Below are 57,671 nucleotides of genomic sequence, written 5' to 3' on the forward strand. Positions count from 1 at the left end.
TATCCCACCAAGAATTTAAGACCACAGACTTTATTGCCCAGACCCTTCGGTCCTATGGGCTTTCCCCCGTGCGCTTCCCACGCACCGGTCTCATGGTCGACATCGGGCCACACACACCAGAACGGCTGGCCTTCCGCGCTGACATCGATGCGCTGCCAATCCACGAACACCCCGATGACTCCACCGCGGACTTCGCGTCGCGCAACGAGGGGGTCATGCATGCCTGCGGGCACGACATCCACATCACGGTGTCGTTGGCTCTTGCCTGCGCGCTCGCCTCAGCCGATCTAGCCATGGGCGTACGGGTGATCTTCCAACCCGCCGAAGAGGTCATGGAAGGTGGTGCGCCTGAGGTCATTGCCGCTGGCGCACTCGAGGGGGTAGCCAACATCTTTGCGGTTCACGCCGAGCCGAAGTTGAAAGTAGGAAGCGTCGGCGTGCGAACCGGCGCCATTACCTCGGCGGGCGATGTGATCGACATTGTTGTAACCGGCCCCGGCGGGCACAGCTCGCGGCCGCACCTGACCGCCGACGTGGTCTATGCCCTCGGCAAGCTCGTCACCGACCTGCCAGCGCTGTTGTCGCGCCGGGTTGATCCACGCACCGCGACGGTCCTGGTTTTCGGCATGATCAACGCGGGATACGCTCCGAATGCGATTCCCGAGCAGGGCAGCGTGTCCGGAACCATCCGTACCGGCGATATTAACGTCTGGCGCCACATCCAACCCCTGCTGGAGGAACTGGTTGGCCAGGTTTTGGCGCCCACCGACTGCAACTTCGACATCCACTACACCAAGGGTGTGCCGCCAGTTATCAATGATGACGTCGCCACGGCCATCCTGGCTGATGCCGCCCAAACCATCGGGCCGCACACGGTGGTTCAGGCACCCCAATCCTCCGGCGGCGAGGATTTTTCGTGGTACCTCGAACATGTGCCGGGCTCGATGGCGCGCCTGGGTTGTTGGGATGGCGTGGGTGAGCCGGGGGATCTGCATCAGGCGAATATGCGTGCCGACGAGCGCAGCATCGAAGTGGGCGTCCGGTTGTTCGCCGCCGTTGCGGATCGCTATGATCGTTCCTTCCGTGGAGAGGCAACCCCGACCTTCTTGAACTAGGCAAGGAGTATCCGTCTAGAACGCAGGCTGCGAAGAGTGGCTAGTTTTGGCCGCGCACGGCAGCCCGTGCTCGGCGATGTTCGCTGGCTGGAACCGGCGCCTGCCACGATGCCAACAGGCGAGGGGGAGTCTGGTGGCCACGGGTGGCTCTAGGCCAGTTCAGTGATTAGAATTTCAGTGTTAAATGGTTATCGTTCAAGCGCAACGCTAAACCTCAACGCTGTTCTTGCCGCCGGGCGCGCATGGCTCATCACGGCTGTGTCGAAGAAGGCGGGCGGTGCGACGCGCCGACATTTAGACCACCCACCATTGGAGGAATCTTGTCCCAACGACCTACTCGAATTGTCATCATCGGCGGCGGCCCCGCAGGCTATGAAGCGGCACTTGCTGGAGCCAAGTACGGTGCCGAGATCACGCTCATCGAGGACAAGGGTCTGGGTGGCTCCGCGGTCATCGATGACTGTGTGCCGTCCAAGTCCTTCATTGCCGGCGCAAACATCAAGACGGACCTCCGCCGTGCCGACGACATGGGGCTGAACAAGGGTATCGGCCAGGCGTTCCTCGATGTCCAAGCCCTCAACCAGCGTGTCAAGGGACTTGCCAGCGAGCAGTCCGGGGACATTCACACCTCCATGGGGCGTGCTGGAATCCGCGTGCTCAAGGGGCATGGTTCCTTCGATGACTACAACCCCAAGCAGACCTTGCACTACATCCGCGTGGCACACCTTGACGGCAGCGTGGAGACGATTGAGTGCGACCTTGTCTTGGTTGCCACCGGTGCGAGCCCGCGTGTCCTGCCCGCAGCTCAGCCAGATGGCGAGCGCATTTTGAATTGGCGTCAAGTCTACGACCTGAAGGAGCTGCCCGAACACCTCATCGTGGTTGGTTCCGGTGTCACCGGTGCGGAATTCGTCTCTGCCTTCGCGGAGCTGGGCGTGAAGGTGACGATGGTGGCCTCCCGCGACCGCATCCTGCCGCACGACGACGCCGATGCGGCAGACACACTGGAAACCGTCCTCGCCGAGCGCGGCGTGTCTCTGGAAAAGCATGCGCGTGTGGATTCGGTGACGCGTACCGAGGATGGCGGGGTGTGCGTGCGCACCTCGGATGGGCGCGAGATCTTTGGCTCGCATGCCTTGATGACCGTTGGTTCGGTTCCCAATACCAACAACCTCGGCTTGGAGAAGCTGGGCATCGAAACCACTCCGTCCGGCCATATCAAGGTTGACCGGGTCTCCCGCACGAACATTCCGGGCGTCTACGCGGCCGGCGACTGCTCCGACTTGTTCCCGCTGGCGTCGGTGGCAGCAATGCAGGGACGCATCGCTATGTACCACGCCCTCGGTGAGGGGGTGTCCCCGATCCGTTTGAAGACCGTGGCGACCGCTGTGTTTACCCGACCAGAGATCGCTGCCGTTGGCGTGACCCAGGCTCAGATCGAATCCGGCGAGGTGACGGCGCGTTCGATCTTGCTGCCGCTTGCCACGAACCCTCGTGCCAAGATGCGTTCGCTGCGCCACGGTTTTGTCAAGCTGTTCTGCCGCAAGCACTCCGGCATCATTATCGGCGGCGTGGTTGTGGCTCCGACGGCCTCCGAGCTGATCCTCCCGATTGCGGTGGCCGTGACCAATCGCCTCACTGTGTCGGACCTGGCGGAGACCTTCGCTGTATATCCTTCGTTGTCCGGCTCCATCACCGAGGCTGCGCGCCAGCTGGTTCAGCACGACGACCTCGGTTAATAGGGGCTGGCAGGCGCGCCGCGCCCAGCGCAGGACGATGGGCGAACACGTCCGGCATGGCTGTCGTGAGCGCGGTAGGCGGCTGGGGAACTGCAGCCTGTGGGTGTCGGCAAGCATGCGTACGTGCGGGCGAACCTATCGGTTAAGTCTTAACAGTCTTAACGTCTAATTTGTGGAAGGTGTCATCACTAGAGGTGGTGGCACCTTTTCGGTTTTCCGGGGGTGATACGGGGTAAATTTGCAAAATTTGCAGCACCATGGTTTGCAAACGTTTACATCCTGTGACCACGGCTTTTATTCGGCGCGGCGGAAAAGGGGAGCCGTAAGCTTTGGTGGTTTGACCACAGGGGTAGATTTCGGGGTACACTTCCACTTATATTAGTTACCTGCATCACAAACCTGAAGATGCTGGAGCTCACAGCCAACGAAAAGAGGTAGGAAGTGCCCACCCCCACTCAATCCTTCACCAAGATTCTAGTGGCCAACCGCGGCGAGATTGCCGTGCGCGCGTTTCGTGCGGCCTTTGAAACCGGCGCGGCCACCGTAGCCGTGTATCCCCGCGAAGACCGCAATTCCTTTCACCGTTCCTTCGCCCCCGAGGCGGTATTGATCGGTGAGGGCGGCTCTGCTGTCAAGGCATACCTAGACATCGATGAGATCATCCGCGCCGCAAAGCAAACGGGGTCCACCGCGGTTTACCCAGGCTATGGATTCTTAAGTGAAAACGCGCAGCTTGCCAGGGAATGCGCCGAGAATGGACTGACTTTTATCGGTCCGACCCCAGAGGTGCTGGAGCTGACCGGCGACAAAGCGGCCGCAGTAGCAGCCGCTAGGGAAGCGGGGTTGCCGACCCTGCAAGAATCGCAGGCCACCGACGACGTCGAAGAACTTTATCAATTCGCCGCCGAGCAGCAATTCCCGCTGTTCGTCAAGGCTGTGGCAGGCGGTGGCGGACGTGGCATGCGCTTCGTGGAAAAGCTCGAGGATATCAAGGCGCTGGCCGCCGAGGCCTCCCGCGAGGCCGCAGCAGCCTTCGGTGACGGCCGCGTCTACGTCGAACGGGCAGTGATCAAGCCGCAGCACATCGAGGTTCAAATCCTCGCCGATGCCGAGGGAAACGTCATCCACCTCTACGAACGTGACTGTTCGCTGCAGCGCCGCCACCAGAAAGTCGTCGAAATCGCGCCGGCGCAACACCTCGACCCACAGCTGCGCGATACCATCTGTGCTGACGCGGTACGTTTCTGCAAGCACATCGGCTACCAAGGTGCCGGTACCGTCGAGTTCCTCGTCGACGAGCAGGGCAATCACGTCTTCATTGAAATGAACCCGCGCATCCAGGTCGAGCACACCGTGACTGAGGAAGTCACACAGGTTGATCTCGTCAAGTCCCAGATCCTCATCGCTGCCGGTGCCACCTTGGACGACCTTGGCCTTTACCAGGAAGACATCACCACCATAGGCGCTGCGCTGCAGTGCCGCATCACCACCGAAGATCCCTCCAATGGCTTCCGTCCTGATACGGGTACCATCACTGCGTATCGCTCCCCAGGTGGTGCTGGCGTGCGCCTCGACGGCGCGGCGATGCTCGGCGGTGAAATCACCCCGAACTTCGACTCGATGCTGGTCAAGATGACCTGTCGCGGCGCCGACTTTGCCACCGCAGTGGCACGAGCCCAGCGCGCCTTGGCTGAATTCCACGTCTCCGGTGTGGCCACGAACATCGGCTTCCTGCGCGCGTTGCTGCGCGAGGAGGATTTCCAACACGAGCGCATCGCCACCGACTTCATCGCCCTACACCCATGGCTGCTGCAGGCCCCGCCGGCCGACGACGAGCAAGGCCGCATCCTCGACTACCTTGCCGACATCACCGTCAACAAACCGCACGGACGCCGCCCGGTGGTTGCAAACCCGAAGGCGAAGCTTGCCATCATCGACCACAACGGCAGCCAGCCCCTCCCGCGTGGCTCCCGTGACGAGTTACTGCAGCTTGGCCCGGCCAAATACGCGCAGCAGTTGCGCAGCCAGGATCGGCTTGCAGTTACGGAGACGACCTTCCGCGATGCGCACCAGTCACTATTAGCAACGAGGGTACGCACCAACACCCTCGTCGAAGCAGCCAAGCACGTAGCCCGGCTGACCCCACAGCTTCTGTCCGTGGAAGCGTGGGGCGGCGCCACCTACGATGTGGCGATGCGTTTCCTCCACGAGGATCCGTGGGAGCGCCTCGACCAGTTGCGCGAGGCCATGCCAAACATCAACATTCAGATGCTGCTGCGTGGGCGCAACACCGTAGGCTACACCCCGTACCCCGATGCCGTCTGCCGCGCCTTCGTGGGCGAGGCCGCCCGATCCGGCGTCGATATCTTCCGCATCTTCGACGCGCTAAACGACGTTTCCCAGATGCGCCCGGCGATTGATGCCGTTCTAGAAACCGGAACGACTGTAGCTGAGGTGGCCATGGCCTACTCCGGCGACCTATCCAATCCGAACGAGAAGCTCTACACCCTCGACTACTACCTCAACCTCGCCGAACAGATCGTAGAGACCGGCGCGCACATTCTTGCCATCAAGGACATGGCAGGATTGCTCAAGCCAGCGGCAGCCACCAAGCTGGTGACCGCGCTGCGCAAGAACTTCGATCTACCGGTTCACGTTCACACCCACGACACCGCAGGCGGGCAGCTAGCAACCTACTGGGCTGCTGCCAATGCCGGTGCCGACGCCGTCGATGGTGCCTCCGCACCATTGTCAGGCACAACCTCCCAGCCATCGTTGTCGGCCATCGTCGCAGCGTTTGCCAACACCTACCGCGATACCGGGTTATCACTCGATGCGGTCGGGTCACTCGAACCCTACTGGGAAGCCGTGCGCGGGCTGTATGCGCCCTTCGAATCCGGTACCCCAGGACCTACCGGACGCATTTACCGGCACGAGATCCCAGGCGGACAGCTTTCCAACCTGCGCGCCCAGGCAACCGCGTTGGGGCTGGCGGACCGCTTCGAACTCATCGAAGACAATTACGCAGCCGTCAACGAAATGCTCGGACGCCCAACCAAAGTCACCCCATCCTCAAAGGTGGTGGGCGACCTAGCACTCTACCTTGTCGGCGCGGGCGTGGACCCGAAGGACTTTGCCGAAGACCCGCAAAAGTATGACATTCCGGACTCCGTCATTGCTTTCCTGCGTGGCGAGCTCGGAACACCTCCGGGTGGATGGCCAGAACCTCTACGCAGCAAAGCACTCGCGGGACGCGCTGAGTCCCGCGATACCTTGGCACCCCTGTCTGAGGAAACCGAAGCTGCATTGCACGACAGCGACGCCAAAGTCGTGCGCCACACCCTTGACACATTGCTCTTCAAGAAGCCCGCCGAGGAATTCGCCGAGCATCGCCGCCGCTTCGGCAACACCTCCGTCCTCGAGGATGCGGAATTCCTCTACGGCCTAGCAGAAGGCAAAGAGACGGTCATCCGCACCTCGGACTCGGCAGTGCCAATGATCGTTCGCCTAGACGCCGTGGGCGAGCCGGACGAAAAGGGCATGCGCAACGTGGTGTGCAACGTCAACGGACAAATCCGCCCCATTCTCGTGCGTGACCGCTCGGTGGAATCGGTGACAGCCTCGGCGGAAAAGGCCGACGCTTCCAACCAAGGGCATGTCGCCGCCCCATTCGCGGGCGTTGTCACCGTTACTGTGAACGCGGGTGATGCAGTCAAGGCGGGTGAACCGGTGGCCATAATCGAAGCGATGAAGATGGAGGCAACCATCACGGCAACCAAGGATGGCCAGATCGAGCGCGTTGTGCTTACCCAGCCCACCAAGGTTGAAGGCGGTGACCTCTTGGTCGTGATTGATTAGCAGTTTTCGCCAAACGCATATACGTAACGCCCCTGTAGCAGCAGGGGCGTTACGTATAGTAACCACCCACCCGGTCAACGCCCGGAAGTGACGTCCCTTGGCCGGAAGAGGAAACCCCTTTTTCGGGAGCTGGGGGAAGTGTGCCGTACCCTAATTTGCGCAGAGGATCAACAAAAAGCGCTTACCCCGCACCATGCCGTCCACAATGAACGACCGGTGCGGGGTAAGCGCTAAACAGGTGTGTTAGAAGCCGGAGATTACTTGATCTCGAGCAGGACTTGTCCCTTGGTCACGCCCTCGCCAGCGGCGACAGCCAAGCCCTCGACCTTGCCGGACTTGTGCGCCTTGACCGGGTTTTCCATCTTCATGGCCTCGAGGACCACGACGACGTCGCCCTCGTTGACCTCAGCGCCGTCCTCGACGTTGACCTTGATAACGGTACCCTGCATCGGAGCGGCGACGGCATCGCCGGAAACGCCAGCCTTAGCACCGCCGGAGCGACGCTTCTTGGCCTTCTTCTTAGCAGGAGCGTTGCCACCACCGAGTGCCAGGTCGCCCGGCAGGGCGATCTCGACGCGACGGCCGTCGATCTCGACGACAACCTTCTGAGCTGGGGTCGGCGCCTCGTCCTCCTCAACCTCTGCTGGGTCGACGTAGGCAGGAATCGGGTTGTCCCACTCTTCCTCAATCCACTTGGTGTAGACGTCGAACTTCTCGCCGTTGCCGATGAAGGCTGGGTTATCGACGACGTGGCGGTGGAATGGGATGACCGTCGGCATGCCCTCGACAACGTACTCGGACAGTGCACGACGTGCGCGCTGCAGGGCCTCGTCGCGGGTTTCACCGAAGACGATCAGCTTTGCCAACATGGAGTCGAACTGGCCGCCGATGACGGAGCCCTCGACGATGCCGGAATCCATGCGCACACCAGGGCCCGCTGGCTCGATGTACTTGGTGACCTTGCCCGGAGCAGGCATGAAGTTGGAGCCTGCGTCCTCGCCATTGATGCGGAACTCGAAGGCGTGGCCGCGCGGGCTCGGATCCTCCTTGATGTGGAGTTCCTTGCCCTCAGCGATGCGGAACTGCTCGCGAACCAGATCCAAGCCGGTGGTCATCTCGGTGACCGGGTGTTCGACCTGCAGACGAGTGTTGACCTCGAGGAAGGAGATCAGGCCGTCGGAACCGACCAAGTACTCCACAGTGCCAGCGCCGTAGTAGTTGGCCTCGCGGCAGATGGCCTTGGCGGACTCGTGCAGGCGGGTGCGCTGCTCGTCGGTAAGGAATGGGGCCGGCGCCTCTTCGACCAGCTTCTGGAAACGACGCTGCAGGGAGCAGTCACGGGTACCAGCAACGACAACGTTGCCGTGCTGGTCGGCGACGACCTGGCACTCGACGTGGCGAGCCTTGTCGAGGTAGCGCTCGACGAAGCACTCGCCGCGGCCGAAGGCAGCTACTGCCTCACGGGTAGCGGATTCGTACAGCTCAGCGACCTCTTCCATCTTGTACGCGACCTTCATGCCGCGTCCGCCGCCACCGAAGGCTGCCTTGATTGCGATCGGCAGGCCGTGCTCCTGAGCGAATGCGACGACCTCGTCAGCATCCTTGACGGGCTCCTTGGTGCCCGGAGCCATTGGTGCATTGGCGCGCAAAGCGATGTGGCGAGCGGTGACCTTGTCACCGAGGTCGCGGATGGACTGTGGAGACGGGCCGATCCAGATCAGGCCAGCATCGATGACGGCCTGTGCAAAATCGGCGTTCTCGGACAGGAAGCCGTAGCCTGGGTGAATGGCATCGGCGCCGGACTTTGCAGCGGCATCGAGGATTTTGTCGATGACGAGGTAAGACTCGGCAGAATTCTGGCCGCCGAGGGCGAAGGCCTCATCGGCCATGGAGACGAAAGGTGCATCCGCATCCGGCTCTGCGTAAACCGCGACGCTGGCGATACCTGCATCGCGAGCGGCACGAATGACGCGAATGGCGATCTCGCCACGGTTGGCGACGAGGACCTTTGTGATCTTCCTGTTTTCCACAGACACTTGTTGCTCTCCTGATTCTAGTTCATTTCATGCACAATCCAGCGCTTAGCAGAAAGCTCTTTGCAATCTTGGCTTCTTCTTTCGCTGGGGTGTGTGAGCCATGACAATAACTGAGGTACTTAGCGATTACGCACACTCCGCTATAGGCATGAAACATTGTTACACACATTTGCTCGTGTCAAAGCAAAAAGAGGGGAGGTTTTTCTCCCCAGCTTTTTGTTAATGAAACTAACCAGACTAGTTTAGCGGTTCGCCCGGATCTTCGCCGCGCGCGATTGGCATTCGTACCATGTTGCCCCATTCTGCCCAAGATCCGTCGTAATTACGAACATTTGAGTGGCCTAGCAGGTACTTTAAAACGAACCAAGTGTGGGTGCCGCGCTCACCAATCTGGCAGTAGGTGATGATTTCATCCTTTTCGAGCAACTCGCCATATGTTTTCTTGAGATCCTCGATGGAGCGGAAACGACTGTTCGGGTGTACCGACTCGTCCCAAGGAATGTTCACTGCCCCAGGGATATGCCCCTTCCTGAGTACCCCCGTCATGGGGGAGTCGACGTCTTCGGTGCCCGCATACTCGTTGGAGGTGCGTACGTCAAGGAGTCCGGTATGTGCTGTGGAGGCCTTGACTTCGTCAACGAATACACGCAATGTGGCGTCATCGCGCTCGACGATCGGGTATCCGGTGGCGGGGTATTCGGGAACTGCGTAGGAGGTGTCGCGCTCCTCGGCCATCCAGGCGTCGCGACCGCCGTTGAGTAGGCGAACGTCTTCGTGTCCAAAGAGCTTAAAAACCCAGAAGGTGAATGCGGCCCACCAATTGGACTTATCGCCGTATATGATCACGGTGTCCTCGCGGGCAATGCCTTTGGAATCCATGAGTTCAGCGAAGGCCTCCGGAGAGATGAAATCGCGCATGATGGGGTCGTTGAGATCCTTGTGCCAGTCGATGCGCACCGCACCGGGAATATGTCCGATGTCGTAGAGGAGTGAGTCTTCGTCGGACTCGACAACGCGCAGCCCCTTGGTTCCTAGTCGGGCACTAAGCCACTGGGCGGACACGAGGCTTGCTGGGTCGGCGTAGTCCTGGAGGAGCGGGTGCGGGTCAAGTGGCGCAGCCATTGGGAGCCTTTCTGCATTTTCGGCGTTAATGGGATTCTCTGTGTTCTCGAAATCAAATAATGGGCATTGGGGTAATCACACTTCATCCAAGAAAGTGACTTTGGCAGTTTAACTATCCGGGTGAGAAAGTGGTTCCCCTGGCCAGACCTTTGGATGAATGTCCTCACTCACAGTGTCACCTCTGCTGTCCGACTGGCAACATTTCGTGAGCAGTCAAACACATATAATCGGGCCAATTTTCACTTAAATCGAATGAATGTGTGCGTTTCCTCAAACTAAAGCCGTATCTTTGCCTATTCAGTCTTGGAATCTTCCTGTCTTCCTGCTCGGGATGGGTGGCGAGTTTTCGGGGAAACCCGTGCTGCTGCTTAACGAAAGTATCACAACACGAAAGTAGATCCTCCCCGTTTATATGTTGATTACCAATAGGTGGGCAGAGATATGTGTATTTGCAATATAAAAAATGCCGAGAAATATCGGTCTGTGAATGAGGAAATGATTCATTCCAATCAACAACCGGTAGGCAATGGGTTGGACTGGGGGGAGCATGCGGTACCGACAGTGTGAACCCCGCGTGGCGCCGGTATGTATCTTCAAGATGCATATGTCGAATATTAAAGGTTGTTTTCTGTATGTAATTGCCACATAAACCTTCTGCTGGTGTGCCAAGCTCAATTGCCGGAGTCAAAGTGGTTCGGCACTGGGGTGAATCAGTTTCCTTCCGGCGTGTTGAATGCTGCTAAAGCAGTCTTTGCTTAACGACGCCCTCAAACCACACCGTGATAGCTTTCCTTGCCCCTTGAGGTTTGGAGGGGGTTCTATGCGTAATGAAGCGACTGCAACTAGCTGCCCTCGACCTCGACAGGGGTGGGGTAGGAGGATCGGCGTCTTTTGGCGCTGCTTCATCACTATCGTGATTCCCTCCTGATGGCGGGGGTGGGGTGGGTTTATCCAAAGGGTGGAGGAGGCAACCGAGAAGGTGGGACTACGAGCGGGGCGAAAAGTTGCATCCTTGCGGTGCGGGCAAGGAATGAGTTGTGGCTATGACCTTGATGTTTGCGACCTTAACTTCGTGGGGCGGGTCACCTTGGCGTCGGAAAGCAAGAAATAAACCAGTAGGAATGCATGCCTAGCAGGTGTGCGGTTGCTTACTAAGCGCGTCGGCGGCGCGAAACCTAACTGGGACTTAAATATCATTAAAAACAGGCGTGAAAATGACGGTCGGCGCTGAGGCTGACCGCGATGAAGCGCACGGTGAAAAACGGCAGCGCCCGCAGCAAGACGGGTGTTTTCGTAGGTTTCCGGGCGCTTTCGGCACCGGCCACACCCACGAACTTACCGTCTTCTTAAAAACGGGGCGAAAGGGCGATTATGGGACCGGGCGCGGTAAAGAAAGCAGAAAAGTTCATCTTCCAACAAAGCAGGTTGCGCAATGCGACCACCACGCTTCGTCATGAAAGGTTAAATGCGTGCATAAGGCAATTGTCGTTTTCGAGGTCGAGGGCGGTTCTGACAAGAAGTTCGATGGTCACCGCAAGGACACCATGCCGATCGTCAACGCCATCAAGGAAGCTGGCTACCACTCCGAGGTCGTCTACTATCGTCCCGAATGGTCCGACGAGCTCTTCGACTACATCACCGCCAACTTCGACGCCTACATCTCCCGCGTAAACCCCGGCAACATCCCCGGCGGCGAGAAGGGCTACTTCGATCTTTTGACCCGCCTGTCCGAGGCAGGGCTTGTGGGTATGTCCACCCCATACGAAATGATGGCATACGGCGCCAAGGACGCCCTGGTCAAGCTTAACGACACCGACCTGGTTCCTTCCGACACCGCCGCCTACTACGACGTGGAAACCTTCCACAACACCTTCCCCACCTCCATCTCCTACGGCGAGCGCGTCCTGAAACAAAACCGCGGCTCCACCGGTGAGGGCATCTGGCGTGTCCAGCTCGAGGACAAGGAGCTGGCCGCCTCCGTCGAGCCGGGCACCGCCCTGCCGCCGGACACCAAGCTGCGCTGCACCGAGGCAGTGGACAACCACACCGAGATCCGCGAGCTCGGTGAGTTCATGGACTTCTGCGATCAGTACATCATCGGTGACAACGGCATGCTGGTCGACATGCGCTTCATGCCGCGCATCGTCGAGGGTGAGATCCGCATCCTTCTGGTTGGCCCGACGCCGGTGTTCGTCGTCCACAAGAAGCCTGCCGCCGGTGGCGACAACTTCTCCGCCACCTTGTTCTCCGGCGCGAAGTACACCTACGACAAGCCAGAGGCATGGCAGGACCTCGTCGACATGTTCGCCGAGGTGCGCCCGGTTATTGCCGAGAAGCTTGGCGGCGACAACATTCCGTTGATCTGGACCGCCGATTTCATGCTTGCCGACGGCCCTAACGGCGAGGACACCTACGTCCTTGGCGAGATCAACTGCTCGTGCGTGGGCTTTACCTCCGAGCTCAACATGGGCATCCAGGAACTCGTGGCCAAGGAGGCCATCTCGCGCGTGGAGAAGAAGTTCGCCTAGATCCTTATCGTGCTGTGTTCCAGCAGATGGGACCAAAATAGGCCCAAAAGCCTAAATAGGCCCAGATAGACACAGCAGGCAAAAGACCCCAGCAGCGTCGTGGAAAACTACCACGCTGCTGGGGTCTTGCATTGAGAGATCCGAGAGATCCGAGAAAACGCCAGAATCCGAAAGAATCCACCACCGACCGTCTAGTGGTAAGGATGTCGCCTAGGAAACAGTCGGCCCCCACAGCTCGTGCACGTTGTAGCCGAGCACGTAGAGGGCTCTTCTTACTAGTGGTAATGACAGCCCCACTACAGAAGAGGGGTCGCCCTCTATACGGTCGATGAACCAACCACCAATGGCCTCCAGCGTGAACGCACCTGCGCATTCCAGCGGCTCACCCGTGCGGGCGTAGGCCTCCACGTCCGCATCGCTTGCGTCGGCAAACCAGACGGACGTGCGCGCGGTGCCGATGAAACGACCCTGAGGCGTGATCACGCAGTGGCCGGTGATCAGTTCGCCGCGGCGGCCGCGCTGCGCCTTCCACCTGTCGATGGTGGCCTCGATGGTATGGGGCTTGCCCATGAGCGTGCCGTCGATAAACAGCATGGAGTCGCACCCGATCACAACATCATTGGGGTATTTGTCAGCGACCGCTGCGGCCTTGGCGCCCGCCAGCTTTTCGACAATCGCTGACTCTTTTTGCCCAGTCATCGCATCGAAGATCGCATCCTCGTCGATGTTGGCAGGATCCACGAGTGGTTCGACGCCGGCGTTGGTGAGGATGGCCTTGCGCGACGGTGAAGCAGACGCGAGCACGATGCGCATCAGCGCGCCCCCAACAGCTTCTCAACGCAGCCAGCGTCCGAATCTTCGAGGAGCTTCTTGCACCGTTCGAATTCCTCGTTGTCACCTATGAGTTCGCTGGCGAGCGCGAGCGAGGCAATCGCGCGCAGAACACCTTGGTTTGGCTCGTGAGCAAAGGGAATTGGTCCATGGCCGCGCCACCCATTGGCGCGCAGGCGATCCAAGCTGCGGTGGTAGCCGGTGCGAGCGAAGGCGTAGGCGATGGCCTTTTCTTCATCGCTGGACGCCTCCTCCAGCCGTCCCAGCGCTAGGGTCGCCCAGCAGCTGGGGGAGGCGGGGTTGGCCAGAACGGCTTCGATCGGGGAGGCGGCGTCAACAAGCTCCTCGGCGGGCAGCTCGATGGGTGGGGGAGCAAGGAGGTCTTTGTGCATGACTTACACCATAGCCGAACAGCACACCAGTCCAACATGGCCCATCGCGATCGACGATGACCGACCACAGTTCGGTACAGCCGGGCGTCTAAAACCTCTGTTATATCGGCCTGATGTAAAAGCACGTATCACGGGCCTGTGGGGTGCCGGTGAGGCAATAAAGAAAACCACGGCCGCGCATACACGCGTTGAAGACAGTTGATCTCAACGGTGTGCGGGGCCGTGATGGAGAGATGAATTACCCAGACAATTATTGGGCTAGCACCGGTGTGTGCCACACTCCTTTTACATCACCTGCTGGGTTGGGTAAATGCGTCCGGATACGGAGCGGTAGACGTACGCTAGGGCGAGGTAGCTTGCGGGCGCGGCAATGAGGCCAGCGAGGCCACAGGTAATCAAGGTAACGAAGAAGACCGCGAGGCCGAGGACGATGCTAAATCCTAGTAGCTGCCAGTAGCGGCGCTTGCCGTCGGCAAACGCAGCCTTGAAGGCATCGCCAAAGGACATTCCATCTGCGGCATAGAACGGGGCGAGCATGATAAACGGTCCAACGAGCACGGCGCCAAAGATGGAGAGGAAGATGAAGAAAACCATCGTGAGAATAGCGCCGGCTGAGACATCTTCGACCATGTAGTCACCCATGCTGGCGAATGCCACCACAAGCAGGCCGATCAATCCAGGCAGTACCGCAGCGAACGAGATGATGTTGGAGACGATGACAACACCCAAGGTCGTACCATAGTGCAATTCCTCGCGGAAGTTCTCGAGTTCGAGGCGATAGCCATTGAGCGAACGAAGCGCGAAGTGATACACCACGGGCATGACAAGGAGCGACAGGATCGCCGTGAGGAAGTTGAGCAGAGATGCGATGGCGCTGAGAGTCTCATTGCTTCCGGCATACGAGGTGCCGATGCTGAGCACGCCGAGCACAAAGGTACCAAGGATCCAGATCAGCGGATCAAAAAACACTGACTTCACGCCGAAGGTGAAGGCCTCACCAAAATTGAAAGTGTCGTTGCCTTGACGGTAGGGCCATTGTAGACGCGGATGCACCTGACCGGGAACCGCCTGTGATCCGGCCTGGTAGCCGTTGCCGTTGTGGTCAAACCCGCCCGAGCCGTAGCCTTGGCCGTAACCTTGATTAAAGCCCTGACCATAGTTCGGGTTGAAGCCTTGGCCGTATTGCTGGCCATACTGTTCGCCGCCGGGTTGCCCGAATTGCCCGGTGCCACTGGCGGCACCGTACTGACTCGGCCCTTGGCCGTACTGGCCGTTGTGGTTTGTGCTTGCCGACGAATCGCCTACGCCCGTGCCATAGGGGTTATATTGCTGCGACTGGCCTATGCCCGGATAGGGGGGAAGGTTGCCCGTGGAGGACGTACCTGGGGAGTCAAAGCCGGGATTGTCTTCGGGATGATTGACGCTTGGGTAGGACTGGAAGGAGTCAGACGTGCCAGGGGTGCCCGCATTGCCTTTCGAAAAGGAGGCGTAGGGATTAGCGCCGTCTTTGTTTCCTGCCTGCCCGTCGGACCCGTGAGCACCGGACGGATTGCCCGCGAGAGAGCCTGCATCAAAGGCAGTCGTTTCCTCCGCCGGTGTTGATGGCGTGGCAGGCTTCGCCGGGTTCGAGGCAGGCCCTTGAGGGGCCTGGCCGTGGTCGGCGTGCTTGCCGGCCGGATCCTGTGGGTCATTTCCTTGATGTTGCGGGTCTAGCGAATAGGGATCGTTATTCTGGTCGCTCATTATCACTCATTTCATGACGTGGGCGGACAATGGTACACAAGCGCACTTCACAAACATGATGACAGCGACGCTCACTGTGCATGCAGGTTGGTGAAGCTACGAACTCAGTACAAAGGGCACAAGGGATTCATAATAACCAAGTTCCACATTGTGAATACTCTTTATGGAACCTCCCCTCCTTTGTACCGGCCAGACGCGCAGCGTGGGGGAAAAGTTTTCAAATTGAAATGAAAAATAATCGGCATGCCCATGCTTGGGGGTGCATGGGCATGCCGATTATTTGGCGCGCCTTCGCAAGGCGGTGTGAGGACTTAGTAGAAGCTCACGTTCTGGAAGGCAGTGGGGTTGTAGGTGGTCGGGCGCGACAGGCGCTCGTTCACATTGCCCCACATGTTGCGCTCGCGCTCTGGCTCAGCAGCGTTGGCTGCGTTGTTGGCCATCGTGGCGAACAGGGCGGTGAGGGTGGCCACCTGGACATCATCCGGGTTGCCCTTGACAACGGTCAAAAGGGGCTTCTTTTCCGCTGGTGCCTCAGTGCCCTCTGCTGCGTTTTCTGGCGCATCAGACATGGTGCGTACCTACTTTGCTTTTCGGAAGTGTGGAGATAAGGGTTAGGCGCTTAAGTATATGCTTTTGAGCGCCAAACCTAAAGACGCAAGTCGCGGTAGAGTTCCGGCTTACAGCGGGATGTTGCCGTGCTTCTTGGCAGGAACGTTGACGACCTTGCGGTCGAGCAGGCGCAGGCCTTCGATGATCTGGCCACGGGTCTCGCTCGGCGGGATAACGGCGTCAACATAGCCACGCTCGGCGGCCATGTACGGGTTGACCAGGGTCTCCTCGTACTCGCGCTCGTATTCCTTGGCAACGGCCACGACGTCCTTGCCCTCGGCAGCAGCCTGCTTGAGCTCCTTGCGGTAGATGAATCCGACGGCACCTGCGGCACCCATGACGGCGATCTGAGCGGTCGGCCATGCAAAGACGAGGTCGGCACCCATGTCCTTGGAGCCCATGACGCAGTACGCGCCGCCGTAGGACTTACGGGTGATCACGGTGATCTTGCCCACGGTTGCCTCGGAGTAGGCGTACAGCAGTTTGGCGCCGCGGCGGATGATGCCGTCGTACTCCTGGTTGGTGCCCGGGAGGAAGCCTGGGACATCCACGAACTCGATGATCGGGATGTTGAAGGCATCGCAGGTGCGAACGAAGCGGGCGGCCTTCTCGGAAGCCTTGATGTCGAGGCAGCCTGCGAACTCGGTCGGCTGGTTGGCAACGATGCCCACGGAGCGACCCTCAACGCGACCGAAGCCGACGATGATGTTGCCTGCGTAGCCTTCCTGGATCTCGAAGAAGTCGCCGTCGTCGAGGACGCGGGTGATGACATCCTTCATGTCGTACGGCTGGTTCGGGGAGTCCGGGATCAGGGTGTCGAGCTCGAGGTCGGTCTCGGTGAGGTTGTCCTGGATGGCGCCGACCATGATCTCGGCCTGCTCGCGCGGTGCCTCAGCGCGGTTGTTGGAGGGCAGGTAGCCAACCAGGTCACGAACCCAGTCGAGAGCATCGGCGTCATCGGCTGCGGTGTAGTGGGAGGTACCGGAGGTAGCCATGTGGGTGGAAGCGCCACCGAGTTCTTCCTGGGTGACCTCTTCGCCAGTGACGGTCTTGATGACGTCCGGGCCGGTGATGAACATCTTCGAGGTCTTGTCGACCATGATGATGAAGTCGGTCAAAGCAGGGGAGTAGACGTGGCCACCCGCGCAGGCACCCATGATCAGCGAGATCTGAGGGATCACGCCGGAGGCCAAGGTGTTGCGGTAGAAGATCTTGGAGTACAGGCCCAGGGAGACAACGCCCTCCTGAATACGGGCGCCGGCGCCCTCGTTGATGCCGATCAGTGGAACGCCGGTCTTGATGGCCAGATCCATGATCTTGACGATCTTCTCGCCGTAGACCTCGCCGAGCGCGCCACCGAAGACGGCGCCGTCCTGAGAGAACACGCAGACCTTACGGCCTTCGATGGTGCCGTAGCCGGTGACAACACCGTCGGTGACCGGGCGCTTTGCGTCCAGGCCGAAGTTCTTAGAGCGGTGACGGGCAAGGGCATCAACCTCGACGAAGGAACCCTCGTCCAACAGGTATTCGATGCGCTCGCGCGCGGTCTTCTTATTAGCAGCATGAACCCTTTCCACGGCGGCCGGGCCCATAGGAGCCTTAGTCTCGGCCAGGCGTGCACGAAGGTCAGCGAGCTTTCCAGCAGTGGTGGTGAGATCAGGTGCCTGCGCACCTGCGTCAGTGATCGTTGCGGCAGTCATGACTCATAAGTGTAGGGGCTAACTCACAATCTTGTGAACTGTTTGACAATTTAGAGATATTTGTAGCGAAAATCTTTGACTACGGGGGTAGGTGAGATTTCTCCACACCCTTTTTACCAGTGTGTATAGAATTGCCGGGGGTGGTCTGCAAGCAAAAAACGCGGTACTTGAATAAGGGAAGAGAGGGGGTAACCGGTGATCGCCCATCGTGGCAGTATGTGCTTGCCGACGGCCACCTGGTCGGCGCTGCGGTGGCGTGCAGCCCAGCGGTGGACAAGGAGCTTGCCTCCAGCTTTTGCAAAGTGTGGCTGCGTGCTGGCCGATCCTTCGGTGGTGTCCTCCGTATTTTCAAATATAAGGGTAGAAAGAATCTGGCGCGCGCATCGGTGAAGCCATTGGTGGCCGGGCAAAGAATTCGGCCGGCAGCATCGTTGTGCGGTCAATAGCTTGCCCGAGCGCTGGTGTAAAAGGGTCAATCGGGGGGGATGACAAAAGCTCGCACCCAGTTCACCAGGTACGAGCCGTGTCGTGCGTTGTCTTTAGAGTGGGATGTTTCCGTGTTTGCGGGCAGGCCGGTTGACGTGCTTGTTGCGGAGCAGGCGCAGGTTGCGTGAGATCTGACCACGGGTCTCGGAGGGCAGGATGACAGCGTCGATGAGTCCACGCTCAGCGGCGAGGTACGGGTTGAGCATATGGTCTTCGTACTCACGCTCGAAGCTTCTGGCCAACTCGACAAGGTCATCGTGGCTCATGCCGCGCTCGCGGGCTGCGCGAAGATCCTTGCGGTGCAAGAATCCCACGGCGCCGGCTGCTCCCATGACCGCGATCTGGGCGGTCGGCCACGCCAGATTGACATCGGCGCCAAGCCCTTTGGAACCCATGACGCAGTAGGCGCCACCGTAGGCCTTGCGCATTGTCACCGTGATCTTGGGAACAGTGGCTTCGCCGTAGGCGTAGAGCAGCTTCGCGCCGCGGCGCAGGATACCGCCATATTCCTGACCGGCGCCGGGAAGGAACCCGGGGACGTCGACAAGCAAGACGATGGGGATGTTGAAGGCATCGCAGGTGCGAATGAAGCGGGCGGCCTTTTCGGAGGCGTCGATGTCGAGGCAACCGGCGAGCTGGGTGGGCTGGTTGGCTACGAAGCCGATGGACTGTCCCTCGATGCGACCGAAGGCGATGACCACGTTTTCGGCGCGTTCGGCCTGAATTTCTAGGAACTCGCCGTCGTCGGTAAGCGACTCAATGACCTCGCGAACATCGTAGGGGACTGTGGGGGAGTCCGGGATAAGGGAGTCGAGCTTGAGGTCGTCGGCGGTGAGGTTGGCCTCGATGCCGCCCTCCTCCACGTCGAAATCTGTTGCCGGTGCGTAGCTGCGGTTGTTGGAGGGCAGGAAACTCACGAGGTCGGCAACGAAGTCGAGGGCGTCCTCGTCCGAGGAGGCGGTGTAGTGGGAGTTGCCGGCGGTTGCCATATGAACCCCCGCGCCGCCGAGTTCTTCCTGGGTGATGTCCTCGCCGGTGACGGTCTTGATCACATCCGGGCCGGTGACGAACATCTTGGAGGTCTTGTCCACCATGACGACGAAGTCGGTCAGCGCCGGGGAGTAGGCGTTGCCGCCCGCGCAGGCGCCCATGATCACCGAGATCTGCGGGACCACCCCGGAGGCGTTGATGTTGTGGTAGAAGGTCTGGGCGATGAGGTCAAGGGAGACGGCTCCGTCTTGGATGCGCGCGCCCGCGCCCTCATACAGTCCGATCAGTGGGCGGCCGGTGGTGACGGCCAGCTCCATGATCTTGCACATCTTCTCGCCGTAGACTTCGCCGAGGGCGCCGCCGAAGACCGTGCCGTCCTGGGAGAAGATACAGACCTCGCGGCCGTCGATGGTGCCCCAGCCGGTGATGATGCCGTCGGTGGCGGGGCGCTTGGCCTGCATGCCGAAGGCGTGGGTGCGGTGGCGGGCGAACTGGTCGGTTTCGATGAACGATCCTTCGTCGAGAAGGTAGTCCAATCGGTCGCGAGCGGTGAGCCGTCCTGCCTCGTGAACCTTCTTCAACGGCGTGCGGCCGAGTGGGTAGGTGGCCTCGGCGCGGCGCGCCTTCAAGTCGGCGATCTTGCCGGCGGTGGTGTTGACGTCCGGCAGGGAGGCGACATCGATCAAAGGTGAGGAAATGGTCATGTTTTGGAATCCTAGACTGGCCCATGTTGCTTTCGCTACCATCCGGGCATGAGGCAAGTCGTGCAATGTCAGCAAAATGCCAGCGCAGGGCGTTAATTAGGGGCAAAAAATAATTTAGGTCACAGTGTGATTGTGTGGGTTCTTCATAGGTTTTCCTCGCAACCCACAGGGCCGTCATGGGGAACCATGTGAGTTCCTGATCGAAGTCGCATTGAGTCTTGTGGTCCGATTGTTCGGCCCCGGGTGCGCAAACCGTAGGCGTCGTCACGCATGCCCCCGCACGCACGACTAGCATGAGCGACTATGATCAGCCACAACGAAGATGAGCAAAAGGATGTCCGAAACGGCGCGGGCGCGGACGTGCCCCCTGTAGGTATGGATCCCCGCACCCCGCTTGACGTGGCCTTTCTGCGCCGCGCGCTCGTGGAGCATGGCCCCTATAGCCAGCTTGAGCACACCTTCGAAACCGGCTCGACCAACACCGACTTGGTGGCCGCCGGGCACAAGGGGGCGCCCGCCTGGACGGTGTACCTTACCGAACACCAGGTATCCGGGCGCGGACGCATGGGGCGTAAATTCGAGGCCCCGCCCAGCTCCCAACTCACGCTCAGCGTGCTTATTCGCCCGCCAGCGGAGTCCGTTGCGCGCCTCGGGACGATGTCGCTTGCCACCGGCTTGGCGCTGGTGGACGCCATCGGAAGCGAAACCGGAGTGGGCATGAAATGGCCCAACGACCTCGTCTATGACGGACGCAAGCTGTGCGGCATCCTCGCCGAGGCTGTGGATCTCGGCGATAATCCCGCAGTGGTAATCGGCCTCGGGCTCAACACCTCGCTGCGCACCGACGAGCTGCCCGTCGCGCACGCATCCTCGCTCGAATTAGAGGGAATTGCCTATGAGCGCAACGAGCTGGCAGTGCGCGTCTTAACCTGCCTGTACCACAGGCTTTTCCAATGGGAGCGCAATGATGCCCACCTCATGGACGATTACCGTGCCGTGTGCGTGACCCTAGGACAGGACGTGCGAGCGATCCTGCCCGGCGATAAAGAGCTGCTGGGGCGCGCCACGGCCGTCAACGAAGAAGGCCACCTCATCATCACCGACGAGGCGGGCACGGACCACGAGATGGCGGTGGGCGATATTATCCACCTTCGGCAAAAGGATCAGTGGAAGTACTAGCCTGATTCGGTCGCGTCGATGTCAGTCGCATCGTCAGTGCCGTCGCCAGTCGCATCGTGGGCGCCGAAACCCGTTGCATTGTGGGCGCCAGCGCGCACAGAAAGAGCGCTGAGGTGTCACCCCGTTTGCTTTGCTTGCCGACGCCTACGGTGGCGTGACGCCATCTTGAATCGAAAAATGCAGGATAAAGGTGCTGGCAGAAGGTGCGGCATGGGAAAGCGTGCGCGGTGGGGCTATTGTTTAGGAAGCGATGAATGTGAACTTAGGCCCTGATGAGTATGTGCTGGTCGATGTGACCAGCTCCTTGGCATCTTTGACCTACCCTGTGGTTCAACTAACCCTGATCACAGGGGTGGCCTGGATGGGAATTGGTTTCATCGACCAACCGCAACCCGAGGTCATCGTCGACACCGGGATGCGTAACATCTTCGTCGGCGTGTGGGCGCTGCTGGTGCTGTGGCGATTTGTCTTGCCCGTCATCAAGGCTCGGCGTCAAAGGCTCATCTTGACCAACAAACGCCTCATCCTGCGTGCCCCTGGCCTGCGCGGATATTCGGACTCCATACCGCTGCACGCGATACGCCAGGTCATGCGCCGAGGCAAGAGCTTACATCTTGCTATTCGTGGCTATGACCGACCCATCACCATCAACGACGTGCCCCGCGCCCGCAAGGTTGCCGAGATTATCGATTCCAGTATCGTTCGCGCCATATGGTAGGTGTGAACGGCGCCGGAAGACTTTAAGTTTTCCCACAGCGCTCGTGCGCGGCAGTGTGCGCTGAGTGCACAGTGCGCAATGCGTGTGCTGAGTGCGCTGTGTGTGCTGTGTGCCCGGTACTTCGCGTTATAGTGATAGCCGTGAACAACCTGGAGCAGCACGATACCTCAACGAACAACCACGCCAACGACCCGCATGCGGCCTTCCACAAGGCAGCCCACGCGCCGGGCATGCCCGTCATTGCAGTCATCGGCGATGGCCAACTGGCCCGCATGATGCACACCGAAGCCATTGAGCTTGGATTGTCCCTGCGGGTGCTCGCCGGAAGCCAGGATGCCTCCGCCGCCCAGGTGACCAAGGACGTTCTCATTGGTGACTACACCAGTCTCGATGACCTCCACCGTGCTGTGGAAGGGGCAGCCGTGACGACCTTCGATCATGAGCACGTGCCCACGGAGCATCTGCGCACACTTATCGCAGAGGGTGTTAATGTGCAGCCGGGGCCTGACGCCCTGGTTAACGCCCAAGACAAGCTCGTCATGCGCAAGCGCCTGCGCGAGCTCGGCGCGCCGGTGCCGCCGTTTGCGGCAATCGAGACAGTCGCTGATGCCGAAGGTTTCTGGGACGCCGTCGACGGTGCCGTGTGCCTGAAGGCGCGCCGCGGTGGCTACGACGGACACGGCGTGTGGTTCCCAGGAAGCCGCGAAGAGCTTGCAGAGGTGGTAGCCACGCTGCTTCAGGCAGGCACCCCGCTCATGGCCGAGAAGAAGGTGGCGTTGGTACGCGAATTGTCGGCGATGGTGGCACGCACCCCCAGCGGCGAGACCAAAGCATGGCCGGTCGTCGAGTCCGTGCAGACCGACGGCATCTGCACCGAGGCGGTAGCGCCGGCGCCGGGGCTGTCGGAGGACTTGCAGACCCAGGTGCGCGAGCTGGCACGAAATATCGCCACCGAGCTTGGGGTCACCGGAGCCCTAGCCGTCGAACTCTTTGAGACCGTGGACGTGGCCGGACAGCCGGAAATCTACGTCAACGAGCTGGCCATGCGCCCGCACAATACCGGCCACTGGACCCAAGATGGCTGCGTGACCAGCCAATTCGAGCAGCACCTGCGCGCGGTGATGGACTATCCGCTCGGCTCCACCGAGCTCACCGCACCGGTGACGGTCATGGCCAATACCCTCGGTGCCGATGAGGACCCGGAGATGCCCATGCCGCAGCGCATGCAGGAGGTGTGGAGGCGCTACCCGCAGGCCAAAATCCACCTCTACGGCAAAGGCCATCGCCCGGGCCGCAAGCTCGGCCACGTCAACCTCACCGGCACCGATGTGGAGCGCACCCGCGAGGCCGCTCGCGCCGCCGCCTACTTCATCGTCCACGCGGCCTGGCCGAACGACTAGCCAAGGGGTCTAGCAATGGCCTTGCCATGGACATAACAGGCCTAGCCATGGACGGACCTGGCCACAGATTTGCCACAAACGGGCCACCGACTGGCCATGGACTAGTCATTGCACGGTGGGCGGGGCCACATAGCTTGAGATCACTCGTCGAAGACTTTTCTTCTTAGCCACAGGAAGCGGTGACGGGGTTACGCGTGCTAGGACGTGGCAAGCGGTGGACGTCGTCAAGCAATAAAACACCGTAACGACTGCGCTACGCTGAAGGCGGGCGTTGTTACTAGTGGTAATGACGCGACCGATAGCCCAACGAGAACGTAAGGAATGCAATGAATCCATTGGTAGGACTGATCATGGGATCGGATTCGGACTGGCCCACCGTCGAGCCCGCGGCCCAGGTACTCGCCGAGTTCGGCATCCCGTTCGAGGTGGGCGTGGTGTCTGCCCACCGCACCCCGGAGAAGATGCTCTCCTACGCCAAGAATGCCCACACCCGCGGCATTAAGGCGATTATCGCCTGCGCCGGGGGTGCGGCCCACCTGCCGGGCATGGTGGCCGCGGCCACGCCGCTGCCGGTTATTGGCGTCCCGCGCGCGCTGAAGGATCTCGACGGGATGGACTCGCTGCTGTCGATCGTGCAGATGCCGGCCGGTGTCCCCGTGGCAACGGTGTCCATCGGCGGTGCGAAAAACGCGGGCCTGCTCGCAGCGCGCATCCTGTCGGCAGGCGATCCCGCTCTGGTGGAGAAAATGGTGGCCTATCAGGACACGATGCGCGCCGAGGTTGAGGAAAAAGATGAGCGCCTGCGTCAGCGGCTCATGGGTTCGTAGAACACTCACGTCCACTGTGGGCCTAGGGCAGGTGGTGCCGCAGGCCCTTCACATCACCACAAGGGCGTGGGAGCGGGTCATGGGCGTGTCGCAGCGGCGCGTGGACACGCTTGCCACCCCAAACGCGGATGCGGCAATCCTCGTCCTCGGCTCCCGGGTGAAGCCGCGCCACGCGGTCACTGAGCACGACCTTTTCGAGACCGAACCCGACAGCGGGCAGGTGTTGGATCCACATCGGCGTGAGCTGATGAAAAACTACCGCGGCTTGTGGCCGGGTGCGGTGCTGGTTTCGCGCTTGGCGCGGGCGGCGCAGCTAGCCCAGGGCAACGATCTCATGATCGTGGTCTCTGGCAAGGGCGAGGCCCGGGCGATGGCATGGTGGCTTGCCATGCACGGAGTCGATCCCGGGCGAATTGTGCTTGAATATCAGGCCACCTCTACCAATGAGAACCTCGAAAACGCCCACGCGCTCATGCCGCACGTGCGCACGTGGCTTGTGGTCACCAGTGACTTTCATGCCCCACGCACGCTCGCGTGGGCGCGCCACCTTGGTATCCCCATTCGCTTGTATCACGCATCAACCCCCTCGCCGCATCGGCAGGTGGCCTTTGCCAGGGAGGTTTTTGCCCTGCCGCATTCGCTATCCCGCATCGCGTGGCGGCGATATCGTGTCCGGTTCAAGGGAGGGGCGCTAAAAGAAGGCTCTTTCCATAAGGGGTGAGATTGTCTTTATCCCTATAGGCCTTCGGAGTCCTCGCGGTCGTGTGCGCGGCTCCAACGCCACAGGCACACGGCGGCGATGACGTTGATCAGTGCCAGCAGAGCGGGCCAGACCTTCGGATTGGGCAAAAACAGGTTCACGATGGCCTGCAAGACAAAGAACGCGGCGAGCGTAGCCATAAAACCCACGAGGGCATCGCGTTGAAGTTTCTGGCGCTTGCGCTGCGAAGGGGAGTTCTGTGGGCCGGTCATGGGGGAAAGACTACCCCACGTTGGCTCCCGGCTGCAGGAGCAAACGTGGGGTAGGTGAGAGGATAGGTGACCGAGAACGTGACGGGCAGGTGGGGTTTCCTCCGCCTGCCTGCGGTAGCGCGGCTGCTTAACTCAAAGAGAGGAAGAGCTTTTCCATCTTCTTGATATCGAGGCTGCCGGGGCCTTCCTCCATCAAGCACTGGCGCATGCCAGTGGCGATGATGGAATAGCCCGCCTTGTCGATCGCCTTGGAAACGGCGGCGAGCTGGGTGACCGTGGCCTCGCAGTCTTGGCCTTCCTCAAGCATCCGGATGACGGCGGCAAGTTGGCCGTGGGCGCGTTTGAGCCTTGTGACGGACTGCTTGACGGAAACCGGCTCCAGTTGCATGATGTTTTCCTTACTCGACATGGGCGTATGCACGGGCGGATTGACCGTGGGTGTAGGTCAAATACCCACCATCGAGATTAGCAACATCGATACCGTAACCGGAAAGTATCCTGGCCGCCACGTGGCCGCGCAGGCCCACCTGACAGCTGACGATGACCGGGCGGGTGGTGTCCAGCTTGTCGATATTCTCACGCAGTTCGTCTACAGGGATGTTGACCGCGCCAGGGATGTGACCGCGTTCGTACTCGCCTGCGGTGCGCACGTCGATAAGCTGCGCATCGTCTTCTAACTCATGCCATTGCACGGACTTCTCCCCCTGAGCGAGGTTGTCATCGACCATGCCTGCGAGGTTGATCGGGTCCTTGGCCGATCCATATTGCGGGGAGTAGGCCAGTTCAAGATCGGCCAGATCCGTGGCCTTGAGCCCCGCGCGCATGGCGGTGGCGATGACGTCGATGCGCTTGTCGGCGCCTTCCTTACCAATAGCCTGGGCGCCGAGAATCGCGTCGGTATCCGCGTCAACAACCAGCTTGAGGTGCAGCGTGGATGCGCCGGGGTAATAACCGGCGTGGTTGGCCGGGTGGATGTGGATCACGCGGACATTGCGTCCGGCACGGCGGGCGGTGCGCTCGTTCCAACCGGTGGCAGATGCCGCTAGTCCAAACAGCCCGACGATCGCCGTGCCGAGGACAGGCAGCGAGTGGGTGTCGCGGCCGGTGATGATGTCGGCAACAAGGCGCCCGTGGCGATTGGCGGTCTGTGCCAGCGGTACCAGCGCTGCGGCGCCGGAATTGGCGTCGGTCTTTTCGGCTGCGTCGCCGAGTGCGAAAATATTAGGCACGCTCGTGCGCTGCTGATCGTCGACCTTGATGCCGCCGCGTTCACCGATGGCAAGGCCGGCTGCCTCGGCGAGGCGGGTATCCGGGCGCACGCCGATGGCGGCGATGACGACGTCGGCTTCGATGACCTCGCCGGTAGACAGCGTCAACGTCTTTTCCCCAATGCTGTGGGTGTCGGCGTTCGTGCGCAGTTCCACCCCGTTGGCCACCAGATGGTCGGCCACGATCGCTGCCATCTCCTCGTCGAAGGGGGCAAGGATCTGCGGGCCACGTTCGATGACGGTGACCTTGAGACCGCGGTGTACGAGGTTCTCGGCCAGCTCGAGTCCGATGAAGCCGCCACCGATGAGGGCTGCGGAACTGACGGTGTCTCCGAGTGCGGCGACGATCGCATCCACGTCTTCCACGGTGCGCAGGGTAAAGGCGCGTTCGATGCCGGGAATGGGCGGCACAAACGGGCGGGCGCCGGGGGAGAGCACGAGCTCGTCATAGCTTTGGGTGAAGGTCTCGCCGGTGTCGAGGTTGTCCACGGTGACCTCGTTGGCCGCCGGATTGATGCCGGTGACCATGTGCCGGGTGCGTACATCGATGCGGAAACGAGCATCCAACGACTCTGGGGTCTGCAGCAGCAGCGAGGAGCGCTCTGGGATGACCCCGCCAACATGGTACGGCAGGCCGCAGTTGGCGAAGGAGACGTTGCCGGAGGCTTCGAAGACGATGATGTCGCGGTTTTCGTCGTTGCGGCGCAGGCGCGCTGCGGTGGACATGCCGCCGGCGACGCCGCCCACGATTACGGTTGTTGCCATAAAAGTTCTCCTAGTTTTTCTTTGCTTGCCGACGGCTACGCTTGGCCGATTCTCAGCGAGTGGTTAGCGCCCGAAGAGGGAACCAAAAACGGACTGCTTCTTGGGCTTTTCGCAGGTGCACCATTGGCCTGCCGGGACTGTTGCCTTGACCTGTTCGATGTGCTGGCCGCAACCGGCCCAGGTGGTCTTGCCGCAGGTGGTGCATGTCACTGGACGACACATAAGTGGAGCTCCTCAAGATGATAGGTGTGGGATTGCATGGGTCGTTCGGTGAAGGACCGCGACCCACAACGGAATATACCCCCTAGGGTATAGTCTCGTCAACATACCCTAGGGGGTATAACGTTTTGTGGGAGAAAGGCCGCTCGGTGTCATCCCCGGCGTAAGGCACGTAGGGAGAGATTCTTACGCCTCCTGTGCACTCATGTGAAGCCTTTTCACAGGATGCGTCCCTTAAATGGAACGTGTGTTTCCAAGCAACGTTTCTCGTTGCAAAGCTCAACAAGCCCCCTTGCGGGCATTGTGGTGGTCGGCACACCGTACGACGTGCGTCGCCGGCACGCAGTGGCAAACTTTCGCCACACCGCGCCGGTGCTCGTCGGAAAGCTGCCCTGTCTCACTCGTGCCACAGTGCCTAGATCAAGGGGGCTTGTCTTTGTTATCGGGGTAGCAGAATCGGTAGCGCCTATTTCAGCGAGCCGGACGTCAGGCCGGAGACGATGCGCCGCTGGAAGACCAGCACCATGATGATCAGCGGGATGGTCACCAGCGCGCCCGCTGCCATGATCGAGGTGTAGGGAAACTCGAACGCCGATGGTCCGGAAAAGCGGGCGATCGCCACGGTCACCGGCTCGGTCGCGGTGGTGGAAAGCTGGCGCGCCAGCATGAACTCGTTCCACGTGGTGATAAACGCCAAGATGGCGGTGGTAAACAATGCCGGTGCAGCCAACGGCAGCAAGACCAATCGGAAGGCCTGTCCCGGGGTGGCGCCATCGACGCGCGCGGCCTCCTCCAGCTCCCACGGAAGATCCCTAAAGAAGCTGACCAGGGTGTAGATCGTTAGCGGCAGCGCAAAGGAGATATTGGGGATGATCAGTGCGCGGTAGGTGCCGAACCAACCAAGGTCGCCGAAAAGCTGGAACAACGGCGTGACCAGCGCGATGCCGGGGAACATCGAGGCCGCCAAGATGATGCCGGTGACAAATCCCTTACCCCGGAAGTCGAGCCGGGCCAGCGCGTAGGCGGTAAAAACGCCCACAACCACGGCGATGGCGGTGGTGGCGGCGCCGATGATAAGCGAGTTGTAAATGGCGTGGAGAAAGTCATTGCCCTTGTCCGTCGCCAGCGCGTCGCGGAAATTCTCTAAGGTCACGTGGGTCGGCCACGGGGTGGTGTCGAAGGTGTAGGCCTTATCGCGCAGGGCGGTGACCACCATCCAGTAGAAGGGGGCAAGACCCCATACGAGGATGAAGATCACTCCGATGTAATTGCCGATGGCGCTGCGCAGCTTGTGGTTCATGAGTTTATGCCTCCCTGCTTGCCGACGCCCACGCCAGCCAGCGCGGCAGCGTCGTCTTTATCCTTGAGCTGTTGCTTGGCGGCGCGCTTGGTGGCCTTTGTGGCGGCGCGCCTTTCGGCGGCGCCCGAGACATCGGCGCCGAGGAAGCGGATCATGATAAACGCCACGGCGAAGATCATGAGGAAGATGAGCGTCGAGAGCGCAGACGCGGAATTGAAATTGTTCTGGCGCAGATCCTCGACCACGAGCTGGGATACGGTGGCCGTCGGTGAGTTTGCCGACGAAGAGATCATGATCACCGGTAGGTCGTACATCCGCAGCGCGTCGAGCGTCCTAAAGAGAACCGCCACCATGAGCGCGGGCTTGACCAGTGGGAGCGTGATCCACTTGAACTGCTGCCACGTGCTGGCGCCGTCGGTGCGGGCGGCCTCATAGACATCCTTCGGGATCATCTGCAGCCCGGCCAAAATGAGAAGCGCCATGAAAGGGGTGGTCTTCCACACGTCGGCGATGATAACGGCAGCGCGTGCCGCAGTGGGGTCGGTGGTCCAATGAACCGGGGTGGGCAGCAGTGAGTTGATGATTCCCTTGTCGGCGAAGATGAACTGCCATAGCTTCGCGGTCACCGCCGTGGGAATGGCCCACGGGACGAGCACCGCGGCGCGCAGGATCGAGCGGCCGACGAATTCGCGATTCATCACCAGCGCCATCGCCATGCCCAGGATGATCTCAAGGGCGACGGTGATAACCGTAAAAAAGAAGGTATTGCCCACGGCGGGCCAGAAGTCGGTGGCGATGACCCCGGGCGGGCAAGTGCTCACCGTGCCGGAAGCCGATATGCACCGCTGGGTGAGCCAATAGACATAGTGGTCGAATCCGGCGAAGCCACCTTCTACGAACAACCCCGTGGTGGGATCGAGGTGCTTGTCGGATTGGAAGGACAAATAGATTGCCCGGACGATGGGGTAACCGATCACTATCGTCAGTACCAATAGGGCAGGCGTGATTAACGCAATGGCCTTCCATGGGATATCCCGGTGTTGCCTCGGTGGGTGCGAACTTGGGCTTAGGGTGGTGCTCACGACATTCCAGCTTTCAATCGGTGCGGGAAAAGGCGATGGACCTGCCCAGTGCGGACAGGTCCCTTGCAAGTGTGTAGGTGCGCGGTGTCGATAACTGTTGCAACAGGTCAATCACCTGCACGAGGTGGCCTACTTTGCGGCGTTTTCGATGGCGGCCTTCATGTCCGCTGTGGCATCGTCGACGCTCTTGTCGGCGGTTAGTGCCGCATACGCGTTGTCCTGGATAGCCTTGGTGATTGCGGGGTAGAAGGGGCTCACCGGGCGCGGTGCGGCATTTTCCAGCGACTGCTTCAGCGCCGGGAGGTAGGGGTACTTCTCAACGAGCGCGGCATCATCGTAGATGGAGGCCAGCACCGGCGGGAAGGAGTTGTCGGCGAAGAAGGTCTGATTTTCCTCGTTGACAATGAACTTCATGAAGTCCAGCGCGGTCGCCTTGTACTTGGAGTTGACATTGATGCCGTTGTTGTAACCGCCCAGGGTAGAAACGCCCACGCCGTCCTTGCCCACCAGCGGCGAAACCTCGAACTTGTCCTTGACCGCGGAGGTATCCTCGCCGGCGTTGGTGTACATGTACGGCCAGTTGATGGCGTAGGCTACCTCGCCGCCGACGAAGGCTAGGTTGGTTTCCTCTTCGGTTGCCGAGGTGGCGGTGGCGGCGATGGTGCCGTCCTTGTAGGCGTCGACGAGTGCCTGGAGGCCTTCCTTGGCCTCAGCGGAGTCAACGGTGGGGGCGCCCTCGGAATCGAGCACGTGCCCGCCCCAGCCCTCGATGAAGCCGGTGGAGTTGACGGTGAGTCCCTCGTACTGCTTGAGCTGCAGCAACAGGCAGTCCTTGCCGGCGTTCTTGACGGTGGCGCAGGAGTCCACAAGCTCGGACCAGGTGCCCGGAGCGGTCGGCGCAAGCTCGGTGTTGCGGAACAGCAGCTGGCCGTTGGTGTTTTGCGGCAGGGCGTAGAGGGTGCCCATGTAGGTGGCAGATTCTACGGTCGCCGGCAGCAGGCCGGAGGTGTCTACGGCTAGGTCTCCGGTAAGCGGAGCCAGCCACTGGTTCGCGGCGAACTGAGCGGTCCAGACCACGTCGAGTGCCATGACGTCATAGTCGGAGTTGCCCGCCTGCAGCGACTGCACGAGGGTATCGCGCTGGTCATCGGCCTCACCGGCCAGCTCCTTGAGGGTCACCTTCTCATCGGGATGCTCGGCATTCCACTTTTCGATGATGGGGGTGATCTTGTCGGTATCGTTCTTGCCCATCGCAAACGTGATCGGTCCGCGCTCGGCGCCGGAGGCGGGCGCCTCGGAGCTGGTGGACTCGCCGGAGTCGGAGGAGCAGCCGGCCAAGGCAACGGCGCCAGCCATGAAGGTGGCGGCCAGCACAACGGCGGGCTTGCGTGCGGGCAGTGTGAAACGGGTCATCGAGATAACCTTCCGTACTTTCCTTAGGGGATTTCCACCGAATTTAGTGACGCAGTCGATATCGTGTGGTGGAATTGCGGAAAGTCACTACACCCGCCGGGGGTAGGAGGGCGTCCTACGTGTGCAAACGGTTGCACATGTCTTGCTTGCCGACGCCCACTGGACGTGACAGTGCGGTCACATCCTTGTCGTCGCGGTCGCTGCCCGGTGGCGGCTACAGCCGCGCGGTCGCCTTTTCAACGGAGGCGATCTTTTCCAGGCGATCAGGTCCTGCAAGCCCTTTGACCACCACCGCGGATCCCCCGGTGGCGATGGGGCTAAGCACCTTCGCACACAGTTGCTCGAAACTTGTCCACCCGGAAGACAGCACCCGGGCACCAGCGGTGACTGCAGTGGGAGACGCCGCATCCGCGCGCGAGAGCACGTCGGAAAGCGTGGGGCCTGATTCGAAGAACTGATCGCCGTAAAAGCGGACGGTAGGGGCGAAGTCGATGATGCCGTCGGCAAGCGAGTGACCGGTTTCGGCGACGCCACGCCCCATCGGGTCGGCGGTCACGGCAACGATATCTCCGCGCGCGCCGAGGCTTCGCGCATACGCGCCGAGGTCGGCAGCGCCTGCTGCATCGAAGGCGATAAAGGTCACCTCGGCCGCCGGATCAGATGGATCAAAGGTGACGTTGACGCCCGCTGCCATCGCGCCCAGCACGATGACCACCGCTTGCCAGGAAACAGGAAGCACGCAAGCGATGGTGGATCCTTCCTCCATATCGAGCTCCTCGCGGAGCATGTTGGCGACCTTCGCTGCCCAGTTATCGAGCGTGATGCCAGAAAAATCCAGCCGGGCGCCGGTCGTTTCGTCATAGAGGGTCAGGCGTGGGGTGGCCGGATCGGCCTGCAACACGGTCGAAAGGAGGTTCATAACTTCGATGGTAGGGCAAAATAAGCCCGCACCGTCGGTGGCTGCCAGTTGAGGCAGATCACTTCACGGTGCGGGCTGGAATTACGAGCCAAAGATGCGGTGGTGGCGAGTGAAAACTGCTGCTAGTTCACGCAGCGCGGTCCGTCGCCGCCGGCGTCGATCTTGGGGGAGGCGATAGTCTCGCCGGCATCCGGACCTGGCTGACCAACCACCGTGGCGGTCTCCGATGCGATGTCGCTACTGTCGGCAGCAGGGCCTGTGTAGTCAGCGGCTGTGACCACGATGACGGTGTTGTCGTCGAGGGAATCATTGGTGGTAATCGGCAGTCCACCGAGGATGTCGGCGATTGCCTTTGCTTGCTCGGAATCCTGGCTCGAAGCCACGACCTGAGAGGTGTAATACATGCCTTCGGTGGCATTGGCGCTCTCGGTGATCTCAAAGCCCTGCTCGCTGAGGAAACCTGCAACTGAACTCGCCAGGCCGGTGGTCTGGGAAGCGTTGAGCACGTGCAGCTCGAGGCCTGGGAACTGGGATGCGATGTCGCTTGAGGGGGCAGTGGTAGGAGTTTCCTCAGTGGTGGTCTTGTTATTGAGCAGTTCGTCGAAGAAGGAGTGAACGTCATCGACGTTGACGGTGACCACTGATTCTCCATAATCACCAACGCCGTCGATGGAAGTTACCGGGATGGTATTAAAGGAGACGTTGCCGCCGGCGAGGTTTTGTAGCTGGGTGACAAAGCTCATCACATCCCAATCATCGTCGATGATCACCGAACGAGTCACCGCAGCGCCTAGCTCTGACAAAGTCACGGGGTTGGTCAGCGTGCCGGAGGACAACACCTTCGACACCAGCGAGGCCATATAGGCCTGCTGGCGCACGATGCGGTCGAGGTCGCCGCGTGGCAGGCCGTGTCGCTGACGGACGAAGGCAAGGCCTTGGGCGCCGTTGAGGGTCTGCTCGCCGGCCGGGAAATCAGCGCCGGAATATTCGTCGTAGACGGCATCGTTCAAGCAGACGTCCACGCCGCCGACGGCGTCGGTAAGCAAGACAAAGCCGAGCAGGCCGACCTCGGCATAGTGGTCGACGGTGATGCCGGTGAGATCGGAGACTGCACTGATCAGACCTTTGCGGCCCGCGTCCTTGGCACGTTCCTGCAAGGAGGCATTGTCTGTCATACCTTGTTCCATGAGATCAGTGGCCTCGGCGTCCTTATACGCGCCGTACACGCCGTTGATCTTCATGTTTCCGTACTCATCGTCGTGAATGTAGGTATCGCGTGGGATGGAGATAGCCGTTGCCGATGAGCCGTCGTTGGGCACGCGGATGACCATGATGGTGTCCGTATTTTCCGCCTGCTCATCGCCGGAATGGAGCATATCGATCTCCTCCTGGGTGAGCGGGTTGCCTTGGGCATCGGTGCGCGAGTCCGAACCCACCAACAAGATGTCGGTGGCTCCATCGGGGGCGTTGCTCTTGACACCGCCGCCGCCAAGCTCGAGGTTGCCGGATGCCACGGAGTTGCCTATCCGTCCAATGGTGAAATAGCCCATGCCGGAGACGATGAGCACCAGCGCTGAGATGAGCGCCACGATGGCACGCAGTGGACGTGATCCCATCTGTGCAAGATCGGGGCGACGCGTCGGGGGCGCTTGAATGTCTCGGGTTTGGCGAAACTTGTCGGTCATAGGTGTGTTGAGATTTCGGCTTTCGGGCAGCTTCTTCAAGCGGCGGACAATGGGATGCTTCCTCCTATTTTAGGGGCCGTTCATCCTGCGCCCGGATTGATACCAGCGTGGCAAGACGGTGCTATGAGGAAGAAGCCTTCGCAAGAAGCATACCGGGTTGGGGAAAAGGGGCTGTCGTCAAGCAACGACGGCGCGCATGAACAACCGAAGAGTGCGTCCTGGAACTCAAAACCCACAAAATGCCTTCGGAAAACAATACCTTGTAAGGAGATGATAAGAACCAAAAAAAGAAAATGCATGGCAACAAAAAGTCAATGTTGCATGTGAACTTGGGGTCAATGTGGTGACAAAGCCCTGTGTTGGCTTTAGAACTTAGTGCTACCCCCGCTAAAGTAGTCGAAATGAACAAGCCCATCGCAGTGATCACGGTGACCTATTCACCGGGCGAATTTCTTAGTAGCTTCCTCGATTCCGTCGAGGGCGCCACTGAAGCGCCAACGCTGACGATTCTCGCGGACAATGGCTCCACCGACGGTGTACCGGAAAAAGCCGCTGCCGAGCGCGCCAATGTGGAATTGTGGCCTACCGGCGGAAATGTCGGCTACGGTTCAGCCATCAACTTTGCCGTGCGGAAGCTGGCGAAGATGCGTCTGGCCGGAACCATCAACCCGGACTTCTTTGTCTTCGCCAACCCGGACGTCGTCTTCGACGCAGGCTCCATTGATGACATGGTCGAATGTGCACAGCGCTGGAAAGCGCGGGGGCACAAGGTCGCCTGCGTTGGACCCTATATCCGTCAATCGGATGGTTCCGCCTATCCATCAGCACGCGCAGTTCCCAACCTCAGCAACGGCATTGGCCATGCCCTACTCGGTGGGATTTGGAAGAATAACCCCTGGTCGGCTGCCTATCGGGACAATGCTGACATGGCCCGCGAACGTACCGCTGGCTGGTTGTCCGGCTCGTGCCTGCTCGTGGACTGGGATGCTTTCGAATCCATTGGTGGCTTCGATGAGCGCTATTTCATGTATATGGAAGATGTTGATTTAGGTGATCGATTCGATCGGGCAGGAATGGTCAACGTCTTTTGCCCAGGCGCGCAGATCACCCATGCGGTCGGACATGCCGCCGGCAAACATCCGGAAAAGATGCTGCCCGCACACCACGACTCGGCCTATCGTTTTCAGGCCGACCGGCATCCCTCCTTATGGGAGGCGCCGCTGCGCCTGGCGCTGTGGTTGGGGCTGAAAGTCCGGGCGGCGCTGGTCGTTGCTAGGGCGAAGCTGCGCAACTAGGGTGCACCTGTTTGCACTGCCCCTTGTCCGTGCCGGTTGCACAGGTTTTGCTTGCCGACGATTTCTAGTCCTTGCCTCTTAGCCCAAGGCGATGATTCCCTTCTCTTTGTGCGGCGGGCGAGAATCGAGGTTCCCGATAGGGGTTGGCGCATAGTGTGATGATTTCCATCAAACTTTTCAGCGCGTACGAAGCTAATGGGCAGGCAAGTACGCTAGCTTGATGAGTACGTTTGCGTGCGGTCGCCTACGATGGGAAGGATTGATCGCCACCTCGTTCATAGGTGGCGTTTGGGTAGGTTGGCGAAACGCTGAAGTCTCAAGCCTCTAAGAATCATTTTTTAAGGACTTTTGTATGTCATTGCCTGTGGCAAACACTTTCACCGAGGACAAAGCGGCCGTCGGTGCGAACACCGATGCGGTCATCCTTGTCGGCGGAAAAGGCACCCGCCTGCGCCCGCTGACCGTCAATACCCCCAAGCCGATGCTGCCGACTGCGGGCGTGCCATTCCTTTCGCACCTGCTCGCCCGCATCAAGGCTGCCGGAATCACCCACGTCGTGCTGGGTACCTCATTCAAGGCGGAGGTGTTCGAGGAATACTTCGGCAATGGCGAGGCCCTTGGCCTTGAGATCGAGTACGTGGTTGAAGAAAAGCCACTGGGTACCGGTGGCGGCATCCGCAACGTGTACGACAAGCTGCGCGCTGACACCGTCATGGTGTTCAACGGCGACGTGCTCGGTGGCACGGATCTCAAGGGCATCCTCGATGCGCACCACGCCAAGGATGCCGATCTGACCTTGCATCTCGTCCGGGTGCCGGATCCGCGTGCATTTGGTTGCGTGCCCACCGACGCCGATGGTCGCGTCAGCGCCTTCCTAGAAAAGACCGAGGATCCGCCAACGGATCAGATCAACGCCGGATGCTACGTCTTCCGCCGCGAGCTCATCGCTGAAATCCCTGCCGATCGCGTTGTTTCCGTCGAGCGCGAAACCTTCCCGAAGTTCCTCGAAGAAGGCCGCAAGGTCTACGGATTTGTGGATCAGGCTTATTGGCGCGATATGGGAACCCCACGCGATTTCGTCCGCGGCTCCTCGGACCTGGTGCGCGGCATCGCGCCGTCCCCCTTGTTGACTGGGCGCACGGGCGAGTCGCTGGTGGATGAGACCGCGGGAGTCAAAGACGGGGCTCTGCTGCTAGGCGGTACCGTCATCGGTCGTGGAACCGAGGTTGGTGCCGGGTGTCGTCTCGATGACACAGTTGTTTTTGATGGGGTGACCATAGAGCCGGGCGCTAGGATTGAGGACTCCATCATCGCCTCTGGTGCCCACATTGGCGCCAATGCCCGAATCAAGGGCTGCGTGATCGGCGAAGGCGCCCACATTGGCGCCCGCTGTGAACTGCTGGATGGTATGCGTGTGTGGCCGGGCGTGGAGATCCCAGACAACGGCGTGCGCTTTAGCTCTGACGCCTAGAGCGGCGGTCGGTTTCATTTTCATCCCTTTTCCGTAAAGAGACGTGATTCGTACCCATAGTGTCCTGTTCGGTTCAAGATCGACAGCCCACCTATGGGTACTTTTTCCTGTTTTGCAACAGGTGTAGCCGCAGGGGTGGAGTTCCCTACACTTGTTGGTGATGAAGCGGGGTTTAGACACGCCACGGAGGGGTGTTTTTGGGACTGACAAAAATTCCCGCCACAAGATGTGCTACCCCTGCTGATTACCCCTGAAAGGCCAGCTATGTTACTGGTGTGACTATTGGGGTTTTCTAGCTGGGTTTTTATGGTGGAGCTAGGTGTGGATACAAATTCGGGTTGACGATATCTAGTGGTAGCGTGTTGAATCTCAGGTATGTAATTCACACAGGGCGGTAGTGACTGTTGGGGGCGAAGGTCCGCGATGGAAATTGGCGTCACTCAACGTGTGGTTCCGCTAACAACCCATCCCATGGCAAGCGGTGCGAAATCGCTACGATGGGGGCGGTGGACGGTGGAGGCGGTGGGATCGCCCATCGGATCTTGCACTTGAACTGTGTATATAAGGAAAACTTTACGGCCGCGGCGTCAGGCGCCGGCGGTCGCCAACGAGGAGAGGAGTGTGGCGTGGAAGATATGGCGAGTAACGCCGCGCCTCGCACTCGAACAACTCTGGAACTGACCCTTGATGAACTCTTCGGGGCGGTTGAACAGGAGTGGCAAGAGCAGGCGCTATGTGCACAAACCGATCCAGAGGCATTCTTCCCGGAAAAGGGTGGTTCGACTCGTGAGGCCAAGCGCATTTGTCAGGCCTGCGCGGTGCGCGATGAATGTCTTGAGTTTGCGTTGGAACACGATGAGCGTTTCGGAATTTGGGGCGGGTTGTCGGAGCGCGAGCGCCGCCGTCTCAAGCGGGACATCATCTAGTAAACAAAGAGAAGAAATAAAGAAAGAGGCTTCCTTGAGACAAGCCGGCCTTGCCCTCACAATGGCCGACATGACTCGATGATTCTAAAGCTCTTAACTTCATACCTTTGCTAAAAGGCACTCGGGGACTCCTGTCATAGCGGCTCGGAGGCCCCGAGTGCTTTTTGTGCGTAGTTTCTACTTGTCGAAGTCTGGGTCGATGTCTTCCGGTGCAATATTGAGATAGGTGGCGACCAGACTGGTAAGCACCTGGCTGAGCAAATCCTGGCGTTCCTGAACGCTGACGCAGCGCTGTTCGATGGGCATGCGGAATAAGACGATGCGAGCCCGGGTGGGGTTGCCCATGGGATCCACGGCCGCGGGCAGTACGCGTCCCAGCGGCACTGGACCGTCCGCAGTAACTTCGTCGGGAAGCAAAGCGCTATCGCCGGTCAGTCGCATGCGGGGAATGGTATCCACCGCGATATCAAGGTGCTCGAGCTGTGCTGCGAAGCGCTGCTGGATCGGGGCGTAGGCCTCGAGGACGGCGGCGTCAAAAAGCTGACGCCGGGAGCGAAAGCGCGGCGTTGATGCGGGCAACAGCGGGCCGCGGATTCCACGTCCGTGGCGGTCGCGGAAGGAACGGGTATGCATAAGCTCAAAGCCTAGGTCCAAATGGGCTCTCTCGATGGGAGGGCGCGCCGAGCGGGCAACTACTACCTAAACCTAAAGTAAGGGTCTAGACTTTTAAGGCGTGAATCAATTTCGCCGTTGCTCCCGACCCGGTTGCGGCAAGCCAGCCGTTGCCACGCTGACCTATGCCTACGCGCAGTCGACTGCCGTCGTTGGGCCGCTGTTGCCTAACAACGATCCTCATAGCTGGGACCTGTGCGAGTACCATGCCTCCCGGATCACAGCACCGCTGGGCTGGGAGCTGGTGCACGTAGACAACCTCGACGAAGACGATGAAGACCTCACCGCGCTGGCCGAGGCCGTGCGTGAGGCCGGCAGCAACACCTCCGGGCTCATGGACGCCACCCAGGAGTTCGGGGCTAACCACCCGGTTTTCAGGTCGAAGAAGCACACCACCCGCCGTGGTCATCTCTCGGTGGTGCCGGAGCCGGAAGAAGGCGAGGAAAGCTAGCTTCGCTTATAAGAAAAACATGTCCTGACAAGGCGCATGTGAGGGGTGGTAGGTTCCACCCCGATTTTTGTCTGCTGTAGCCACAAGGTGCCTGCTGGCACTTTGCAACGCAGTTTCACAGGCTTTAACCACGAGCTTGTCAGTAAAGCTCAAGATGCGTGCGGGTAGGATTATTATTTGGTTTTTGTTTTGCCCGATTCTGAATATTTGCTTGGTTTGGCACAGACATGGCGCAAGGCAAAAAGAACAAACAAATGTCGCAACTAACAACCTAAACGACAGCTTTTCATCGATGCCGAGAATGGGGCAAGGAATCGCCTCGACGGTTTCGACGTGCTGTTGCTATTTAATCTCTGAAAGGTAGGAGGCGCCTTCATGCGTACCCGGGAATCAGTCACCAAGGTGATCAAGGCTTATGACGTCCGTGGTGTCGTTGGCGAGGACATTGACGCCGACTTCATCCGGGAGGTCGGCGCGGCCTTCGGCGCGCTGATGCGCGAGGAAAATGCCGCCAGCATCGCGGTCGGCCACGACATGCGCCCTTCTTCACCCGAGCTGTCCCGCGCGTTCGCGGAAGGCGCCACCAGTCAGGGTGTTGACGTGGTGCTGCTGGGATTGACCTCCACCGACCAGCTTTACTACGCATCCGGTGTGCTTGATAGCCCGGGTGCTATGTTCACCGCCTCCCACAACCCAGCTAAGTACAACGGCATCAAGATGTGCCGCGCTGGGGCACGCCCAGTGGGGCAGGAGACAGGGCTCGGCACCATCATCGACATGCTGGTTGAAGGCATCCCCGCCTTTGAAGGCCAGCCAGGAAGTATCTCGGAAAAGGACACTCTGGCCGGGTACGGCGAATACCTGCGTGGGTTGGTGGATCTGTCCGGAATTCGTCCGCTCAAGGTCGCAGTCGACGCCGCCAACGGCATGGCTGGGCACACGGTGCCTTCGGTATTTGCTGGACTGCCGCTCGAGGTTTCGCCGCTGTACTTCGAGTTGGATGGCACCTTCCCCAACCACGAGGCCAACCCCCTGGATCCCAAAAACCTCGTCGATCTGCAGGCATTTACCCCGAAGGTAGGCGCGGACATCGGACTGGCTTTCGATGGCGACGCGGATCGCTGCTTCGTCGTGGATGAAAAGGGTAACCCGGTCTCTCCCTCGGCGATCTGCGCCATCGTGGCCGAACGCTACCTCGCCGAGCATCCGGGCGCACCGATTATCCACAATCTGATCACCTCGAAGACGGTTCCGGAGATCATCACCGAAAACGGCGGTGTTCCGGTGCGCACCCGCGTGGGGCACTCCTTTATCAAGGCGCAGATGGCTGAGCATGGTGCAGTCTTCGGTGGCGAGCACTCCGCACACTACTATTTCTCCGAATTCTTCAACGCTGACTCCGGCATCTTGGCGGCCATGCATGTGCTGGCAGCGTTGGGCTCTCAGGACCTGCCACTTTCGGACATGATGGCCAAGTACAACCGCTATGCAGCCTCTGGCGAGATCAACTCCCGCCTTGCCTCCGCCGAGCAGCAAGCCGAGCGCACCCAAGCGGTGCTCGATGCCTTCGCGGATCGCATCGAGTCCGTCGATCGCCTCGACGGTGTCACCGTGGAACTCAAGGACACCAAGGCGTGGTTCAACGTGCGCGCTTCCAACACCGAGCCGCTGCTACGACTCAACGTCGAAGCCCCTACCTCCTCCGAGGTCGATGCATTGGTGGAAGAGATCCTTTCGATTATCCGCCACAGCTAGGTGGTGCCCAGCGCATCGCCGGTTCGGGCATCCCATCTGGGCTGTTCTAAGAAGCGCAAAAATAAATAGGGGGCGGAAACAAAAATGCCCCCTTTCATCGTTGAGGAAGTAGCTGCCAACGTTCCCAGTGGGGATGTGGCTGCAAGAGCTAGCTAAGCGCGTTCATCGGGGAGCCTTGGGCTAAGCGGCGTACGCGGTAGAACACAAGATGCGAAAGGCGCCAGCATGGCTGAACCGAATGAACTACCCAACGGCATGGCCTATGCCTTCTACGACATCGCCCACGAGGGTGCGCAGGTGCGCGCGGTCGCTGGTGTCGTCGGCGACAAGCTACTGGAAGGGCTCAAAGGCATGTTGCCGCGAAGCGTTGTCGTCTATGCCCAGGATGGCATCTCGCGGGCGGCGACCAACCTGGCGGTTGCCATGCGCTCACCGCTGGAATACCCGGTGGTAACAGTCAATCGCCTGCCGCGTTACGTCGGTCCCCTGGATGTGATTGTCGTGCTCACCGAGCGTGCCGACGATCCCCAGCTTGCTGCCGACATCCAGGTTGCCTTGCAACGCGGTTGCACCGTGATCTTCGCTGGGCTTTCGGAAGGTCCCCTTGTGGAAGACGTCGCCGGACGTGGCGTGGTGATTCCTCACTTGCCCACGGCGGAGGGCACCTCGCCGCTGCGTGCGCTTGCCACAGTGCGAGCAGTCTTAGATAGCCTGCATGGCGAGCCGCTGATCATCGCTCAAACCTTTGTAGATTGGGCTTCCGAGGTAGACCTTGAACTCGAAGCCTGCTCGCCCGAACGCGAGGAGGTGGTCAATCCGGCCCGTGAATTGGCTTACATTTCAGGACGGATCATTCACCTTGGATCTGACCCTATTGGCGATGCCATAGCTCACCTCGCCTGCCGCCTGTGGTCGGCAAATGGCAAGGTGAGCGTTGCTTTCGATCGGGAGGATTGGGCGCTTTCCGCGCGGAAATTCCCCGTTTCCGATAGCTCGATCTTCGATGATCCAATCGATGGCGGCGGTAATGAGCTGCTACCGTTGAAGCTCATTGTGTGGAATCCCGGCGTGGATTCCGACGCCGATTACGGCGGGGGCGCCATAACCCAATCGGTGCCCGTTGCGGACTACTCGAACGGCTCGGCCTTGCCGCTGCGCTTGGTGGCTAGGGCATGGGCCGCCACTGCCTTCTAGGGATCGAGTTTCCCAATCCAGCCAGGCGGCACCGACCCCGGTGTCGCTTCGCCTGCGCGCACACGGCCTACCCAGGTTGGTGGCAGCTCAGGTGAAGTTGTAAGACATAGGAAGAAAACCATATGCAGTTGCTCCAACCGACCATTCAGAACTATGCATGGGGTTCGCGAGAGCTCATCGCCGCGCTGCGCGGCGACGAGCCTACCGAGCACCCCGAGGCTGAACTGTGGTACGGGGCGCATCCAGGCGGGCCCACTGGTCTTGCTGCAACCCCAGGGAAAACACTGGCAGAGCTCATCGCGGAAGATCCCGAAGCTGAGCTGGGCAGTCGCAGTCGCGCGCAATTTGGGGATCGTTTGCCATTCTTGCTCAAGATCTTGGCAGCGGGCGCGCCACTGTCGCTGCAGGCCCATCCCTCCAAGCGTCAGGCAGAGGAGGGCTTCGCCCGCGAGGATGCTGCAGGTATTGAACTAGGCGCCCGAAACCGCAACTACAAGGACCCGAATCACAAGCCTGAGCTCTTGGTGGCCCTGACCGAGTTCCATGCGATGGCTGGTTTCCGCCCGCTTGAGCGGACAGTGGAATTGCTTAATGCTATTCAGTGCCCCGAGCTCGAACACTATGTGAGCATGCTGGATGCCGGCGGCGCGGAGGAGGACAACCTGCGCGCGTTGTTTACCACCTGGATTACCATTCCCTCGGGCGCGCGCCATGCGCTGATCGATGCCGTGGATGCCGCAATCAGGGCGCAGCTTCCGCACCTTACAGATACCTGGATGCAGCTTCCCTTGGAAAACGTGCTCGACCTCAACGATCGCTACCCCGGCGATATCGGGGTGCTCGGCGCGTTGCTGTTGAATTACGAGGTACTTCAACCTGGAGAGGCAATCTATCTCGACGCGGGCAACCTGCACGCCTACGTCAAAGGCCTGGGCGTGGAAATCATGGCTAACTCCGACAACGTGTTACGTGGTGGGCTGACCTCCAAGTACGTTGACGTCGCTGAATTGGTCAAGGTTCTCAAGTTCCAATCGCTGGCATCCCCGAAAGTGGAATGCGTGGATGGGCATTATCAGGTGCCGATCGACGAGTTTGACTTGCGGTGCATTCCGGTGGATGGGAAGACCACTATCGATCATGACTGTGCCGCGATAGTCTTGGCCATCGCGGGCGAGGTGCAGGTAAGCGTTGCAGCCTCGAGCAGTGGGGCCGATGGACAAGCCAATTCCAAGGGGGAGGAAGACTCCCAATCCTTGCGCCCCACGGACGCAGTGTTTGTGTCCGCGTGCGAGCCGTCGATCACCTTAAACGGTAACGGCACCGTTTTTATTGCTACGGTGTAGGGCGCGAAGCTTTCCTACGTATAGCACCCGATCGGCCTGCAGGACTGCCCGCGAGGTTTGAATAGAGCCTAGCGGGCAGTCTGCCTTGTCAAGCCCAAGAAGTATTCTTGGCCCAGCGTTAGTGTGTCGCTTCCTCCTCCTTGGCAACTTCCGGGGTATCTGCCGTGCCTGAGGTGACGATGCTGTTACCTGCGGGCGCAGGGGCGACACCGTTGTCGGGGGAGTCTGGGGTTGCTACCAAAGGCGCCGTTGGTTCGGTGACGGGGCCGTTGATCACGCCCACGGGCGTGGCGGTATCGGATGCTGCGGTGGCAGGTGCCGCGATGGGTTCGCTGGGGGTGGTGTCATCGCTGGGGAGCACGCTGCCACCAGCGGCGCCGGCGTTCATCGGCGGTCGGTCGGTGGGGACCGGCTCGCCCGAAGTCGCATCGGTACCACCCACACCTGGTGGGGCATGAGTGGTGGCCGGCGCGGTGGTGCTGTCTGTGGTATCCGAAGGCTGTGACGCGGTTGGCAAGCCTGGGGTGGGTATTGGCTGGGGTTCGCGGTCGCGGACGTTCTCGTCACTGCTGGAGTCGGAATCGCTGGCGACGACGCCCATGCCCCGCTCTTCTTCCTGCACCGCCGAGGCAGTCGGGGATGCTACCAGTGGGAGGCCCGGGCCACCCGCCAGCGGCAGATGGCCGTCTTCCATCAACTGTTGTGGCGCGCCTAAAGCGGACCGGGTGGACAGGTTGGGGCCGCCGGGGGAGAAGGAGGCGGTGCGAATGGCCGTTACGGGCAATCCGGTGGTGGGCGTTGCTGCCTCGGGATCCTGTGCGGAATCGGTGGGTTCGTCGTGCTCAGCGATGTGCGTCGCAATGGTAGCGCTTGTGACTGGCGGACCGGCATCGGCGGTAGGTGTCGGAGTGATCGGGACTTCCCATTTCCACACTACGATGCCGGTGATGATGGCAAGAAGACAGCCAGAAAGCATGACCACCACAAAGCGCTTGCGTGTTGTGTCAGCAAACATTTCAGCGCGTCCTCCTTTCGAGAAGGTGTTGTGCGCGGTGTGCCCACGTCCGCAAAGGCATCCATCAGTGAGCGATGGCCACATGCACCGGTGCGCCGTCGTTTGCTACGGCATGACCGGTTGTTGCCGGGCCGGTTGAGACGTAACCAACCTTGCTGCGTGATCTTTCATGGGACGGCCTGACGGGTGGGACACGTTACTGGCAGGTGTATCCTCAGTCACCTTTTTCATCACAAATTGGTAACAAGAACGCTAGCATACGGGGGCAGTCGGTGTGAACCCCCGGAAATGCGCAATCGTTTTACCTGCATAAATCGTGGCGCGACCATAACGAAGGAGTAACCCCATTGGGGTGCAGTCCTGCCTGGTGCGGCGCGCGGGGTTGTGGTTGCTGGTGACCGAGCAATGGGTGGGGAAAGAGGTCTGGTGTGCATCCGCGACAAACGTGGCTTGCACAGGGTATAAGAAAGATGAGGAGGAACTCTCGGCGGCGCAGTCGTGTGATGAAACGCCGGGAACCGGTCGCCGGAAACGAGCCAGCGCAGTCATGCCGCAGCACACTGTTACAACGTCGACATTCACAATTTCACAGTCACACTTGGGCGGCTCACGGTTGATCCGGGGCCGAGCTGGTCCCGACTTTGGTTGACCCGCAGCGATTTCCTACTGAAGAAATCCGGCCAGCACACCGTGGATTCATCAAGCAAACACACAAAAAGGAGGGGCGCCATGAGCGCTTGGGAGCACAAGATCTTCGCGGAAGATGCAAACATTGATTTCCTCGACGAACTAGCAGAACTTGAAAATGAGGACATAATCGAGGCCATCCGCGATGCCTGCGTCCTTGCCACCAGCGGTGGAAGGTTGTCCGAGGATGAGATCAACAATGGCTATGCTGCGGCGACCATTGCGGCAATCTGGTGTGGGGCGCCGTATTCCGCGGGCGACGTGGTCGAAAGCTATCCGTTTATCCGCACGCTCATAGGCCACGCCGATGAGGCCCTGGCTGAGGCTGCCAGCGAGGTGCTCGAAGGTGCCGAGACCGAAGAAGACCTCGAGGCACTGATCGAGGCGCTGAGCTAGTCCGACTTCGTTTGGCCTTTGCGGTCACAGCCGTCACTCAGTGGTGCTGAACTCCAAGGGGCGTGGGGCGGCGGTTCGTGGCAGTGTATTCGCGATTTACTTGCCGACGTCGCCACGAGCGGGCACCGTCGGCAAGCAGTGCCGTTTCCGGCCGGCATGTATGGTTAGAAGCGATACTTTTATTCCTCTTCCCATGCCTTAAGGAGCCCCCGTCTAATGAGCGACGAATTCGCTTTTGACTTCAAGGTTGCAGACCTTTCCCTCGCGCAGGCCGGTCGCCACCAGATCCGCCTGGCCGAGTACGAGATGCCAGGTCTGATGCAGCTGCGCCAGGAGTACAAGGAGGAACAGCCACTCAAGGGTGCGCGCATCGCAGGTTCGATACACATGACCGTGCAGACGGCGGTGCTGATCGAGACCCTCGTCGCCTTAGGCGCTGAGGTCCGCTGGGCCTCCTGCAACATCTTCTCCACCCAGGACGAGGCCGCCGCAGCGGTCGTCGTGGGCAAGGAAGGCACCCCGGACAATCCGCAGGGCGTGCCGGTATTCGCGTGGAAGGGTGAGACCCTCGACGAATACTGGTGGTGCATCAACCAGATTTTCAGCTGGGGCGAGGGCGTGCTGCCCAATATGATCCTTGATGACGGCGGCGACGCCACCATGGCCGTGATCCGCGGCAAGGAATTCGAGGCCGCCGGATTGGTGCCGCCGATCCAGGGGGGAGACTCCGACGAGTACCAGGCCTTCCTCAACATGCTGCGCGGGGTTCTGGCCGAGGAGGGTCCGAAGTGGACTGCGATCTCCGAGTCCGTCAAAGGTGTCACCGAGGAGACCACCACGGGCGTGCACCGTCTCTACCACTTCGCTGAGGAGGGTGTCTTGCCCTTCCCAGCGATGAACGTCAACGATGCCGTGACCAAGTCCAAGTTCGACAATAAGTACGGTACTCGCCACTCGCTCATCGACGGCATCAACCGCGCCACCGACATGCTCATGGGTGGCAAGAACGTCCTCATCTGCGGTTATGGCGACGTGGGCAAGGGCTGTGCGGAGGCGATGGCCGGTCAGGGAGCGCGCGTGAAGGTCACCGAGGCCGATCCGATTAACGCCCTGCAGGCCCTCATGGATGGCTTCCCCGTCGTGCACACCGATGACGCCATCGCTGACGCCGACATCGTGATCACCGCTACCGGCAACATGGGCATCATCTCCTTCGAACAGATGCTGAAGATGAAGGATCACGCCGTGCTGGGCAACATCGGCCACTTCGACAATGAAATCGACATGGCCTCGCTGCTACACCGCGACGATGTCACCCGCGTCAACATCAAGCCGCAGGTCGACGAGTTCACCCTCCCTAATGGCACCTCCATCGTGGTGCTGTCCGAGGGCCGTCTGCTCAACCTCGGCAACGCTACCGGCCACCCCAGCTTCGTGATGTCTACCTCCTTCGCGGATCAGACCATCGCGCAGATCGAGCTTTTCCGCAACGACGGCCGCTACGGCAATGAGGTCTACCGCCTGCCGAAGATCCTGGACGAGAAGGTGGCTCGCATCCACGTCGAGGCCCTGGGTGGAACGATCACCGAGCTGACCAAGGAACAGGCTGAGTACATCGGCGTAGATGTGGCAGGTCCCTACAAGCCCGAGCACTACCGTTACTAGTCATGATCATTGCGATCGAAGGCATCGACGGCGCGGGAAAGAATACCCTTGTCACGGCCCTTATGCAGCGATTCGGGGCCCATCGACTGGAGGTGATTGCCTTCCCACGCTACGAGCAGTCCATCCACGCCCAGCTCGCCCAGAAGGCACTGTATGGGGACATGGGTGATCTCGTGGATTCCGCTTATGGCATGGCGACGATGTTCGCTCTGGATCGCCTGGGTGCGAAAGAAGCGATCGAGCGCGCCGATCAGGCGGGCAAGCTGGTTCTATTGGATCGATACGTTGCCTCTAATGCCGCCTATACGGCGGCGCGGTTGGAGGATCCCGCGGCGATCGAGTGGATCGAGCAGCTCGAGTTCGGCACGCTTGGCCTTCCGCGCCCGGATCATCAAATCCTGCTGGCTACCGCACCCGCTTTGGCGATGGAGCGTGCCCGCAGCCGAGAGGAGCAGGATTCGGCTCGAACGCGAGATAGGTACGAGTCCGATGGCGGTTTGCAGCAGCGCACCGCCGATGCTTACCGACGATTGGCTCAGGCCTCGTGGGTGTCTCCGTGGTTGGTGCTCGAGCCTGACTATGACCTCGATGACGTCTGCGCCATCGTCGAGAAAATGGTTGCCCACTAGGCTGCTGGGTTGATGTGCGCGTTAACCAATGTGTTTAGAATGGCACAAGGTTATTAACCCGCACTCATCCCTTTTCCCATAACTGATTCCCAAGGAAGGGCGTTGTACTTCATGGCCCAGAAGATCCTCGTAGTCGACGATGACCCCGCAATCTCGGAGATGCTCAGCATCGTGCTGGAGGCTGAAGGGTTTGACACCGTAGCAGTCACCGATGGTACCGTTGCGGTCGACACCTTCCGAGCGGAACAGCCCGACCTGGTGCTCTTGGACCTTATGCTGCCCGGTATGAACGGCATCGACATCTGTCGCATCATCCGCCAGGAGTCCTCGGTGCCCATCGTTATGCTCACCGCAAAGACCGACACGGTCGACGTGGTGCTGGGGCTTGAGTCCGGGGCCGATGATTATGTCAACAAGCCCTTTAAACCCAAGGAGCTCGTTGCCCGCATCCGCGCGCGCCTGCGCCGCACGGACACCGAGGAGTCCGATATCCTCACCATCGGCGGGCTTTCCATTGACGTGCCGGGACACACCGTTCGTCGCGGACATGAGGAAATCAGCCTCACCCCACTCGAGTTTGACCTCCTTCTCGAGCTGGCATCGAAACCGGGGCAGGTGTTTACCCGCGAGGAATTGCTGCACAAGGTGTGGGGTTATCGCAATGCTTCCGATACCCGCTTGGTAAACGTCCATGTGCAGCGCCTGCGCGCCAAGATCGAGCAGGATCCGGAAAACCCACAGATCGTGCTCACTGTTCGAGGCGTGGGGTATAAGACCGGCCAGGAATAGAAAAGCGTGGCGGCAATCATTCTTCAGCGTATGAGACGGGCCCAGCGGCGCTTTGCGCATCGCTGGCGCACTTCCTTGCAGATTAGGGTGCTCGGCTCCATCTTTATCGCCTCCGCGGTGGTGATGATCTTGCTCGCGATCGTGCTCGTGAGCTTCGTGACCCAAAACCTCGTGGACTCGAAGTTAGACATCGCCAACTCTGAGATTGACCGCGCACGGGTCGCGGTGGAAAACCAGATCGAAGCAACGGGCACGTCCTCCACCTTGCAGACGCGTCTGAACGCTGCGCGCGCTGCTCTTGCCAACCGTGGTACGGATGCTGGACAGGCGGTGTATGAGCCGGTCATAGTAGTTAATAATCCGGATGGTTCGGTCATAGCCGCGCCCCAGGGATACCGGATCCCGGAGCGGCTGCGAAGCTTTGTTGCCCAGGGTCAAATCTCCTATCAATACGCCACGATCGATCGCAGCGACGGCTCTACATACAAGGCCATTATCATCGGCACCCCGACCGAGTCGGACATCCCGAATCTCCAGGTGTATCTGGTGATGAGCATGGAAAGCGAAGAGGCCACCCTCGCACTGCTGCGTGGCCTGTTTTCGGGAGCAGCCATTGTGTTGGTGGTGCTGCTGGTGGGCATCGCCTGGCTTTTGACGCAGCAGGTGATCACACCGGTGCGCTCCGCCTCCCGTATTGCCGAGCGCTTCGCTAACGGACACCTGCGTGAGCGCATGGTCGTCGACGGCGAAGATGAGATGGCGCGTCTGGCCATGAGTTTTAACACGATGGCCGAGTCGCTATCTAAGCAGATCAACCAGTTGGAGGAATACGGCAACCTCCAGCGGCAATTCACCTCCGATGTCTCCCACGAGCTGCGTACGCCGCTGACCACGGTGCGCATGGCCGCGGACATGATCGCCGACGACGCAGAGAATCTCTCCGCACCGACCAGGCGCGCCACCGAGCTGATGGTTCGCGAACTCGATCGCTTCGAAGCTTTGCTCGCAGACTTGTTGGAAATCTCCCGCCATGACGCAGGTGTGGCGGATCTCGCGGAATCCAATCTGGACCTGCGTACCTGTATTTCCGCAGCCTGGCAGCAGACCGAATACCTCGCCGACTCGCTCGGGGTTCAGGTGCGCTTCATCAAGCCGGAGGAACCGGTGATGGTGGTAGGCGACTCGCGTCGCATCGAGCGCATCCTGCGCAACCTGTTGGCCAATGCCATCGACCACTCGGAAGGCAAGCCAGTGGTGGTTCAGCTGGCCGAAACCACCCAGGCGGCGGCGATTACAGTCGTTGATCATGGCGTGGGTCTCAAGCCCGGCCAGGAGGAGTTGGTCTTTAACCGCTTCTGGCGGGCAGATCCGTCTCGCGTGCGCCATTCCGGTGGCACGGGCCTAGGCCTTGCGATTAGCCATGAAGATGCTCGCCTGCACGGCGGCACCTTGGACGCCCTCGGCGAGGAGGGTGTGGGCACCATGTTCCGCTTGGTGCTGCCCAAGAAGCCGCATGAGCGCTATTCGGTTGATCCTTTGCCTCTGGAAGTTCCCACGCCTGTGGATGAAGCCGGTATTTCCGCGCCCACTGGGGACATGGTGGTCGCGCTGGACGATGCCGCACGAAAGGCATTGGTCGGGGGAGTTGCGGCCGTGGATAGCGCGCCGTTGGAACAAGAAACATTCACTGATGCGGCGCTGGGGGCGTCGGCAAGCAATGCAGCGACCGATTTCGAGGAGATTGCCAGCGGCGTGGGCAGCCTCGACGGTGCCAATAACGCCACGGGTGCCAAAATTTCCGACAGACTCGACAGCACAAGCGGTTCCGATGACGCTATTGAGATGGACAATGTCGATGACGTGGAATGGGCCGGTTTCGATGACCCGGCGCACCCCCACTCAGGTAGGGTGACCAGCTACGACGACCTCGTTGACCTCGAGGAATTAGAGAATTTCTATGACCCCGACTTCGAAGACACTGCGCATCCTCCGGCGCGGAAAGCAGGTAACAGTAATGGCGCAGCTGCTGACTCCGGGGATAAGGCAAAGGGTGAATACTCGGGTTCGCATCGGGCGGAGGAGGAAGAGCAGTGATCAAACACGCAAAGGTGATGCTTGGTGTGCTCATGGGCGCGAGCTTAGTTGCGGGCTGTTCGACGTTGCCTTCGCAGTCGGATCCGCAGGCGTTGCGTCCTTTCGAGGGAGCACAGGCCAGCCAGGCGCAGGGCCCCGAACCCGATCGGGCGCCAGACTTGCTCATCCGTGACTTCTACGCGGCCCTGGCACAGCCCAACCAGCAGTACCAGCTGGCGCGTACGTATCTGACACCGGATGCCTCAGCAGCCTGGAATCCGGACCTGACCATCAACGTGGTCGATCGCCTCGACGTCAACGTCGCGCAGCCCGGCGACCTTTCTTCGCCGACGGGCAGCGAAGAAATGAGCCCAGACATCAACGGCGACAATACGGCCACGCTCGCCGCCGCAGCCGCAGAATCCACGGCGGATGTGGCGCAATCGGAAAGTCAACTGGCACAGGCCACCTACCGGGTATCCGGGCTCATCGTCGGCCAGGTGGAAGTCGGTGGCGGGTACGTGCCCAACACCCAGTCGTTGAATGAAACCATCGAACTGCAAAAGGTTGACGGGCAATGGCGGATCAGTTCCTTGCCGAACTCCATCGTCGTCGAGAAGACCGAGCTGCGCAACCGCTATTCCTCGCACAGTGTGTATTTCTTTGAACCGGGCGGCGGGACGCTCGTTAGCGACCGACGTTGGTTGTATTCTGGATCCAGCTCGTTGGATACGGCGTTGATTTCACTTATCGTGGAAGGACCTTCTCATACCCTCGCCCCCGGCGTGCTCAACGAGCTGCCTGCGGAGGCGGCGTTTGCGGGGATCACTAACGGCGTCTATCAGCTCACTGGCGTTGCCAAGCTTAACGACGATGCCCAGCGTCGCCTTGCCGCCCAGCTTGTCTGGACCCTTGCGCTTGCGGACATCCCGGGCCCCTATCACCTCGCCTTCGACGGTGCCAACGTGGTCTCCAAGGGCACGGGCTCCACTGACCTTACCGTGGACGATTTCGCCGAATTCAACCCCCAAGCGGCTACAAGCAGCATTGGTTCGCTTTTCGCCATCCGTGGAGGGCAGTTGGTGCAGGTCACCGGCAATCAAGCGACCCCAGTCGCCGGCGCGCTTGGCCAAATGACCTCCATCGAATCTGCAGACATTGCCTCTTCGACTGCTACTGTGGCGCTAGTGTCGGCAACCGGTGAGGATGAATCTAAGGACTCGCGCTTACTGCTGGCCGGTCAAGACGGTGCGACCACTGAGATCCTCAAAGCCCGCACCTTGTCGCGCCCGACTTTCGAATACGGAGCCACCAGCGTGTGGACCGTCCTTGATGGGGAAACGGTGGTGCGTATTTCTCGCTCGGCGGGCAGCGGCGACATCGCCCAGACCACGGTGGACACCACAGCATTGGGAGAGGATCCAAGCCCGATTGAATCGCTGCGCCTGTCGTACACGGGAGTGCGCGCGGCCTTCATCATCGCCGGACGGGTCTTCGTGGCCACGGTGTCCCGGCCAAATGCCGGCGAGCGCAAGCTCACGAACGTCCAGCAATATGCCGCCGACGCCGACCTCGAAGCCCGCACGCTTGACTGGCAACCCGATGGATCGCTGGTGGTGGGCACCTCCAATCCTGAGAGGCCAGTGTGGCGCATCGAGCAGGACGGATCCAACTCCCAGACGATGCCCGCGGCAAATATCCAAGCACCTGTCGATGCCGTCGCTGCTACCTCGTCGAATGTCTACGTCACAGATTCCCGTGCTGCACTCGAACTTTCCACCACCGGCACGAGCTCGACCTTCTGGCGTGAGGTTCAGGGGTTAGAAGGCGGGCGTAATATCCCTATCGTCTCGCGTTAGCTGGGGAACCGACAGCTGCACCTGATTCGTCCAACGAGTTCATGTTGGAAATCTTGCTGCCTCAATCGTGCATGGGGTGTGGGACGGCGGGGACCCGCTGCTGTACAAAGTGTCTGCGCAGTCTGCGCACGCCTCCGCAAAGAATCACCACGAGGGTGGATCCGCACATGCCCGTCTGGGGCCTAGGTCCCTACGGTGGCCCCCGGCGAAGGATGATTATCGGGATCAAAGAGCGTGGTAGAAGAGATGCCGTCGGTCCACTTGCTGTCATGACCACGGCGGCTATCGAATACCTCATTGCCCGCGGTGAGCTTGATTGGGACATCGTCATCGTGCCGGCACCTACCTTGCGCGCCTCAGCACGCAGGCGCGGCGGGGATCCAGTAACGCGTGTTGCCCGTGCCACCGGTTTCGATGTCGCGCCGCTGCTCGAGCACAGTCGCAGCGTCAAAGATCAGGTAGGGCTGGACGTGTCGGCTAGACGGTCTAACCTTTCCCAGGGCGTCACTATGGTCAAAAATTGGCAGCGCATCGCGGCAGACCGAGGCCTATTCCCGGAGCCAGGTAGGGGCGGGGCTTACGGTGCGGTAGGCGTCGGAAAGCACAGAGGAAATGTGACCTGTGCTATAACAGGCGGAATGTTGGTTGCGGAATCGATTGCAGCCTCGCGACCTGCGCGGGCGGTCATACTCCTCGATGACGTGATTACGACGGGGGCAACGATGGCGGCGTCTTCCGCCGTACTGACCAGCGCCGGACTAAAAATCAGGGGTGGATTGGGGTGGAGTAGCGCCTAAGCGATAAAACAATGTGGCGCAAAGGTTATGACCAGAGGTATCCTTTGTGTGGAAGTTGATCCCGCCACTGAGGGACGTAGAGAGTAATCCCACTCACAACATCCGTGGCGGCCGAACAGGAAGGTACGTGATTATGACCACGCCTGCTGCTAGCAACGATTCCCTGAGCCCCGATGTCAAGGTGGCCATCACCGGACGCAACGTTGAGGTTCCTGAGCACTTCGCCGAGCGCGTCAACGCGAAGCTCGCCAAGATCGCTCGCCTCGATCCCACGCTGACTTTCTTCCACGTTGAGCTCCAGCACGAGCCGAACCCGCGCCGCGCCGATGAGTCCGACCGCATCCAGATCACCGCCACCGGCAAGGGGCACATCGCCCGCGCAGAAGCAAAGGAAGACAGCTTCTACGCGGCGCTGGAAACTGCGCTGGCTCGCATGGAGCGTTCCCTGCGTAAGGTCAAGGCTCGCCGTTCCATCTCGCTGTCCGGACACCGCGCCCCGCTGGGCACCGGCGAGGCCGCTGCCACCTTGGCCAAGGAAGCCGAGGATGCACGTGCGGAAAACAACTACGACGAGGATCCTTACGCAGACAAGGTGGAGGACGTCGTACCAGGGCAGATTGTTCGTACCAAGGAACACTCCTCTGTACCGATCACCGTTGACGAGGCACTCGGTGAAATGGAACTCGTCGGCCATGACTTCTTCCTCTTTGTAAATAAGGAAAATGGTCGCCCTTCGGTTGTTTACCGTCGCCACGCCTTCGACTACGGCCTGATCACTCTGGCTGAAGAGTCAGCCGACCAGGAGTAGGAATTCCCATTCGCGCTCTCTAGGAGTTGACATTAAGACTGGGCCCCAGAAATCCTCGATGAACCAGAGAATCTGAGGGGCACCTGAAACCCGGTAGTTGCATTCAGCAGTTACCGGGTTCAGCCATGTGTGATAGTTGTGCGTACAATGGCGAGTTAGTAGTTTTGCCGTCGTATTTTCAAGGAAAAGGATTAGCGCAGGTGTTTGGACTTTCCAAGATGCTCCGCATAGGCGAGGGCCGCGCAGTGAAGCGATTGAAGCACATCGCCGACCAAGTCATTGATTTGGAACCGCAGTACTCTGACCTAACGGATGAGGAGCTCAAGGCAAAGACCGCCGAATTCAAAGAGCGCATCGCGGGGGGTGAGACCGTCGATGACCTCGTCCTTGAGGCCTTCGCGGTTGCCCGGGAGGCATCCTGGCGCGTGCTGGGGCAAAAGCACTACCCAGTGCAGGTGATGGGCGGCGCTGCGCTTCACTTCGGCAACGTCGCCGAGATGCGCACCGGTGAAGGCAAGACCCTGACCTGTGTGCTGCCGGCATACCTGAATGCGCTCGAGGGCAAGGGCGTGCACGTGGTGACGGTCAACGACTACTTGGCAAAGCGTGACGCCGAGTGGATGGGCCGTGTTCACCGCTTCCTCGGTCTGAGTGTTGGCGTGATCTTGTCCGACATGACCCCAGAGCAGCGCCGCCGAGCCTACAATGCGGACATCACCTACGGCACGAACAACGAGCTGGGCTTCGATTACTTGCGCGACAATATGGTGCGCAGCATCAATGACCTGGTTCAGCGTGGCCACCACTACGCTATCGTCGACGAGGTTGACTCGATCCTCATCGACGAGGCGCGTACCCCGCTGATTATTTCTGGCCCTGTTGACGGCTCCTCCCAGTGGTACTCCGTGTTTGCCACCCTGGCACCGCGCATGAAGCGCGACACTCACTATGAGGTCGATGAGCGCAAGCGCACCATCGGCATCAAAGAAGCCGGTGTCGAATTCATCGAGGATCAGCTCGGCATCGACAACTTGTACGCGCCGGAAAACTCCCAGCTCGTGAGCTACCTCAACAACGCGATCAAAGCCAAGGAGCTGTTTAACCGCGATAAGGACTACATCGTACGCAACGGCGAGGTCCTCATCGTCGACGACTTCACCGGCCGAGTGCTGGCTGGCCGACGTTACAACGAGGGAATGCATCAGGCGATCGAGGCGAAGGAAAACGTCGAGATCAAGAACGAAAACCAAACCCTGGCTACCATCACCCTGCAGAACTACTTCCGTCTCTATGACAAGCTTTCCGGTATGACTGGTACCGCTGAGACTGAGGCGGCCGAGCTGCACCAGATCTACAAGCTCAACGTTATCTCGATTCCGACCAACGTTCCGCCGAAGCGCGAGGACATGGTTGACCTGGTCTACAAGACTCAGGAAGCCAAGTTTGCGGCTGTGGTTGATGACATTGAGGAGCGCGTGGAGAAGGGCCAGCCGGTTCTGGTTGGTACCACTTCCGTGGAACGATCTGAGTACCTGTCCAAGCTGCTGCAGCGTCGTGGCATCAAGCATAACGTGCTCAACGCCAAGTATCATGAGCAGGAGGCGCAGATCGTGGCCAAGGCGGGTCTGCCAGGGGCGGTGACCGTTGCGACCAACATGGCTGGTCGTGGTACCGATATCGTGCTGGGCGGTAACCCGGACATCATCGCTGACATTAACCTGCGCGAGCGCGGGCTCGATCCGGTGGAAACCCCGGAGGAGTACGAGGCCGCGTGGGACGATGAGATTGCCAAGGTCAAGGCGCAGGGCAAGAAGCTTGCCGAGCAGGTGCGCGAGGCCGGCGGACTGTACGTGCTCGGCACCGAGCGCCACGAGTCGCGCCGCATCGACAACCAGCTGCGTGGTCGTGCCGGCCGTCAGGGCGATCCGGGTACCACCCGTTTCTATCTGTCCATGCGCGATGATCTCATGGTTCGCTTCGTGGGTAACCGCATGGAAAACATGATGAACCGCCTCAACGTCCCGGATGACGTGCCGATCGCTGACAAGATGGTCACCAACTCCATCAAGGGCGCTCAGGCCTCCGTGGAAAACCAGAATTTCGAGATGCGCAAGAACGTGCTCAAGTATGACGAGGTCATGAACGAGCAGCGCAAGGTTATCTACGCCGAGCGCCGCGAAATTCTCGAGGCTGCTGATATCAAGGATGACATCCAGGCGATGATCGATGACACGATCAACGCCTATGTCGATGGCGCCACCTCCGCCGGCTATGTCGAGGACTGGGACACGGAGTCTTTGTGGAACGCCCTTGAGGGACTTTATGGTCCTTCGTTTACCGCCAAGGAGCTTATCGACGGGACCGAGTACGGCGCTGCAGGTGAGCTCACCGCCGATCAGTTGCGCCAGGCCCTGCTTGACGACGCCCACAAGCAGTACGACGAGCTGGAGACCAACGTCACCGCCATCGGCGGCGAGAAGCAGATGCGCAACATTGAGCGGATGGTGATCCTGCCGATCATCGACACCAAGTGGCGCGAGCACCTCTATGAGATGGACTATCTCAAGGAGGGCATCGGCCTGCGTGCTATGGCGCAGCGCGACCCGCTGGTGGAATACCAGAAGGAAGGTGGCGACATGTTCAACGCCATGAAGGATGGCATCAAGGAAGAGACCGTCCGACAGCTCTTCATGTTGCGCAAGCAGTTTGCCAAGCAAGCCGAAGCGGCCTCGGCTAGCGAGGCAGGTACGGTCGAGGCCTAGAGGCCCAAAGGTCACCCATCGACGACACCCTCGGGTGCTCGTCGATGGGTTTTCACTACCCCAACGGTGCTTGGAAGGAACGGCCTGAATGAGGACTAGGCCACCCGCAAGGTTCGTACCCGTGCTGCACCGGTTTCGTCGAAGGTAACCTCGCTGCTAAACGCAAAGTGATGTTCGCGACAGGTTACGGTCCCGATGACATATATGCAGTCGGCTCCCGCCTCAAAGTGCGAGGAGTCGATTCTTATTGGGCCGTGAATTGATGCGTGTTTCGCGCGGTAATTGATTGATCGTGTGGCGTGTTCGGAAAAGAACCGCTGGGTGATGCTGGATAAAGGCTTGACCCGGAATGCGGCGGCCAAGCCAACGTTGATGAGCATGACTGCTTTGCGACGGTGGGCGCGTGGGATCTCATCGCCCGCTTTGACCGCCGGTTGGTCAACAAGCGCAAGTAACATGCTCATTCCGGGGATGGGGCGCAAGCGTTGTTCGGACAACTGGTTATACTCCTTGAGGTGAAATACTCCAAGGCAGGCGTTTGATGTCACGGGGTGAACATGCCCCACCACGCGCGCTTGGGCTGCGCAGGTGGCAACTTGTGGGGCACAATAGAAAAGAATAAACGCTAGGTGTAGGCAGAAAGCATCAAGCATCCGCAGGCGGGTGACTCGATAGCTTCCACTATGCCAGTAAATGACTAATCGTGAGGTGTAAGTAGGCCGTGCGTGGCTTGATCGTTGATTATGTAGGCGTCCTGGACGGGACCGATGAAGACCAGCGTCGCTGGCGGAACCTGTTCGCGGCCGCGCGCGCCAATGGCGTGGGTGTAGCCGTGCTTTCGAATGACCCAGGTGGGGCTGGGGCAGAGCCCATCCGTGTCTTGCAGACCCAGGGCATCGTCGATGCCGTCTTGCTCTCCGGCGAGATTGGTGTGGAGAAGCCGGACGAGGCCGCGTTCCAGGCCGCCGCCGACGCCCTCGATCTGCCCATGCGCGACTGCGTGCTTGTCGACGATTCGATCCTCAACGTTCGCGCTGCCGTCGAGGCAGGGCTTGTGGGCGTGTACTACCAGCAGTTCGATCGCGCAGTCGTGGAGATTACCGGCCTGTTCGGCCTGGATGGTGAATTCTAATGCGCGTCTATCTCCCGGCGACTTTTTCCATTTTGCGTGAGCTCAACGACACGGGCGTGATTAATGCCCGTAACGGCTATGGCTTCGCGGTGACTCCGGCGCTTCGCGAGTGGTACACGGAAGGTGAGGAGGAGGACCTCGCCGAGATCGCCTTTGATGATGCGTCTTTGGCTTCCCTGCGCCTGCTTGGTGTGGGCGATGAGGAGGCCTTTCCGCACCGCCGGGTGGTTGTTTCAGTCGACGTATCCGATGACGTCGTGACCTTGGCTCCGGATCTCGGCGAGGCCGTGGTCAAGCTCAACCCGGCGCAGGTGCCGCTGGATGCCGTCGCGGCGATTCACGTGGATGTGGA

At 60.2% G+C, this 57,671-nt stretch carries 46 protein-coding genes and 1 pseudogene (2 of these 47 only partly in view); 27 read left to right on the forward strand and 20 right to left on the reverse strand.

Translation table 11 applies throughout. The annotated features are described in order from the left end of the window. From PAB09_RS02970 to PAB09_RS02980, 3 genes are all read left to right on the forward strand, one after another. Positions 1-1,115 carry the 3' portion of an amidohydrolase gene (locus PAB09_RS02970; protein WP_271035250.1) on the forward strand. Its footprint begins 97 nt before the window's first position, so the window shows 1,115 of its 1,212 coding nt (coding positions 98-1,212); the start codon falls outside the window, past its left edge; the stop codon is at positions 1,113-1,115. Between the two features lie 242 nt (positions 1,116-1,357). Then, entirely contained in the window at positions 1,358-2,854 is a 1,497-nt protein-coding gene (locus tag PAB09_RS02975) for an NAD(P)H-quinone dehydrogenase (RefSeq protein ID WP_442873697.1), read from the forward strand. Between the two features lie 441 nt (positions 2,855-3,295). Then, positions 3,296-6,712, forward strand: a complete 3,417-nt coding sequence (locus PAB09_RS02980) for a pyruvate carboxylase (RefSeq protein WP_271034596.1) — start codon at positions 3,296-3,298, stop codon at positions 6,710-6,712. Positions 6,713-6,969: 257 nt separating this feature from the next. Here PAB09_RS02980 and PAB09_RS02985 read toward each other — a convergent pair whose 3' ends face one another. Both PAB09_RS02985 and PAB09_RS02990 read right to left on the reverse strand, forming a co-directional pair. Beyond that, a complete protein-coding gene (locus PAB09_RS02985; RefSeq protein WP_271034597.1) occupies positions 6,970-8,748 on the reverse strand; it encodes an acetyl/propionyl/methylcrotonyl-CoA carboxylase subunit alpha in 1,779 nt (592 codons plus the stop codon). A 237-nt stretch (positions 8,749-8,985) separates the two neighbouring features. Beyond that, on the reverse strand, positions 8,986-9,870 hold the full coding sequence (locus PAB09_RS02990) for a sulfurtransferase (RefSeq protein WP_271034598.1): 885 nt from the start codon (positions 9,868-9,870) through the stop codon (positions 8,986-8,988). 1,469 nt (positions 9,871-11,339) lie between these two features. Between PAB09_RS02990 and PAB09_RS02995 the strand changes: the two genes are divergently transcribed. Further along, the gene (locus PAB09_RS02995; protein WP_271034599.1) at positions 11,340-12,398 is read left to right on the forward strand and encodes a Cj0069 family protein; all 1,059 of its coding nucleotides are present in this window, start codon (positions 11,340-11,342) and stop codon (positions 12,396-12,398) included. Between the two features lie 210 nt (positions 12,399-12,608). Here the strand turns inward: PAB09_RS02995 and PAB09_RS03000 are convergent, their stop codons facing one another. The 6 genes from PAB09_RS03000 to PAB09_RS03025 all read right to left on the reverse strand — a co-directional run bounded on the left by PAB09_RS03000 (position 12,609) and on the right by PAB09_RS03025 (position 19,853). Beyond that, complete coding sequence (locus PAB09_RS03000; protein ID WP_271034600.1) at positions 12,609-13,211, reverse strand: Maf family protein; 603 nt, start codon at positions 13,209-13,211, stop codon at positions 12,609-12,611. Next, a complete protein-coding gene (locus tag PAB09_RS03005) occupies positions 13,211-13,621 on the reverse strand; it encodes a DUF3151 domain-containing protein (RefSeq protein WP_271034601.1) in 411 nt (136 codons plus the stop codon). Before PAB09_RS03005 ends, PAB09_RS03000 begins: the two co-directional genes overlap by 1 nt. Positions 13,622-13,906: 285 nt before the next feature. Continuing rightward, positions 13,907-15,364 carry a hypothetical protein gene (locus PAB09_RS03010; protein ID WP_271034602.1) on the reverse strand — a complete coding sequence of 486 codons (1,458 nt, stop codon included), beginning with the start codon at positions 15,362-15,364 and terminating at the stop codon, positions 13,907-13,909. A gap of 311 nt (positions 15,365-15,675) precedes the next feature. Further along, positions 15,676-15,933, reverse strand: coding sequence for an acyl-CoA carboxylase subunit epsilon (locus PAB09_RS03015; protein WP_271034603.1), 258 nt, complete (start codon positions 15,931-15,933; stop codon positions 15,676-15,678). A 108-nt stretch (positions 15,934-16,041) separates the two neighbouring features. Continuing rightward, positions 16,042-17,673: an acyl-CoA carboxylase subunit beta gene (locus PAB09_RS03020; RefSeq protein WP_271034604.1), complete on the reverse strand. Its 1,632-nt coding sequence runs from the start codon at positions 17,671-17,673 to the stop codon at positions 16,042-16,044. Positions 17,674-18,212: 539 nt separating this feature from the next. After that, entirely contained in the window at positions 18,213-19,853 is a 1,641-nt protein-coding gene (locus PAB09_RS03025) for an acyl-CoA carboxylase subunit beta (RefSeq protein WP_271034605.1), read from the reverse strand. A gap of 375 nt (positions 19,854-20,228) precedes the next feature. Here PAB09_RS03025 and PAB09_RS03030 point away from each other — a divergent pair, with 375 nt between their 5' ends. The 5 genes from PAB09_RS03030 (at position 20,229) to PAB09_RS03050 (ending at position 24,698) form a co-directional block, all read left to right on the forward strand. Further along, positions 20,229-21,032: a biotin--[acetyl-CoA-carboxylase] ligase gene (locus PAB09_RS03030; protein ID WP_271035251.1), complete on the forward strand. Its 804-nt coding sequence runs from the start codon at positions 20,229-20,231 to the stop codon at positions 21,030-21,032. 250 nt (positions 21,033-21,282) lie between these two features. Continuing rightward, positions 21,283-21,750, forward strand: coding sequence for a hypothetical protein (locus tag PAB09_RS03035; protein ID WP_271034606.1), 468 nt, complete (start codon positions 21,283-21,285; stop codon positions 21,748-21,750). A 230-nt stretch (positions 21,751-21,980) separates the two neighbouring features. Beyond that, positions 21,981-23,150, forward strand: coding sequence for a 5-(carboxyamino)imidazole ribonucleotide synthase (locus tag PAB09_RS03040; protein WP_271035252.1), 1,170 nt, complete (start codon positions 21,981-21,983; stop codon positions 23,148-23,150). 326 nt (positions 23,151-23,476) lie between these two features. Beyond that, positions 23,477-23,977, forward strand: a complete 501-nt coding sequence (gene purE, locus PAB09_RS03045; RefSeq protein WP_271034607.1) for a 5-(carboxyamino)imidazole ribonucleotide mutase — start codon at positions 23,477-23,479, stop codon at positions 23,975-23,977. Positions 23,978-24,056: 79 nt separating this feature from the next. Next, entirely contained in the window at positions 24,057-24,698 is a 642-nt protein-coding gene (locus PAB09_RS03050; protein WP_271035253.1) for a YdcF family protein, read from the forward strand. A gap of 14 nt (positions 24,699-24,712) precedes the next feature. Here the strand turns inward: PAB09_RS03050 and PAB09_RS03055 are convergent, their stop codons facing one another. The 9 genes from PAB09_RS03055 to PAB09_RS03095 all read right to left on the reverse strand — a co-directional run bounded on the left by PAB09_RS03055 (position 24,713) and on the right by PAB09_RS03095 (position 33,600). Then, on the reverse strand, positions 24,713-24,949 hold the full coding sequence (locus PAB09_RS03055) for a hypothetical protein (protein ID WP_271034608.1): 237 nt from the start codon (positions 24,947-24,949) through the stop codon (positions 24,713-24,715). Between the two features lie 127 nt (positions 24,950-25,076). Next, positions 25,077-25,337 (reverse strand): metal-sensitive transcriptional regulator, encoded by a 261-nt coding sequence (locus tag PAB09_RS03060; RefSeq protein WP_271034609.1) that lies wholly within the window; start codon positions 25,335-25,337, stop codon positions 25,077-25,079. A 10-nt stretch (positions 25,338-25,347) separates the two neighbouring features. Then, positions 25,348-26,982, reverse strand: coding sequence for an FAD-dependent oxidoreductase (locus PAB09_RS03065; protein ID WP_271034610.1), 1,635 nt, complete (start codon positions 26,980-26,982; stop codon positions 25,348-25,350). A gap of 63 nt (positions 26,983-27,045) precedes the next feature. Then, positions 27,046-27,204, reverse strand: a complete 159-nt coding sequence (locus PAB09_RS03070) for a hypothetical protein (protein ID WP_271034611.1) — start codon at positions 27,202-27,204, stop codon at positions 27,046-27,048. A 463-nt stretch (positions 27,205-27,667) separates the two neighbouring features. Next, entirely contained in the window at positions 27,668-28,501 is an 834-nt protein-coding gene (locus PAB09_RS03075) for a carbohydrate ABC transporter permease (RefSeq protein ID WP_271034612.1), read from the reverse strand. Further along, complete coding sequence (locus PAB09_RS03080; protein ID WP_271035254.1) at positions 28,498-29,532, reverse strand: carbohydrate ABC transporter permease; 1,035 nt, start codon at positions 29,530-29,532, stop codon at positions 28,498-28,500. Before PAB09_RS03080 ends, PAB09_RS03075 begins: the two co-directional genes overlap by 4 nt. 180 nt (positions 29,533-29,712) lie before the next feature. Continuing rightward, positions 29,713-30,996 carry an ABC transporter substrate-binding protein gene (locus PAB09_RS03085; protein ID WP_271034613.1) on the reverse strand — a complete coding sequence of 428 codons (1,284 nt, stop codon included), beginning with the start codon at positions 30,994-30,996 and terminating at the stop codon, positions 29,713-29,715. A gap of 214 nt (positions 30,997-31,210) precedes the next feature. Beyond that, entirely contained in the window at positions 31,211-31,915 is a 705-nt protein-coding gene (locus tag PAB09_RS03090) for a TIGR03089 family protein (protein ID WP_271034614.1), read from the reverse strand. A gap of 122 nt (positions 31,916-32,037) precedes the next feature. Continuing rightward, on the reverse strand, positions 32,038-33,600 hold the full coding sequence (locus PAB09_RS03095) for an LCP family protein (RefSeq protein ID WP_271034615.1): 1,563 nt from the start codon (positions 33,598-33,600) through the stop codon (positions 32,038-32,040). 401 nt (positions 33,601-34,001) lie between these two features. Between PAB09_RS03095 and PAB09_RS03100 the strand changes: the two genes are divergently transcribed. From PAB09_RS03100 to PAB09_RS03110, 3 genes are all read left to right on the forward strand, one after another. Then, positions 34,002-34,895, forward strand: a complete 894-nt coding sequence (locus PAB09_RS03100; RefSeq protein ID WP_271034616.1) for a glycosyltransferase family 2 protein — start codon at positions 34,002-34,004, stop codon at positions 34,893-34,895. A 352-nt stretch (positions 34,896-35,247) separates the two neighbouring features. After that, positions 35,248-36,366 carry a nucleotidyltransferase family protein gene (locus PAB09_RS03105; protein WP_271034617.1) on the forward strand — a complete coding sequence of 373 codons (1,119 nt, stop codon included), beginning with the start codon at positions 35,248-35,250 and terminating at the stop codon, positions 36,364-36,366. A 626-nt stretch (positions 36,367-36,992) separates the two neighbouring features. Continuing rightward, on the forward strand, positions 36,993-37,292 hold the full coding sequence (locus PAB09_RS03110) for a WhiB family transcriptional regulator (RefSeq protein ID WP_271034618.1): 300 nt from the start codon (positions 36,993-36,995) through the stop codon (positions 37,290-37,292). 177 nt (positions 37,293-37,469) lie between these two features. Here PAB09_RS03110 and PAB09_RS03115 read toward each other — a convergent pair whose 3' ends face one another. After that, positions 37,470-37,925: a metallopeptidase family protein gene (locus PAB09_RS03115; RefSeq protein ID WP_271034619.1), complete on the reverse strand. Its 456-nt coding sequence runs from the start codon at positions 37,923-37,925 to the stop codon at positions 37,470-37,472. 100 nt (positions 37,926-38,025) lie between these two features. On the opposite strand from PAB09_RS03115, the gene PAB09_RS03120 reads away from it, so the two are divergent. The 4 genes from PAB09_RS03120 to manA all read left to right on the forward strand — a co-directional run bounded on the left by PAB09_RS03120 (position 38,026) and on the right by manA (position 42,707). Further along, positions 38,026-38,415: a DUF3499 domain-containing protein gene (locus PAB09_RS03120; RefSeq protein WP_271034620.1), complete on the forward strand. Its 390-nt coding sequence runs from the start codon at positions 38,026-38,028 to the stop codon at positions 38,413-38,415. A gap of 375 nt (positions 38,416-38,790) precedes the next feature. Next, the gene (locus PAB09_RS03125; RefSeq protein WP_271034621.1) at positions 38,791-40,170 is read left to right on the forward strand and encodes a phosphomannomutase/phosphoglucomutase; all 1,380 of its coding nucleotides are present in this window, start codon (positions 38,791-38,793) and stop codon (positions 40,168-40,170) included. Between the two features lie 225 nt (positions 40,171-40,395). Then, complete coding sequence (locus tag PAB09_RS03130) at positions 40,396-41,364, forward strand: hypothetical protein (protein ID WP_271034622.1); 969 nt, start codon at positions 40,396-40,398, stop codon at positions 41,362-41,364. A gap of 122 nt (positions 41,365-41,486) precedes the next feature. Beyond that, positions 41,487-42,707, forward strand: coding sequence for a mannose-6-phosphate isomerase, class I (manA, locus tag PAB09_RS03135; protein WP_271034623.1), 1,221 nt, complete (start codon positions 41,487-41,489; stop codon positions 42,705-42,707). 118 nt (positions 42,708-42,825) lie between these two features. Here manA and PAB09_RS03140 read toward each other — a convergent pair whose 3' ends face one another. After that, positions 42,826-43,722: a hypothetical protein gene (locus PAB09_RS03140; protein ID WP_271034624.1), complete on the reverse strand. Its 897-nt coding sequence runs from the start codon at positions 43,720-43,722 to the stop codon at positions 42,826-42,828. A 729-nt stretch (positions 43,723-44,451) separates the two neighbouring features. On the opposite strand from PAB09_RS03140, the gene PAB09_RS03145 reads away from it, so the two are divergent. The 9 genes and pseudogenes from PAB09_RS03145 to secA all read left to right on the forward strand — a co-directional run bounded on the left by PAB09_RS03145 (position 44,452) and on the right by secA (position 56,187). Further along, positions 44,452-44,805: a DUF4259 domain-containing protein gene (locus PAB09_RS03145; protein ID WP_271034625.1), complete on the forward strand. Its 354-nt coding sequence runs from the start codon at positions 44,452-44,454 to the stop codon at positions 44,803-44,805. Between the two features lie 216 nt (positions 44,806-45,021). Next, entirely contained in the window at positions 45,022-46,470 is a 1,449-nt protein-coding gene (gene ahcY / locus PAB09_RS03150) for an adenosylhomocysteinase (RefSeq protein ID WP_271034626.1), read from the forward strand. A gap of 2 nt (positions 46,471-46,472) precedes the next feature. Further along, positions 46,473-47,099, forward strand: coding sequence for a dTMP kinase (locus tag PAB09_RS03155; RefSeq protein ID WP_271034627.1), 627 nt, complete (start codon positions 46,473-46,475; stop codon positions 47,097-47,099). A 111-nt stretch (positions 47,100-47,210) separates the two neighbouring features. Further along, a complete protein-coding gene (gene mtrA, locus PAB09_RS03160) occupies positions 47,211-47,888 on the forward strand; it encodes an MtrAB system response regulator MtrA (RefSeq protein WP_271034628.1) in 678 nt (225 codons plus the stop codon). A gap of 30 nt (positions 47,889-47,918) precedes the next feature. Continuing rightward, positions 47,919-49,442 (forward strand): annotated as a pseudogene (gene mtrB, locus PAB09_RS03165) (MtrAB system histidine kinase MtrB); the annotation flags it as partial. Positions 49,443-49,978: 536 nt separating this feature from the next. After that, positions 49,979-51,820, forward strand: a complete 1,842-nt coding sequence (locus PAB09_RS03170; RefSeq protein ID WP_271034629.1) for an LpqB family beta-propeller domain-containing protein — start codon at positions 49,979-49,981, stop codon at positions 51,818-51,820. A gap of 269 nt (positions 51,821-52,089) precedes the next feature. Beyond that, entirely contained in the window at positions 52,090-52,617 is a 528-nt protein-coding gene (locus PAB09_RS03175; protein ID WP_271034630.1) for a ComF family protein, read from the forward strand. 133 nt (positions 52,618-52,750) lie between these two features. Next, positions 52,751-53,425 (forward strand): ribosome hibernation-promoting factor, HPF/YfiA family, encoded by a 675-nt coding sequence (gene hpf, locus PAB09_RS03180; protein ID WP_271034631.1) that lies wholly within the window; start codon positions 52,751-52,753, stop codon positions 53,423-53,425. Positions 53,426-53,625: 200 nt separating this feature from the next. Further along, the gene (secA, locus tag PAB09_RS03185) at positions 53,626-56,187 is read left to right on the forward strand and encodes a preprotein translocase subunit SecA (RefSeq protein WP_271034632.1); all 2,562 of its coding nucleotides are present in this window, start codon (positions 53,626-53,628) and stop codon (positions 56,185-56,187) included. 95 nt (positions 56,188-56,282) lie between these two features. On the opposite strand, the gene PAB09_RS03190 is transcribed toward secA, so the two are convergent. Continuing rightward, positions 56,283-56,684, reverse strand: a complete 402-nt coding sequence (locus tag PAB09_RS03190) for a hypothetical protein (RefSeq protein WP_271034633.1) — start codon at positions 56,682-56,684, stop codon at positions 56,283-56,285. A 224-nt stretch (positions 56,685-56,908) separates the two neighbouring features. On the opposite strand from PAB09_RS03190, the gene PAB09_RS03195 reads away from it, so the two are divergent. Then, entirely contained in the window at positions 56,909-57,319 is a 411-nt protein-coding gene (locus PAB09_RS03195; protein ID WP_271034634.1) for an HAD-IA family hydrolase, read from the forward strand. Next, positions 57,319-57,671 carry the 5' portion of a DUF6912 family protein gene (locus PAB09_RS03200; RefSeq protein ID WP_271034635.1) on the forward strand. The gene runs 154 nt beyond the window's last position, so 353 of the gene's 507 nt are visible here — the first part of the coding sequence; its start codon is at positions 57,319-57,321; its stop codon lies off the right edge, out of view. The genes PAB09_RS03195 and PAB09_RS03200 overlap by 1 nt, the downstream gene beginning before the upstream one ends.

The organism is Corynebacterium sp. SCR221107 (genome assembly GCF_027886475.1).
Classification (GTDB): domain Bacteria; phylum Actinomycetota; class Actinomycetes; order Mycobacteriales; family Mycobacteriaceae; genus Corynebacterium.

Bases quoted from the DNA above. Each gene is read 5' to 3' on its own strand.
- PAB09_RS02975 (WP_442873697.1), top strand. From the start codon at position 1,358: ATGGCTCATCACGGCTGTGTCGAAGAAGGCGGGCGGTGCGACGCGCCG.
- PAB09_RS02990 (WP_271034598.1), bottom strand. From the start codon at position 9,870: ATGGCTGCGCCACTTGACCCGCACCCGCTCCTCCAGGACTACGCCGAC.
- PAB09_RS03000 (WP_271034600.1), bottom strand. From the start codon at position 13,211: ATGCGCATCGTGCTCGCGTCTGCTTCACCGTCGCGCAAGGCCATCCTC.
- PAB09_RS03005 (WP_271034601.1), bottom strand. From the start codon at position 13,621: ATGCACAAAGACCTCCTTGCTCCCCCACCCATCGAGCTGCCCGCCGAG.
- PAB09_RS03010 (WP_271034602.1), bottom strand. From the start codon at position 15,364: ATGAGCGACCAGAATAACGATCCCTATTCGCTAGACCCGCAACATCAA.
- PAB09_RS03015 (WP_271034603.1), bottom strand. From the start codon at position 15,933: ATGTCTGATGCGCCAGAAAACGCAGCAGAGGGCACTGAGGCACCAGCG.
- PAB09_RS03020 (WP_271034604.1), bottom strand. From the start codon at position 17,673: ATGACTGCCGCAACGATCACTGACGCAGGTGCGCAGGCACCTGATCTC.
- PAB09_RS03025 (WP_271034605.1), bottom strand. From the start codon at position 19,853: ATGACCATTTCCTCACCTTTGATCGATGTCGCCTCCCTGCCGGACGTC.
- PAB09_RS03030 (WP_271035251.1), top strand. From the start codon at position 20,229: ATGGATCCCCGCACCCCGCTTGACGTGGCCTTTCTGCGCCGCGCGCTC.
- PAB09_RS03035 (WP_271034606.1), top strand. From the start codon at position 21,283: ATGAATGTGAACTTAGGCCCTGATGAGTATGTGCTGGTCGATGTGACC.
- PAB09_RS03040 (WP_271035252.1), top strand. From the start codon at position 21,981: ATGCCCGTCATTGCAGTCATCGGCGATGGCCAACTGGCCCGCATGATG.
- purE (WP_271034607.1), top strand. From the start codon at position 23,477: ATGAATCCATTGGTAGGACTGATCATGGGATCGGATTCGGACTGGCCC.
- PAB09_RS03050 (WP_271035253.1), top strand. From the start codon at position 24,057: ATGGGCGTGTCGCAGCGGCGCGTGGACACGCTTGCCACCCCAAACGCG.
- PAB09_RS03055 (WP_271034608.1), bottom strand. From the start codon at position 24,949: ATGACCGGCCCACAGAACTCCCCTTCGCAGCGCAAGCGCCAGAAACTT.
- PAB09_RS03060 (WP_271034609.1), bottom strand. From the start codon at position 25,337: ATGCAACTGGAGCCGGTTTCCGTCAAGCAGTCCGTCACAAGGCTCAAA.
- PAB09_RS03065 (WP_271034610.1), bottom strand. From the start codon at position 26,982: ATGGCAACAACCGTAATCGTGGGCGGCGTCGCCGGCGGCATGTCCACC.
- PAB09_RS03070 (WP_271034611.1), bottom strand. From the start codon at position 27,204: ATGTGTCGTCCAGTGACATGCACCACCTGCGGCAAGACCACCTGGGCC.
- PAB09_RS03075 (WP_271034612.1), bottom strand. From the start codon at position 28,501: ATGAACCACAAGCTGCGCAGCGCCATCGGCAATTACATCGGAGTGATC.
- PAB09_RS03085 (WP_271034613.1), bottom strand. From the start codon at position 30,996: ATGACCCGTTTCACACTGCCCGCACGCAAGCCCGCCGTTGTGCTGGCC.
- PAB09_RS03090 (WP_271034614.1), bottom strand. From the start codon at position 31,915: ATGAACCTCCTTTCGACCGTGTTGCAGGCCGATCCGGCCACCCCACGC.
- PAB09_RS03095 (WP_271034615.1), bottom strand. From the start codon at position 33,600: ATGACCGACAAGTTTCGCCAAACCCGAGACATTCAAGCGCCCCCGACG.
- PAB09_RS03100 (WP_271034616.1), top strand. From the start codon at position 34,002: ATGAACAAGCCCATCGCAGTGATCACGGTGACCTATTCACCGGGCGAA.
- PAB09_RS03105 (WP_271034617.1), top strand. From the start codon at position 35,248: ATGTCATTGCCTGTGGCAAACACTTTCACCGAGGACAAAGCGGCCGTC.
- PAB09_RS03115 (WP_271034619.1), bottom strand. From the start codon at position 37,925: ATGCATACCCGTTCCTTCCGCGACCGCCACGGACGTGGAATCCGCGGC.
- PAB09_RS03125 (WP_271034621.1), top strand. From the start codon at position 38,791: ATGCGTACCCGGGAATCAGTCACCAAGGTGATCAAGGCTTATGACGTC.
- PAB09_RS03130 (WP_271034622.1), top strand. From the start codon at position 40,396: ATGGCTGAACCGAATGAACTACCCAACGGCATGGCCTATGCCTTCTAC.
- manA (WP_271034623.1), top strand. From the start codon at position 41,487: ATGCAGTTGCTCCAACCGACCATTCAGAACTATGCATGGGGTTCGCGA.
- PAB09_RS03140 (WP_271034624.1), bottom strand. From the start codon at position 43,722: ATGTTTGCTGACACAACACGCAAGCGCTTTGTGGTGGTCATGCTTTCT.
- PAB09_RS03145 (WP_271034625.1), top strand. From the start codon at position 44,452: ATGAGCGCTTGGGAGCACAAGATCTTCGCGGAAGATGCAAACATTGAT.
- ahcY (WP_271034626.1), top strand. From the start codon at position 45,022: ATGAGCGACGAATTCGCTTTTGACTTCAAGGTTGCAGACCTTTCCCTC.
- PAB09_RS03155 (WP_271034627.1), top strand. From the start codon at position 46,473: ATGATCATTGCGATCGAAGGCATCGACGGCGCGGGAAAGAATACCCTT.
- mtrA (WP_271034628.1), top strand. From the start codon at position 47,211: ATGGCCCAGAAGATCCTCGTAGTCGACGATGACCCCGCAATCTCGGAG.
- PAB09_RS03175 (WP_271034630.1), top strand. From the start codon at position 52,090: ATGACCACGGCGGCTATCGAATACCTCATTGCCCGCGGTGAGCTTGAT.
- hpf (WP_271034631.1), top strand. From the start codon at position 52,751: ATGACCACGCCTGCTGCTAGCAACGATTCCCTGAGCCCCGATGTCAAG.